Annotated in this window: 53 protein-coding genes and 1 pseudogene (1 of these 54 only partly in view); 26 read left to right on the plus strand and 28 right to left on the minus strand. The window is 62.8% G+C overall.

Annotated elements, in window-relative coordinates; genetic code table 11:
- Positions 1 to 209, plus strand: a pseudogene (locus AC0IW7_RS22530) (hypothetical protein); the annotation flags it as partial.
- Between the two features lie 287 nt (positions 210 to 496).
- A complete protein-coding gene (locus tag AC0IW7_RS22535; RefSeq protein ID WP_463552008.1) occupies positions 497 to 1105 on the plus strand; it encodes a DUF6338 family protein in 609 nt (202 codons plus the stop codon).
- A 386-nt stretch (positions 1106 to 1491) separates the two neighbouring features.
- Here AC0IW7_RS22535 and AC0IW7_RS22540 read toward each other — a convergent pair whose 3' ends face one another.
- The 5 genes from AC0IW7_RS22540 to AC0IW7_RS22560 form a co-directional block, all read right to left on the minus strand.
- On the minus strand, positions 1492 to 2337 hold the full coding sequence (locus AC0IW7_RS22540; RefSeq protein WP_471820974.1) for an alpha/beta hydrolase: 846 nt from the start codon (positions 2335 to 2337) through the stop codon (positions 1492 to 1494).
- Positions 2334 to 4691, minus strand: coding sequence for a TonB-dependent siderophore receptor (locus AC0IW7_RS22545; protein ID WP_471820976.1), 2358 nt, complete (start codon positions 4689 to 4691; stop codon positions 2334 to 2336). Before AC0IW7_RS22545 ends, AC0IW7_RS22540 begins: the two co-directional genes overlap by 4 nt.
- Before the next feature lie 102 nt (positions 4692 to 4793).
- The gene (locus tag AC0IW7_RS22550) at positions 4794 to 5777 is read right to left on the minus strand and encodes a FecR domain-containing protein (RefSeq protein ID WP_471820977.1); all 984 of its coding nucleotides are present in this window, start codon (positions 5775 to 5777) and stop codon (positions 4794 to 4796) included.
- Entirely contained in the window at positions 5774 to 6283 is a 510-nt protein-coding gene (locus AC0IW7_RS22555) for a sigma-70 family RNA polymerase sigma factor (RefSeq protein ID WP_471820979.1), read from the minus strand. The genes AC0IW7_RS22550 and AC0IW7_RS22555 overlap by 4 nt, the downstream gene beginning before the upstream one ends.
- 85 nt (positions 6284 to 6368) lie before the next feature.
- Complete coding sequence (locus tag AC0IW7_RS22560) at positions 6369 to 7229, minus strand: hypothetical protein (RefSeq protein WP_471820980.1); 861 nt, start codon at positions 7227 to 7229, stop codon at positions 6369 to 6371.
- Between the two features lie 419 nt (positions 7230 to 7648).
- Here AC0IW7_RS22560 and chrA point away from each other — a divergent pair, with 419 nt between their 5' ends.
- Positions 7649 to 8989 carry a chromate efflux transporter gene (gene chrA / locus AC0IW7_RS22565; protein WP_471820981.1) on the plus strand — a complete coding sequence of 447 codons (1341 nt, stop codon included), beginning with the start codon at positions 7649 to 7651 and terminating at the stop codon, positions 8987 to 8989.
- Positions 8990 to 9212: 223 nt separating this feature from the next.
- Positions 9213 to 10760: a TerC family protein gene (locus AC0IW7_RS22570; protein WP_471820983.1), complete on the plus strand. Its 1548-nt coding sequence runs from the start codon at positions 9213 to 9215 to the stop codon at positions 10758 to 10760.
- A gap of 51 nt (positions 10761 to 10811) precedes the next feature.
- On the opposite strand, the gene AC0IW7_RS22575 is transcribed toward AC0IW7_RS22570, so the two are convergent.
- Positions 10812 to 12950: a methyl-accepting chemotaxis protein gene (locus tag AC0IW7_RS22575; RefSeq protein WP_471820984.1), complete on the minus strand. Its 2139-nt coding sequence runs from the start codon at positions 12948 to 12950 to the stop codon at positions 10812 to 10814.
- A 192-nt stretch (positions 12951 to 13142) separates the two neighbouring features.
- Here AC0IW7_RS22575 and AC0IW7_RS22580 point away from each other — a divergent pair, with 192 nt between their 5' ends.
- Complete coding sequence (locus AC0IW7_RS22580) at positions 13143 to 13619, plus strand: GNAT family N-acetyltransferase (RefSeq protein ID WP_471820986.1); 477 nt, start codon at positions 13143 to 13145, stop codon at positions 13617 to 13619.
- Here AC0IW7_RS22580 and AC0IW7_RS22585 read toward each other — a convergent pair.
- Together AC0IW7_RS22585 and AC0IW7_RS22590 are read right to left on the minus strand one after the other, a co-directional pair.
- Positions 13608 to 14234 carry an HD domain-containing protein gene (locus AC0IW7_RS22585; RefSeq protein WP_471820988.1) on the minus strand — a complete coding sequence of 209 codons (627 nt, stop codon included), beginning with the start codon at positions 14232 to 14234 and terminating at the stop codon, positions 13608 to 13610. The two genes, AC0IW7_RS22580 and AC0IW7_RS22585, sit on opposite strands and share 12 nt — an antisense overlap.
- Positions 14231 to 14632 carry a winged helix-turn-helix transcriptional regulator gene (locus AC0IW7_RS22590; protein WP_122495023.1) on the minus strand — a complete coding sequence of 134 codons (402 nt, stop codon included), beginning with the start codon at positions 14630 to 14632 and terminating at the stop codon, positions 14231 to 14233. The genes AC0IW7_RS22585 and AC0IW7_RS22590 overlap by 4 nt, the downstream gene beginning before the upstream one ends.
- A 145-nt stretch (positions 14633 to 14777) precedes the next feature.
- On the opposite strand from AC0IW7_RS22590, the gene gstA reads away from it, so the two are divergent.
- A complete protein-coding gene (gstA, locus tag AC0IW7_RS22595; RefSeq protein ID WP_471820989.1) occupies positions 14778 to 15383 on the plus strand; it encodes a glutathione transferase GstA in 606 nt (201 codons plus the stop codon).
- Positions 15384 to 15414: 31 nt separating this feature from the next.
- On the opposite strand, the gene AC0IW7_RS22600 is transcribed toward gstA, so the two are convergent.
- Both AC0IW7_RS22600 and mnmC read right to left on the minus strand, forming a co-directional pair.
- Positions 15415 to 16956 carry a sensor domain-containing diguanylate cyclase gene (locus AC0IW7_RS22600; RefSeq protein WP_471820991.1) on the minus strand — a complete coding sequence of 514 codons (1542 nt, stop codon included), beginning with the start codon at positions 16954 to 16956 and terminating at the stop codon, positions 15415 to 15417.
- 96 nt (positions 16957 to 17052) lie between these two features.
- Entirely contained in the window at positions 17053 to 19041 is a 1989-nt protein-coding gene (gene mnmC, locus AC0IW7_RS22605) for a bifunctional tRNA (5-methylaminomethyl-2-thiouridine)(34)-methyltransferase MnmC2/FAD-dependent 5-carboxymethylaminomethyl-2-thiouridine(34) oxidoreductase MnmC1 (RefSeq protein ID WP_471820993.1), read from the minus strand.
- Between the two features lie 115 nt (positions 19042 to 19156).
- On the opposite strand from mnmC, the gene pap reads away from it, so the two are divergent.
- A complete protein-coding gene (pap, locus tag AC0IW7_RS22610) occupies positions 19157 to 20644 on the plus strand; it encodes a polyphosphate:AMP phosphotransferase (RefSeq protein WP_471820995.1) in 1488 nt (495 codons plus the stop codon).
- Positions 20645 to 20795: 151 nt separating this feature from the next.
- Positions 20796 to 21980, plus strand: coding sequence for a thiolase family protein (locus tag AC0IW7_RS22615; protein ID WP_122495033.1), 1185 nt, complete (start codon positions 20796 to 20798; stop codon positions 21978 to 21980).
- Between the two features lie 156 nt (positions 21981 to 22136).
- On the opposite strand, the gene AC0IW7_RS22620 is transcribed toward AC0IW7_RS22615, so the two are convergent.
- A complete protein-coding gene (locus AC0IW7_RS22620; protein ID WP_471820997.1) occupies positions 22137 to 22373 on the minus strand; it encodes a DUF6316 family protein in 237 nt (78 codons plus the stop codon).
- 273 nt (positions 22374 to 22646) lie between these two features.
- Between AC0IW7_RS22620 and AC0IW7_RS22625 the strand changes: the two genes are divergently transcribed.
- A complete protein-coding gene (locus tag AC0IW7_RS22625; protein ID WP_471820999.1) occupies positions 22647 to 23600 on the plus strand; it encodes a DMT family transporter in 954 nt (317 codons plus the stop codon).
- 51 nt (positions 23601 to 23651) lie between these two features.
- Here AC0IW7_RS22625 and AC0IW7_RS22630 read toward each other — a convergent pair whose 3' ends face one another.
- From AC0IW7_RS22630 to AC0IW7_RS22640, 3 genes are all read right to left on the minus strand, one after another.
- Positions 23652 to 24272: an NAD(P)H-dependent oxidoreductase gene (locus AC0IW7_RS22630; RefSeq protein WP_122495039.1), complete on the minus strand. Its 621-nt coding sequence runs from the start codon at positions 24270 to 24272 to the stop codon at positions 23652 to 23654.
- A complete protein-coding gene (locus tag AC0IW7_RS22635; RefSeq protein ID WP_122495041.1) occupies positions 24265 to 25659 on the minus strand; it encodes a class II fumarate hydratase in 1395 nt (464 codons plus the stop codon). Before AC0IW7_RS22635 ends, AC0IW7_RS22630 begins: the two co-directional genes overlap by 8 nt.
- A 108-nt stretch (positions 25660 to 25767) precedes the next feature.
- Positions 25768 to 26781 carry a DUF2804 domain-containing protein gene (locus tag AC0IW7_RS22640; RefSeq protein WP_471821002.1) on the minus strand — a complete coding sequence of 338 codons (1014 nt, stop codon included), beginning with the start codon at positions 26779 to 26781 and terminating at the stop codon, positions 25768 to 25770.
- Positions 26782 to 27100: 319 nt separating this feature from the next.
- Between AC0IW7_RS22640 and AC0IW7_RS22645 the strand changes: the two genes are divergently transcribed.
- The 5 genes from AC0IW7_RS22645 to AC0IW7_RS22665 all read left to right on the plus strand — a co-directional run bounded on the left by AC0IW7_RS22645 (position 27101) and on the right by AC0IW7_RS22665 (position 31640).
- Positions 27101 to 27631, plus strand: coding sequence for a DUF2059 domain-containing protein (locus AC0IW7_RS22645; protein WP_122495045.1), 531 nt, complete (start codon positions 27101 to 27103; stop codon positions 27629 to 27631).
- Positions 27632 to 27643: 12 nt separating this feature from the next.
- Entirely contained in the window at positions 27644 to 27937 is a 294-nt protein-coding gene (locus AC0IW7_RS22650) for a BolA family protein (RefSeq protein ID WP_463383132.1), read from the plus strand.
- A 303-nt stretch (positions 27938 to 28240) separates the two neighbouring features.
- Positions 28241 to 29179, plus strand: coding sequence for an oxygen-dependent tRNA uridine(34) hydroxylase TrhO (gene trhO, locus AC0IW7_RS22655; RefSeq protein WP_122495049.1), 939 nt, complete (start codon positions 28241 to 28243; stop codon positions 29177 to 29179).
- Between the two features lie 54 nt (positions 29180 to 29233).
- The gene (locus tag AC0IW7_RS22660; RefSeq protein WP_471821004.1) at positions 29234 to 29869 is read left to right on the plus strand and encodes a DsbA family protein; all 636 of its coding nucleotides are present in this window, start codon (positions 29234 to 29236) and stop codon (positions 29867 to 29869) included.
- The gene (locus tag AC0IW7_RS22665; protein WP_471821006.1) at positions 29862 to 31640 is read left to right on the plus strand and encodes an ABC transporter ATP-binding protein; all 1779 of its coding nucleotides are present in this window, start codon (positions 29862 to 29864) and stop codon (positions 31638 to 31640) included. The genes AC0IW7_RS22660 and AC0IW7_RS22665 overlap by 8 nt, the downstream gene beginning before the upstream one ends.
- A gap of 9 nt (positions 31641 to 31649) precedes the next feature.
- Here the strand turns inward: AC0IW7_RS22665 and AC0IW7_RS22670 are convergent, their stop codons facing one another.
- The 4 genes from AC0IW7_RS22670 to AC0IW7_RS22685 form a co-directional block, all read right to left on the minus strand.
- Positions 31650 to 32900 carry an FAD-dependent oxidoreductase gene (locus AC0IW7_RS22670; protein WP_471821008.1) on the minus strand — a complete coding sequence of 417 codons (1251 nt, stop codon included), beginning with the start codon at positions 32898 to 32900 and terminating at the stop codon, positions 31650 to 31652.
- Positions 32901 to 33079: 179 nt separating this feature from the next.
- Positions 33080 to 33676, minus strand: coding sequence for a hypothetical protein (locus AC0IW7_RS22675; RefSeq protein WP_471821010.1), 597 nt, complete (start codon positions 33674 to 33676; stop codon positions 33080 to 33082).
- Between the two features lie 142 nt (positions 33677 to 33818).
- Positions 33819 to 34031, minus strand: coding sequence for a hypothetical protein (locus AC0IW7_RS22680; protein ID WP_471821012.1), 213 nt, complete (start codon positions 34029 to 34031; stop codon positions 33819 to 33821).
- Between the two features lie 147 nt (positions 34032 to 34178).
- Positions 34179 to 35432 (minus strand): NAD(P)/FAD-dependent oxidoreductase, encoded by a 1254-nt coding sequence (locus AC0IW7_RS22685; protein WP_471821014.1) that lies wholly within the window; start codon positions 35430 to 35432, stop codon positions 34179 to 34181.
- Positions 35433 to 35572: 140 nt separating this feature from the next.
- Here AC0IW7_RS22685 and AC0IW7_RS22690 point away from each other — a divergent pair, with 140 nt between their 5' ends.
- Positions 35573 to 36460: a LysR substrate-binding domain-containing protein gene (locus tag AC0IW7_RS22690; protein ID WP_471821016.1), complete on the plus strand. Its 888-nt coding sequence runs from the start codon at positions 35573 to 35575 to the stop codon at positions 36458 to 36460.
- A gap of 30 nt (positions 36461 to 36490) precedes the next feature.
- Here AC0IW7_RS22690 and AC0IW7_RS22695 read toward each other — a convergent pair whose 3' ends face one another.
- Both AC0IW7_RS22695 and AC0IW7_RS22700 read right to left on the minus strand, forming a co-directional pair.
- Entirely contained in the window at positions 36491 to 37249 is a 759-nt protein-coding gene (locus AC0IW7_RS22695; RefSeq protein ID WP_471821017.1) for an anti-sigma factor family protein, read from the minus strand.
- Positions 37246 to 37758: a sigma-70 family RNA polymerase sigma factor gene (locus tag AC0IW7_RS22700; protein WP_471821018.1), complete on the minus strand. Its 513-nt coding sequence runs from the start codon at positions 37756 to 37758 to the stop codon at positions 37246 to 37248. The genes AC0IW7_RS22695 and AC0IW7_RS22700 overlap by 4 nt, the downstream gene beginning before the upstream one ends.
- 170 nt (positions 37759 to 37928) lie before the next feature.
- Here AC0IW7_RS22700 and AC0IW7_RS22705 point away from each other — a divergent pair, with 170 nt between their 5' ends.
- Together AC0IW7_RS22705 and AC0IW7_RS22710 are read left to right on the plus strand one after the other, a co-directional pair.
- On the plus strand, positions 37929 to 39017 hold the full coding sequence (locus tag AC0IW7_RS22705) for a catalase family peroxidase (RefSeq protein ID WP_471821019.1): 1089 nt from the start codon (positions 37929 to 37931) through the stop codon (positions 39015 to 39017).
- Positions 39014 to 39547 carry a cytochrome b gene (locus tag AC0IW7_RS22710; protein WP_463383122.1) on the plus strand — a complete coding sequence of 178 codons (534 nt, stop codon included), beginning with the start codon at positions 39014 to 39016 and terminating at the stop codon, positions 39545 to 39547. The genes AC0IW7_RS22705 and AC0IW7_RS22710 overlap by 4 nt, the downstream gene beginning before the upstream one ends.
- A 4-nt stretch (positions 39548 to 39551) precedes the next feature.
- Here the strand turns inward: AC0IW7_RS22710 and AC0IW7_RS22715 are convergent, their stop codons facing one another.
- Positions 39552 to 39980: a hypothetical protein gene (locus AC0IW7_RS22715; RefSeq protein WP_463383121.1), complete on the minus strand. Its 429-nt coding sequence runs from the start codon at positions 39978 to 39980 to the stop codon at positions 39552 to 39554.
- Between the two features lie 127 nt (positions 39981 to 40107).
- Between AC0IW7_RS22715 and AC0IW7_RS22720 the strand changes: the two genes are divergently transcribed.
- Positions 40108 to 40956, plus strand: a complete 849-nt coding sequence (locus AC0IW7_RS22720; protein ID WP_471821021.1) for a cache domain-containing protein — start codon at positions 40108 to 40110, stop codon at positions 40954 to 40956.
- Positions 40957 to 41100: 144 nt separating this feature from the next.
- Here the strand turns inward: AC0IW7_RS22720 and AC0IW7_RS22725 are convergent, their stop codons facing one another.
- Positions 41101 to 42009 carry a LysR family transcriptional regulator gene (locus AC0IW7_RS22725; RefSeq protein WP_471821023.1) on the minus strand — a complete coding sequence of 303 codons (909 nt, stop codon included), beginning with the start codon at positions 42007 to 42009 and terminating at the stop codon, positions 41101 to 41103.
- Positions 42010 to 42105: 96 nt separating this feature from the next.
- Here AC0IW7_RS22725 and AC0IW7_RS22730 point away from each other — a divergent pair, with 96 nt between their 5' ends.
- Positions 42106 to 43893 carry an alkyl/aryl-sulfatase gene (locus AC0IW7_RS22730; protein ID WP_471821024.1) on the plus strand — a complete coding sequence of 596 codons (1788 nt, stop codon included), beginning with the start codon at positions 42106 to 42108 and terminating at the stop codon, positions 43891 to 43893.
- A gap of 174 nt (positions 43894 to 44067) precedes the next feature.
- The gene (locus tag AC0IW7_RS22735; protein WP_122495079.1) at positions 44068 to 44316 is read left to right on the plus strand and encodes a DUF1145 domain-containing protein; all 249 of its coding nucleotides are present in this window, start codon (positions 44068 to 44070) and stop codon (positions 44314 to 44316) included.
- Here AC0IW7_RS22735 and AC0IW7_RS22740 read toward each other — a convergent pair whose 3' ends face one another.
- Entirely contained in the window at positions 44317 to 45375 is a 1059-nt protein-coding gene (locus AC0IW7_RS22740; RefSeq protein ID WP_471821025.1) for a putative urea ABC transporter substrate-binding protein, read from the minus strand.
- 240 nt (positions 45376 to 45615) lie between these two features.
- Here AC0IW7_RS22740 and AC0IW7_RS22745 point away from each other — a divergent pair, with 240 nt between their 5' ends.
- The 3 genes from AC0IW7_RS22745 to AC0IW7_RS22755 all read left to right on the plus strand — a co-directional run bounded on the left by AC0IW7_RS22745 (position 45616) and on the right by AC0IW7_RS22755 (position 48630).
- Positions 45616 to 46434 (plus strand): alpha/beta fold hydrolase, encoded by an 819-nt coding sequence (locus AC0IW7_RS22745; protein ID WP_463383114.1) that lies wholly within the window; start codon positions 45616 to 45618, stop codon positions 46432 to 46434.
- A 174-nt stretch (positions 46435 to 46608) separates the two neighbouring features.
- Positions 46609 to 46821, plus strand: coding sequence for a DUF6434 domain-containing protein (locus AC0IW7_RS22750; RefSeq protein ID WP_471821027.1), 213 nt, complete (start codon positions 46609 to 46611; stop codon positions 46819 to 46821).
- 105 nt (positions 46822 to 46926) lie between these two features.
- Positions 46927 to 48630, plus strand: a complete 1704-nt coding sequence (locus tag AC0IW7_RS22755) for an amidase (RefSeq protein WP_471821029.1) — start codon at positions 46927 to 46929, stop codon at positions 48628 to 48630.
- Between the two features lie 194 nt (positions 48631 to 48824).
- Here AC0IW7_RS22755 and AC0IW7_RS22760 read toward each other — a convergent pair whose 3' ends face one another.
- Positions 48825 to 49733 (minus strand): LysR substrate-binding domain-containing protein, encoded by a 909-nt coding sequence (locus AC0IW7_RS22760; RefSeq protein WP_463552039.1) that lies wholly within the window; start codon positions 49731 to 49733, stop codon positions 48825 to 48827.
- A 163-nt stretch (positions 49734 to 49896) separates the two neighbouring features.
- Here AC0IW7_RS22760 and ycaC point away from each other — a divergent pair, with 163 nt between their 5' ends.
- Entirely contained in the window at positions 49897 to 50529 is a 633-nt protein-coding gene (gene ycaC, locus AC0IW7_RS22765) for an isochorismate family cysteine hydrolase YcaC (protein WP_122495088.1), read from the plus strand.
- A 232-nt stretch (positions 50530 to 50761) separates the two neighbouring features.
- On the opposite strand, the gene AC0IW7_RS22770 is transcribed toward ycaC, so the two are convergent.
- Positions 50762 to 52126: a heavy metal sensor histidine kinase gene (locus AC0IW7_RS22770; RefSeq protein ID WP_471821032.1), complete on the minus strand. Its 1365-nt coding sequence runs from the start codon at positions 52124 to 52126 to the stop codon at positions 50762 to 50764.
- A complete protein-coding gene (locus AC0IW7_RS22775; RefSeq protein WP_471821034.1) occupies positions 52123 to 52794 on the minus strand; it encodes a heavy metal response regulator transcription factor in 672 nt (223 codons plus the stop codon). The genes AC0IW7_RS22770 and AC0IW7_RS22775 overlap by 4 nt, the downstream gene beginning before the upstream one ends.
- Before the next feature lie 138 nt (positions 52795 to 52932).
- Between AC0IW7_RS22775 and AC0IW7_RS22780 the strand changes: the two genes are divergently transcribed.
- Together AC0IW7_RS22780 and uraH are read left to right on the plus strand one after the other, a co-directional pair.
- On the plus strand, positions 52933 to 53436 hold the full coding sequence (locus AC0IW7_RS22780) for a GlcG/HbpS family heme-binding protein (RefSeq protein ID WP_471821036.1): 504 nt from the start codon (positions 52933 to 52935) through the stop codon (positions 53434 to 53436).
- 15 nt (positions 53437 to 53451) lie between these two features.
- Positions 53452 to 53862 (plus strand): hydroxyisourate hydrolase, encoded by a 411-nt coding sequence (gene uraH / locus AC0IW7_RS22785; RefSeq protein ID WP_463552042.1) that lies wholly within the window; start codon positions 53452 to 53454, stop codon positions 53860 to 53862.
- Between the two features lie 118 nt (positions 53863 to 53980).
- On the opposite strand, the gene AC0IW7_RS22790 is transcribed toward uraH, so the two are convergent.
- On the minus strand, positions 53981 to 54544 hold the full coding sequence (locus AC0IW7_RS22790) for an MFS transporter permease (protein ID WP_463539307.1): 564 nt from the start codon (positions 54542 to 54544) through the stop codon (positions 53981 to 53983).
- Between the two features lie 173 nt (positions 54545 to 54717).
- Positions 54718 to 54897, minus strand: the 3' portion of a protein-coding gene (locus tag AC0IW7_RS22795; protein WP_471821038.1) for a hypothetical protein. It continues 315 nt past the right edge of the window; the window shows 180 of its 495 coding nt (coding positions 316-495); its start codon lies off the right edge, out of view — the gene reads right to left on this strand; it ends in the stop codon at positions 54718 to 54720.

A 54897-nucleotide genomic window follows, 5' to 3' on the forward strand; every position in this document is an offset into this window, starting at 1 on the left:
ACTTCACCGAGCAAGAAAACCCCAGCAAGTCGCCGGTGAACGTCATCTACATCGACACCGAAATGCTCGGCAAACGCGTAGCCAGCCGTTGCCTGGTGCCGCCCGTAACAGGGAAACCCAACCTGTTTTTGGTGGAAGCGTTTGACATGTGCATCGCTAATCACCTGGCGCTGAATAAGGCGGCTGGTTCGGAGACGGCGGCTAAGTAAGCTGCTTTGAGGGCGGTCGGTTAGGCCGCTTTTCTTGGAGCGAGCAGGGGCAGCATCGACGCTGCCGCTGCTCGCCCGACCCATAGAAGGGGAACAAGGTGTTCCCCTTTTTTGTGGCTGGGATTTGGCAGCGCTGTTCGTTGCGCTACGCAATTCCTTCAATTGCTTCACCGAATCTCAGCAAGCCCTCGGTGATCTCATACCATTGAAGCGGCGCTGGCCGATTTTTCCCGGTCGGTGCCTTCGGTACTGTCACTCACGACCGCAATCACGGAGTGGCATTGGACATGGATAGCCTGGTCAGGGAGCTAATCCCGCTGTTGCAGTATTTGATTCCCGGCTTTCTTGCGACCTGGATTTTCTATTCCTTAACGTCGTTTAAACGGCCAGACAGTTTCGGCCAAATCGTCCAGGCGCTGATATTTACGTTCCTGATTCACGGCGTCGTCGAGGCGCTTGGGTGGGGGCTGACCGGGTTGGGCGACCGCTTTTTCGCGATAGGTAGTTGGGATATTGCCGCGCGGTCTGCTTGCTCGGTCGCCGTAGCGATGCTGCTCGGTTTGGGCTCGTGCTACCTGACGAACAACGACGAGCTTCATCAACTGCTGCGGCGGGGAAAAATCACCCGACAGACGTCTTACCCGTCCGAGTGGTTCGGCTCGTTTTCGCGCTATGCAGGTTTCGTTGTGCTGCACCTTTACAACGATAAGCGCATTTACGGGTGGCCTGAACAGTGGCCAGCGTCTCCGTCAGCGGGGCAGTTTTTGATTCAAGCGCCAAGCTGGCTGGACGCTGAAGGTGCTGAATGGCGTTTCGGTGCCGAGTCCATGTTGATCAATGCTTCCAAGGTCCAATGGGTCGAATTTGTATCGCAAAAAAATGGAGAAACCACATGACTGTTCTAGAGCCTCAACCGATGCCCGAGTGCTACCTGCCCACACTAGCGCCCGACGGCAAAACGGTAATACCTCCAAAGGTGGCGCGCCCAAAAGCGCCTAGCGCTCCACCGGCCTCGACCAAGCCGCCCATGTATTTCTTGGCTCATTGGGTGGCGGTTTATTGAGGCGGTGGGTTCCTTCTTGGTGGCAGCTATTTCACGGGGTGTTTTTTCGGCGCTCGATACTTCTGCGTTATTGAGAAAGACGGGGGTGGTTCAATCTTTCCCCTTTTCGCTGGCACCAGTTGTGAACCCGTCCAAGCCTGCGCGGTTTGGGAAACACCTATGACGGAGGTGTTTGCGTCATCTTCCGTCGCAACGCCGAAGGCGGCGAACCGCCCGTACCTAATACCGCCGCGTCGTCAGCAATTCCTCCAACACCCGCGTCACCACCCGAAACGGCACGGACATATGGTCTTCGCCGGTTTCGATGTGGAAGTCGCTACGCAGCCCGTATTGCGACAGCGCTTCGAGGCGGCGTTGCAGGGCGCGGGCGTCTTGCAGTTCCTGGGGCATTTCGCGGTCGCCGACGAGCAGGGTCAGGCTGCTGTGGGTGAGGTTGACCTTGCCGTCGTGGGCGCGTTGGGTGAAGGCCCGTTCGGGTTCGAGCAGGAAGCGGTCGCGCCACCACAGGCTGGGGCTTACGGCCACGGTGTGTTGGAACAGGTGCGGGCGGGTGAAGAGGGTGTAGATGCCGAACATGCCGCCGAATGACCAGCCGACCAGGCTGCGTTGGTCTTGGTCGACTTTGAAGCGTTCGCTCACTTTGGGCATCAGGCGTTTTTCGATGAAGTCGAGGAACAGGTCTTGGCCGCCTTGGGGTGGGTCGTTGCGGTCGGCCGGTTGCGGGGGCGAGAGGTCGAAGGCGCGGCGGTTGAAGTCGTACGGCGTGGTGCTGGGGTAGCCGATGGCGACGATGATGGCGCTTTTCATGCGGTCTTGGGCGCGCTTGGCGGCATGGAAGGCGGGGAAAAAGGCGTTGCCGTCGACTACGTAAATCACCGGATAGCCGCCGGTGTAGGGCACATCGCCCTCCGGCAGGCTGATCATGATGCGGTAGTCGCTGCCCTCGGCGCTTTTCAGGGTCCATTGCTCGGTGCCGTCGAGGGTCACCGGCTCGGCCACGGCGCTGCCAAGTAGCAACGCGGCGACGAGAAACGCCGCGCTGCGCAGTGCGTTCAGGCGGCTCACCAGCTGTAGCTCAGGCTGGTGACGACACTGCGCGCTTCGCCGCGGTAGCAGTAGCCGTCCTGGCAATTGATGTAGCGGCGGTCGGTGAGGTTGCGCGAGTTCAGGGCCAGGCGCACGCCGTCCAGGCCGCCGCCGAAGTCGTAGTGCACGCCGGCGTCGAACAGGGTGTAGTCCTCGTTTTTGCGGGTGTTCATGTTGTCGCCATAGGTGCTGCCGGTGTAGCGCGCGCCGGCGCCAAAGCCCAGGCCGAAGGGCAGGCTGTAGTCGAGCCACAGCGAGGCGAGGTGGCGGGGCACGTCTTTGGGTTCGTTGCCTTCATCGCCGGCGATGCTTTTGGTGATTTCCGGGTCGTTAAAGCTGTAGCTGGCGTTCAGGCTCAGGCGCTCGGTCAGGTCGGTGACGGCTTCCAGCTCCAGGCCGCGCGAAACCTGTTCGCCGGTTTGGGTGCTTTTGAGTGGGTCCACGGCATCGCGGCTCACTACGTTCTGTTGGGTGAGGTGGTACAGCGAGGCGGTGAGCATCGTCGTGGTGCCGGGCGGTTGGTATTTCAGGCCGACTTCGTATTGCTTGCCTTCGGTGGGCGCGAACGGCTCGCCATCGGCATTGGTTTCGGTGGACGGCTGGAACGACTCGGCATAGCTGGCGTAGGGCGCCAGGCCGTTGTCGAACAGGTAGAGCACGCCGAGCTGGCCGGTGGTGGCGGCGTCGCTGCCTTTGCGGTTTTCGTCGCCGGGCAGGTTGCCGTTGTTGCGTGTGTGTACCCAGTCGCGGCGCAGGCCGGCGGAAAGGCGCCAGTTGCCGATTTCCAGTTGGTCGTTGATGTAGGCGCCGGCGCGGTGGATGAGGCCGTCCTGGTCCACGATCGGCGAAGTCGGTGTGGACACGGGCTGGTGGTAGTCCGGCGAGTACAGGTCAATCGACGGGCCGGGGCCGGAGGCGTAGAGCAGCGAGGTGTCGATCCAGGCGTAGTCGACGCCGGTGATCAGCGTGTGTTGCACCTCGCCAGTGGCGAAGCGGCTGATCAGGCGCGTGTCGGTGGACAGCGATTCCATATCTTCGTAAACGCCCACGGCGTAGCGCTCAAGCGTGCGGCCGCCGACCAGGCCGGTGGGTTGCAGGTATTGGTTGCTGGTGTCGACCTGGCCGTAGCGCAGGTTTTGTTGAAGGCTGAAGGTGTCGTTGAAGGCGTGCTCGAACTCATAGCCGACCGTCCATTGCCGCTGTTCGAGCTTGTCGAAGTATTCGTCGCCCTGCCAGAAGTCGGTGAGGTGGTCGCCGTCCTGGTAGAGCATCGGCGAGGCGGCCGTTTCCCGTTCCTGGTACTGGGCAAGCAGGGTCAGGCTGGTGTCGGGGTCGATTTGCCAGGTGAGCGACGGCGCGATCAGGCGGGTGTCGTTGTTCATCTGCTCGATGGAATATTCGGCGTCACGGTACACGCCCACGGTGCGGAACAGCACGTCGCCGTCATCGTCGAGCTTGCCGCCGATGTCGAACTGGCCTTGGCGGTGGTTGTAGTTGCCGTCCTGAATTTCCACCTGGTTTTTTGCTTGCAGGCTAGGGCGCTTGCTCACGCGGTTGACCATGCCGCCGGGGCTGATTTGCCCGTACAGAACGGACGCCGGGCCCTTGAGCACTTCGATGCGTTCCAGGTTGTAGGCTTCGGTGGAGTACAGCGACAGCCAGCCGCTGCCGGGCTGGCGCAGGCCGTCGAGGAAGTCGGCCGATTGAGTGGTTTCAAAACCGCGCACGCTGATCATGTCGAAGCGCGGGTCCAGGCCGGAACTGCCCACGCGCACGCCGGCGCTGTAGGCCACGGCATCTTCCACGCGGTCGACTTTGCGGTCGGCGATCTGCTCGGCGGTAACCACGCTGATGGCCTGTGCGGTTTCGAGAATGGGTTTGTCGGTTTTCGTCGCGCTGCTGGCGTTGCTGGCGAAGTAGCCGGGCACCGGGGAGAAGGCGCTTTGCATGGCGCTCGCGTCGATGCTGGTGGGGTTGAGCTGCAAGGCTTCGCCGCTGGCCACTGGCTCAACGGTGAAGGTGCCGTTGTCGGTGATGCGCAGGGCCAGACCGCTGCCGCTCAGTGCCTGCTGCGCCGCTGCTTCGGCGCTGAACTGACCCTGCACGGCGGCGCTGCTGCGGCCGCGCACCAGAGCGGGGTCGGCGACGATGGTGCGGCCGCTTTGGCGGGCGATCTGGCGCAGGGCCTGGTCCAGCGGCATGGCGGCCAGGTCGTAGCGTTGCAGCGTTTGGTCGGCGTGGGCGGCGACCGGGGTCAGGGCGGTAACGCCGCTGGAAAATGCCAGGGCAACGGCCATGGCCAAACGCGCGGCGCGGGGTGAGGAAGAACGCATGGCAGAGACTTTCCTTGCAGGAGAGAGTGGGAACTTCCTCCTCTGTCGCGCGAGTTGGAAAAACCCCTCACGCGTTTTCATTTTTTTTTGGTTGGGTACGCGTCAGGCCAGGTCAATCAAGGTGACCGGGCCGTATTGCGCGACGGTGATGGGCAGCACTTGAGCAAGTGACTGCAAGGTGCGGTCGCTGTCGTCCAGGGCAAATACGCCGAACACGCGCAGGCTCGCCGCTTCCGGCGACACGCGCAGCAGCCCATAGCGGTAGGGCCGCAGCGCATCGATCACGGCGCCAAGGGATTCGTCGTCGATGTCCAGCCGGCCATCGAGCCAGGCGTCGTTACGGGCGCGGCTGGGCATGGCGGCGAGGGTCTGGTTGGCGCTGAACAGCACGCTCTGCCCGGCGCTGATGGAGGCGTGATGACCATACTGGTCGAACACCTGCACGCTGTTTTCCTGCACGCTGACCAGGGTTTGTTCCGGCAGCTGACGAACCACAAAGCGCGAGGCGAGGGTGCTGATGCTGCCCTGGGCGGTGATTACTTCGAAGGGGCGCATCGGGTCGGCCAGTGCCTGAATACTAAGCTCGCCCTGTTTCAACGTGACCTGGCGCGTGTGCGTGCTGAACAGCACGTTGGCGGCGCTGCGGGCGTTGAGCGCGAGCGTGCTGCCGTCTTCCAGGCGCAACTGTTGGCGCTCGGCCGTGCCGGTATGGAAGTCGCTGAACAAGCCTTCCAATGGCATGCGCCGCTGCAATGCCAGCACGCCCGGCAACCCTGCCAGCAGCAACAACGCCGTACCACCGCGCAGCAGGCGCCGACGCTCATGGGAAATGCCCGAACTGCGCAGCACACGCGCCGCCGCAGTTGCGCTGCCGGGCAATTGTCGCTGCACGTCAGCGAGCTGGTTGAATGGCGCCTGCACCGCGCCGCTGATGGTTTCCCAGGCGCGGCGGTTGGCGTTGTCGGCGCTGAGCCAGGCGCTAAAGGCGGCTTGATCGTTGGCGTTGGCGCGGCCGGAGTCGAGGAACACCAGCCAGTCGATGGCGGCTTTAATCGCGGGCGTCAGGCTTGGGTGTGACGGCGTCATGCCAATGTCGCCAGGTAGCACTGGGTGACGGCCTGCTTGATCCACCGTTCCACGGTGGCCAGCGAAACGCCCAATTGCTCGGCGATTTGCGGGTGGGTCATGCCGTCCAGGCGATTGAGCAGAAAGGCGTGGCGCACTTTGCTCGGCAATTCAGTAAGCATGGCGTCGATCACCGCCACGGCTTCGCGCAGCAGGGCGAAATCTTCCTCCGACGGCACCACGGTTTCCGGCAGGCTGGCCAGTGCTTCGAGGTAGGCGCGCTCCAGCTCACTGCGGCGCCAGAACGAACAGAGCACACGTTTGGCGACCACGCAGAGAAAGGCGCGCGGCTCGTCGATGACGGCGGCTTGTTGGGATTTGAGGGTACGCACGAAGGTGTCTTGCGCCAGGTCGGCGGCATCGGCGTGCGAGCCCAGACGACGCAGCAACCAGCTCTGTAGCCAGCGGTGGTTTTCCGCATACAGGGTATGGAAGGGGTCTTGGGAGGCGACGCGCAGGTCTGGCACAAATGCACACGGTTAGTAATTAGCAATGTTTCGCATTTTCGACAACTGCTGGCTAATTTGCAACTGCGGCGGACGGGGCGCGTGGTTAGGAAGCTTTTGTCTTGTCGACTAATTGCTCCACCCACGCGGCGTCTTGCGCATTAACAACGCCGTACTGATCGGGCGGCGCGAAGGCCCAGTGGTGTGCTGCTTCGGTAAGACGCTGAAGCTCGTCGGTGCTCAGCCAGTAGGCAGTGTTGTGCACGGGAATGGGCGCGCCATCGAAGCGTTGGCCCAGGGTCAGGTTGGTTCTCGGGGCGAACGCGATAGCGACTTCTGCGTGGGCGTGCAGGAGTTTTTCAGGCGCTGGCTGTTTGCCTTCGCGGGCGTAGCTGAAGTTGCCGGGGTAGTGTTTTTTCAGCACCAGCCAGTGGCCGGCGGTTGTGGTTGCGAGGAGCCATTGGGTGATGCCGCTGTCGTAGGCGTTTTCCAGGCGTTCGCCGTTCCAGATGCTGAGAGTGTTGCAGTCCGGGTCGTAGGCGTTGGACCACACATTGGTGGCGGTCACTAACGTGTGGCGCTCCAGTTCAACTTCGCCGCGCTCGGGCAAGGTTCGCCAGTAGCGTTTGGTCGCGTCGCGCTTGGCGTGGCGGATGTTGAGCAGCAACCAGGCGGCGGTGAAGAGCAGGGTGGCCGGCACTAGCCAGACGTAAGTCGTTTCGAGGAGATGGTCGATGTCTAGGTGTGCGTCGAACAGGGTTCGGTAGCACAACAGGCCGACGATGTAGGCGAGGAAGGGCAGAATCGGGCCGAAGCACAGCGGCGCTACGCAGACGGTGAGCCAACTAAAGCGTTCGCTGGCGGCGCATTCCTGGGCCCGGGCGTGTTCTTCCGAAAGCATGGGCGCGGTGTCGCGAGGGGGCAGGTTGGGGTTTGGGGTGTGGAAGTGGGCTAGGGGGTTGGGCATTTGGGCGAACGGGCGGTGGCCGAGGTGGGCGTAGCGTAGCAGCGTGGGTGGGGATGGGGCTTCGCCTTTGCGAGGATGACGGAGGTTTTATTGAGTTTTCCGTTATCCCCCCGTGAAGGCGGTGGGCCGACGATTGGGATCCACGCTTGCGGGGCTAACTGAGTCTCCTGAAAGACTCTGGATCCCCGCGTTCGCGGGGGTGACGGAGAACTTTTCAGCGTTTTTCGTCAGGTCCGACGGATGAAAGGGGCAAAAACATCCGTCATCCTCGCGAACGCGGGGATCCAGTATTGTGAGTCGATCGCCGATCTCCACGACTGGCGCAAATTCCCTCCCAGCAACCAAACCCCACGCTACATTTGTGCCTTATTAGTGCGTTATCTTCAGCCACCTCATACCGGCCCCAATCCCGACGCCCCATGACCAACCCCACGCCTCAGCCCACCCCCATCCCACTATTCCAAGCCCTGCTCTTCTGGCTAAAACTCGGCTTCATCAGTTTCGGCGGCCCGGCCGGGCAGATCGCGATCATGCATCAGGAATTGGTCGAGCGTCGGCGTTGGATTTCTGAGCGGCGTTTTCTGCATGCGTTGAATTACTGCATGGTGCTGCCCGGCCCCGAGGCGCAGCAGTTGGCGACGTATATCGGTTGGCTGATGCACCGCACCTGGGGCGGGGTGATTGCTGGCGGGCTGTTTGTGTTGCCGTCGTTGTTTATTTTGATTGCGCTGTCGTGGGTGTACATCGCCTTTGGTGAGGTGCCGGTGGTGGCCGGTTTGTTCTATGGCATCAAGCCAGCGGTCACGGCGATTGTGGTGCAGGCGGCCCATCGCATCGGCTCGCGGGCGCTGAAGAACAATTGGCTGTGGGGCATCGCGGCCGCCTCGTTTGTGGCGATTTTTGCCCTAAGCGTGCCGTTTCCGTTGATTGTGCTGTCGGCTGCGTTGCTGGGTTATGTGGGCGGCAAACTCGCGCCGGGCGTGTTCACTGTCGGCGGCGGGCACGGTGCGGCGAAGCAGTCGTTCGGGCCGGCGCTGATTGATGACGACACGCCCACGCCCGAGCACGCGCGCTTTCGCTGGTCGCGCCTGGTTGTGTTGCTGGTAGTGGGCGCTGGGCTGTGGGCGTTGCCGATGGGGTTGTTGACTGCGCTGTATGGCTGGCACGGCACGTTCACGCAGATGGGTTGGTTTTTCACCAAGGCGGCGCTGCTGACATTTGGCGGCGCGTACGCAGTGTTGCCCTATGTGTATCAGGGCGCGGTGGGCCATTACGGCTGGCTGACGCCGACGCAGATGATCGACGGCCTGGCGCTCGGCGAAACCACGCCGGGTCCGCTGATTATGGTGGTGGCGTTTGTCGGGTTTGTCGGCGCTTATGTGCAGCCGGTGTTTGGTGCCGAGCACGCGTTTTTGGCGGGCGCCGTCGCGGCTGCGCTGGTTACCTGGTTTACCTTTCTGCCCTCGTTTCTGTTCATTTTGGCGGGCGGGCCGCTGGTGGAATCGACCCACAACGAGCTGAAATTCACCGCGCCGTTAACCGCCATCACCGCAGCGGTGGTGGGCGTGATTCTTAACCTGGCGGTGTTTTTCGCCTATCACGTGTTGTGGCCCGAAGGCTTTGACGGCTCGCTGGATTGGCCGTCGGCGGTTATCGCGGTCGCAGCGGCGGTGGCGCTGTTTCGTTTCAAGTGGGGCGTGATTCGGGTGCTGTTTAGTTGCGCAGTGGTGGGCTTAGGGGTTTACCTGCTGCGCCATTAACGCCAAGGGGTCGATACAAATTCCGCAATACTTGGCCAGCGGTGCGAGGGTTTCTTATTGGGTAGGATGGCCGCCCGAAATCACTCTTGGCCTTTATGAACACGCTTCAGGAACCTCCCAGTTTTAGCCACGCCCCGTTAACGCCTCGTTCTGCCCCGCCGCGCCATCGCGCCGCTCACGCTTGCCGTGCTCTTCTTATTATTTCGACGCAGGTTCTCTAAACATGGAATGGATAGCTGACCCCACGGCCTGGCTAGGCCTGCTCACGCTTATTGTTTTGGAACTGGTGCTGGGCATCGACAACCTGGTGTTTATCGCCATCCTCGCCGACAAGCTGCCACCGGAGCAGCGCGATCGCGCCCGGCTGATCGGCCTGTCGCTGGCGTTGATCATGCGCCTGGGCTTGCTGGCCAGTATTTCCTGGATGGTGACGCTCACCGAGCCGCTGTTCGAGGTGTTCGACAAGAGCTTCTCGGGCCGTGATCTGATCATGCTGTTCGGCGGTATCTTCCTGCTGTTCAAGGCGACCATGGAGTTGCACGAGCGCCTCGAAGGCCACATTGCCGAGCGCTCGGCCGGCGCCGGTTACGCGCTGTTCTGGCCTATCGTTGCGCAGATTGTGGTGCTTGATGCGGTGTTCTCGTTGGACGCGGTAATTACCGCCGTCGGCATGGTGGAACACCTGAGCGTGATGATGATTGCGGTGGTGGTGTCCATCGGCGTGATGATCGTGGCGAGCAAACCGCTGACGGCCTTCGTCAACGCTCGCCCGACGGTGATCATGCTGTGCTTGGGCTTCTTGATGATGATCGGATTCAGCTTGGCGGCCGAAGGCTTGGGTTTCCACATTCCCAAGGGTTACTTGTACGCGGCCATCGGTTTCTCGATTGTGATTGAGCTTTTCAACCAGTTGGCGCGCCGTGGTCGCCAGCGCTCGGCGCAGGGCACGTTGCCGCGCCGCGCGCGCACGGCCCATGCGGTGATGCGATTGCTCGGCGGGCGTGAGCTGACGGTGGACGAAGTGGGCGAAGACATTGCCGATCTGGTGCAGGGCGACGATGCGCAGCCGGCATTCAACCGCCGCGAGCGGGTGATGATCAGCGGCGTGTTGCAACTGGCCGAGCGCCCGGTGCGCGCGGTGATGACGCCGCGCGCCGAGGTGCTGTACCTCGACGTAGGCGAGAGCCCGGAAGCCATTCGCCAGAAGTTGATGAACTCCTCGTACTCGCGCCTGCCGCTGGTGCGTGAAGGCCACGTCGACGAGCCACTGGGCTTTGTGCACAAGAAGGAGTTACTCAAGGAACTGCTCGCCGGCAACTGGCCGGACCTGCACACCATGGCGCGCCAAACCATCAACGTGCTGGAGCACTTCACCGTGCTCAACGCCCTGGAGCAGATGCGCAAAGAGTCGACGCACATCGCCTTCGTGGTCAGTGAGTTTGGCGATTTCATGGGCGTTCTGACCATGACCGACATCCTCGAATCCATCGCCGGCGAGTTGCCCGATGCCAGCGAGGTGGACGGCCCGGATATCGTCGACGATAACGGCGCTTACCTGGTCAGCGGTGCGCTTAACCTCAGCCTGGTGCAGGAACGCATCGGCTTTGCCGCCAGCGCCACCGACGATTACCAAACCGTCGCCGGCCTGGTGATGAGCCTGCTGGATCGCTTGCCGATGATTGGCGACGAGGTGGAGTGGGGCGACTGGCGGCTGTCGGTCACCGAGGTGTCGGAGCGGCGGGTGACGCGGGTGCGTTTGGCCCGCCAGTAACCGCAGTTGAACAAGCACGAGCCCCCGCCGAAACGCGGGGGCTCGTTTGTTTTAGCCGAGGCTAAAACGCGCCGTGTTGTCGTTCAGCGCGCGGCTGCCTTGGCTTAAACGGTCGGCCGCCTGATTGACCGCACGGGCGCCGTCGAGCAGGCGGATGGCGGCTTGGTCCACTTGCTGAATGCTGCCGCTGACGGCGTCGGCGGTGGTGGCTTGTTCTTCCACGGCAGTGGCGATTTGCGCCAGGGTGTCGCTCACGCCCTGAACCGCGCTGGCGATTTCACCCAGGCTGACACCCAGTCCGGTGACGGCGGTGGCGTCGCTCTGCGCTTGGCCGCACGCCGCTTCCATCAATTCCACCGCCTGGCGCACGGTGCTGCGCAGGCTTTCCACGGTGGTGGCGATTTGCAGCGTGGAGGCTTGGGTGCGTTGCGACAGGCTGCGCACCTCATCGGCCACCACGGCAAAGCCGCGGCCCTGATCACCGGCGCGGGCGGCTTCGATGGCGGCGTTCAGCGCCAACAAGTTGGTTTGCTCGGCGATGCCGCGAATGCTGTCGACCACCGAATGAATCTGCTGGCCCTGATCGCTCACGCGCCCCAACGCCTCGGCGGTGTCGCTCAGGCGTTGGTTGAGTTCCTGAATGCTGGCGGTGGTGCGTTCGCTGTCGCGGTTGCTGGCTTCAGCGATGGCGCGGGTTTGGCGCACGCTGGCCGAGGCTTGCTCGCAGCTTTTCGCCACGCCGAGCGAGGTGGCGGCCAATTGCGTGGCGGCGGTGGCGATCTGGCTGATCTGGTGCTGCTGCGCTTCCACTTCACCGAGGGTGTCGGTGGAGTGCGAATTGAGGGTAATCACGGCGTCGCTGAGTTGGTACGTCTCGTGGTTCACACCCAGCAAGCTGGTGCGCAGTTGCACCACGGCGACGTTCAGGGCGGTGCTGATGGCGGCCAGTTCATCACGCCCTTGCACCGCCACTTCCACGCACAAATTACCGTCGCGCAGCGACTGCGCGAGGGTGGTAATGCCACTGGCGCTGCGGCGAATCGAGCTTTGCAGGCACACGAACAGGTACACGGCCGCCAGCAGCAACAGGCCAAAAGCAACCGCCACCGGAACGGCTTGGGCAATGGCGCGGTTGTGGTAGAAATCCAGGCGCGCGTCCAGCGATTGCAGCGACTGCTGGCGCAATGCCGACAGGGTGCTGAGCAGGCTGTCCATGGTGCGCTGGAAAGTGGGGCCTTTCATGCTGATGGTGTCGCCGAACAAGCCGTCATCCAAGGCCTTGAGGTCGGCGTTGAGGGTTTGTTGGGTGGCGCCGTATTGGTCGGCCCACGCGCTGAGCGCGGCAGGCAACTTGGCTTGCAGGGTGGCGCCGGTTTTGTCCAATTGCGCGCGGGCATCGTTGATGCGCGCACGCAGGTCGCGCAGTTGCAGGCGGCTTTGCAGGCTGAACTGACCCGCCGCCACCGACGCTTCGCCCATGCTTGCCAGGCGGCCGACACGTTCGATCATTTCCGGCGCCTGTTGCGTGGCGATCTGCATCAGCAAATAACCTTCCACCGACGGGTCAAGCGTCAAGCCGCTGTCGATCGCGATCTGGTCGCGCAGGCCTTGCAAACTCGCCTTCATGGCGGTGAAGCGGTCGAGCGCATCGGGCCACCAGCCCACGGTGCGAAGGCTGGCTAATTCCAATTGCGCGGCGCCGGTTTGCAGGTCTTGCAGGCGCTTTTGCACGTCGTCGCTGGCGCCTTCTGCGCGCAGCGTTTCGGCGAAGCTGTCCATGGCCGAGCGCAGCGCCGGCATGGAATTGTCGAGCTGGGTGATGGCTTGTTGCGCATCGGCACCGGGCACGCGGGCGGTGTCCACGGCTTTCCAGCGCGCGGCCAGGTTGCGGCGAGCTGACAACTGCTGGTCCACGGCATCCAGTGCGAGTAATTGGCGCACGCCGCTGTGTTCCTTGGCGATCACCGCCAGCTTGGCTTGAAAGGTTTGGCTGACCATCCACAAGCTGCCCGCCAGCGGCAGGGCGAATAGCAGGAACAGCAGTTGGAATTTGCGCGCAAAGCCAAAGCGGCTCAGAAGATGGATCCCAGGGGATAACACGGACTGCATGAACGACGACTCCTCAAAGGATCTTGCCAGCGTTCCGTTGTACAGAACGCTGTCGGGCTGCCGGTGCTGGCAATGAGCCATTTGGCTAGCAAGTTCCGGACCGCGCGGCCGGGGCGTCGATGCACGGCGCGGCCAACGGTGCGGCGCAGGCTGGCGCGTTGTTTTGGTGCGCGCGGGCGAAAACGAAGCGCAGTCGTGCACCCGTTTGTGTCACTGAATGACACAGCGGCGGGCGCGCTTTACCCTCGGCACCTCATTCTCAGGGAGTTACTCATGCCGCAGTTTTTCTGGTTGCACGAGCACATGGAGCATTGCCCCACCATGGCCGCCTGGCTGTACGAGCAGTTCAGCTACGAGTACGTCGGTCAGTCGCTGGCCGAGTGGCAGCACGAATTTGCTGCCGGCCAACACAACGGCGCCTGGCCCAGCGTGGTGGCTGTCGATAACGGTCAACTGCTGGGCGGCGCGGCATTGGCGAACGATGATCTGCCCGGTCGAAGCGATCTCGGACCATGGCTGGCCTGCGTGTTCGTGTCCCCGCAGGCGCGCGGCCAGGGTATCGCCGAGGCGCTGGTGGAAAAGGTGTGTGAGCGGGCGCGAATCGAGGGTGTGGAACGCTTGTATTTGCACACTCAGGACCGCGCCGACTATTACGCCAAGCGCGGCTGGGTGACGGTCGAGCAGTTCGAGCGCTGGGGCAAACCGCAGTCGTTAATGAGCCGCGACCTGCGGGCCGCGTCAGGCCAGTAACCGCGCCAGTTCTGCTTGCAGGTTGGCCCGTGCCTTGGCTTCCCACAGCGCGCGAATTTCTTCGTGGCTGTAAAGGTCGGGCATAGCCAACAGGGTGTTGAGCACCTTGGCGCGGCCGGCGTTGAACAGCGCCTCTGGCACCCAGTCGTACTCGGCGCGGATGGCTTGGGTGTAGGCGTGGTAGGCGTCGGCGGGCAGGGCGAGTACCGACAAATCGAGATCCACCACCAGCCCCGCATCATCGGCGTCGGCGGGCTCAACGTGAGCGGTGGCGAGAATGTGCCGGCGCACGCTGGCGATGTGCTCGGGCAAGCCGGCCTCACGTAGCCAGGCTTCGGCCAAGTCGGCGCTGGCGGCTTCGTTGTCCTGGCGCTGGGTGTGGTAGATGGCGTCGTGCGTCCACAGGGCAAATTCCACCACGGGCAGATCGTGCGCCAGATGCTGAAAATGGTCGAGGTGCTGCAAGCAGGCGTTGATATGGGCGCCGTTGTGGTAGTGGCGCTGCGGTTCGGCGTAGTGCGCGGCGAGGGTGGCGAAACTGCCTTCGGGCGCACTGGCACCGAGGCGCTGCCACAGCGTTTGCCAGCGCTGGGCCGAGAGCGTGGCGTCTGTCATGCCGAGGCCTCGACGGTCTTTTCTTCAAAGGCGACTTGCGCGGCGTTGAGCGCTTCGATGTTGCGCTCTACCCAGTGATCCAGTGCGCGAATCGGTTCGCTCAGCGACAAACCCAACGCCGTCAGCGAGTACTCCACACGCGGCGGTACTTCGGGGTAGGCGGTGCGCGTCACCAGGCCAAATTTCTCCAGCCGGCGCAGCGTCTGAATCAGCATTTTCTCGGAAATACCGTCGACTTGCCGCCGCAGTTCAGCGGTGCGGCGTGTGCCGTGGGCCAGGGTGTGAATCAGCAACAGCGCCCATTTATCAGCCAGCACATCGAGGACGTAGCGCGCCGGGCAGGTGACGCTGAATACATTGCCGGCACGGCAGGCGGCGTGGTCGTGCTGATCGAGCATAGCGGCGCTTCCAGATTAGTCAGGGATATCAAATGCATACTTACCGCAAGGTGGGTACTTGTGCCAGAGAAAGCAATCGCTAAGCTCAGTGCACGCGTGCATTCCACGCGCCTGCCACGCTCCATTACTGAGTGAAGGATTGTTTATGAAACTGTATTTCTCCCCAGGCGCCTGCTCGTTGGCGCCCCATATCGCTTTGCTGGAAGCCGGCTTGGCGTTCGAGACCGAGAAGGTCGACCTTAAAGCCAAGGTCACCGCCAGCGGCGCCGACTTCACTGCCATCAACAAAAAAGGCTACGTGCCGGCCCTTACCTTGGATAACGGCCAGTTGCTGACCGAAGGCGCGGCGTTGCTGCAGTACATCGCCGACCAAAGCCCGCAAAGCGGCTTGGCACCGGCTGCCGGCACCTTCGCCCGCTATCAGTTGCAAGAGTGGCTGACCTTTATCGGTTCGGAAATTCACAAGCCGATGGGCTCGATGTTCAACCCGGCGCAATCGGCTGATTGGAAAGCCGCCGTCAGCGCCACGCTGACCAAGCGCCTGGACTACGTCACCGCTCAGTTGGCCGATAAAGACTACCTGCTCGGCAACCAATTCACCGTGGCCGATGCGTACCTGTTCACCGTGCTCAACTGGGCCAACGTGGTCGGTTTTTCCCTGGCGCCGTGGCCGGCGGTACAAGCGTTTTCGGCACGCGTTGCGGCGCGGCCAAAAGTGGTTGAGGCGTTGAAGGCTGAAGGGCTGGTGTAAGCGCGGCGGTAACGAGCCTGGCGTGCTGTGATTAGCTGCCGTGCCGGGCGGACGGCTCAGGCGCCTGGTAGGCGCACACCTGATTGCGTCCGCCACGCTTGGCCTCATACAGCGCGGTGTCGGCTTGCTTGATCAAATCGGGCACGTTGTCTTGCTCGGCTTGTTGGGCATACACCACCGTGACGCCGAGACTCACCGTCACGATTTGCAGTGGGCTGGCCAGGTGTTCGCGGGCCAGCTCCTGCACGGCCTTGCGAATCCCTTCCGCCATTTTCAAGGTGTTGGCCAGGTCAGAACCGGGTAGCAACAGCATCATTTCTTCGCCGCCATAGCGAGCGGGCAGATCTTCGGCACGGCGGGCCCAGGCCGCCAGCACTTTTGCCACGGCCTGAATGCACGCATCGCCGGCCACATGGCCGTAGCGGTCGTTGTAGAGCTTGAAGTGGTCGATATCCAACATGATCACGCCCAGCGGCGCCTGAGTGCGGCGCACGCGACCCAGTTCCTGAGGCAGAACTTCGTCCAGGCGGCGGCGGTTGGCCAGGCCCGTCAGGGCGTCTTCTATCGAGAACTTCTGCAGGGCTTCGTGGGCGTCGTGGCGTTCTTTTTCAGCCAGTTCGCTGCGCGAAATCTGCTGCAGCAGCACGCGGGCAAAGGCCAGCATGCTCAAGCCAATGAGCGCAAACACCACGCTGGCAACGATCAGTTGCCGCCACCAGGGCAAGCGAATGGCTTTGGCGGAAATGCCGGAAATGGCCACCAGCGGGAAGTCGCTGAAGCGTTGATAGCTGTACATGCGCTCCTTGCCGTCGACGGACGATTCGATAAGCGCCGAGCCTGAATCCTGCCGCGTCAGGTACTCGGTAAAAATGGGGCCATGACCAATGCTGGTACCGATCAGTTCAGCGACGTAAGGGCGGCGGACCAGGATCGTGCCGTCGCTATACGTGAGGGTGAAGGCGTCTTCCTTGCTGGTGCGAAACTGGGCGTAAAAGTCATTGAAGTAACTGAGCTTGAGCGTCGCCAGCGCAACGCCGGCAAAGCTGCCGTCCGGATTATTGATGCGCCGCGACACCGGAATGATCAGCTCGCCGGTAGAGCGGCTGGTGATGACCTTGCCGATGTGCACGCCGCGCTCGGTATGGGTGCGGTGGTAGACGAAATATTCGCGGTCGGCGTTGTTGGCGTTGGGCGCAATGCTGTCTTTATCGGTGACCAGCCATTCGCCGTTAGGGCCATAGATAAACAGCCCATGCAACTGCGGCAGGATGGTCATCTGCCCTTTGAGGTACAGCTGCATCCGCGTGGCATTCAGGCCGGACAGGCTTTCCCACTCGCTGCGTTCGACAATGCCCAACAGCAAAGTGTCGGCCTGGCGAATGGCGCCGCGCACTTCGGTTTCAGCAGCGCGCGTGAGATTGGTGGCCGCTTGGCGGGCCTGGAAAAATGCTTGGCGATACGACTGATACAGCTGCCAGCCTTCCAGGGCCAGCACCACGGTCAAACCAAAACACACCAGGCCGTAGGTGAGGCCGCGTAGCCGATCGATGTGTAATGTTTGCGTGCGCTGCATAGCACGGAGTGGCCTGTTCTAGGGCTGAGTGATGCAAGCGTAGCCCAGCGAGCGGGCATTGGAGACGCGCCCGCGACGGGTGAAGGTGAACACGCCCTAACCGCGCACCAATTTTCGCAGCGCAAACCGATTGGGATGACAGGCTTCGGCGACATCCCGCGGCACCGGCAGCGGTTCGTTGTTCAGCCAGGCAGCAAGCAGTTCGCCCGCCAGTGGCGCGGTGATCAACCCGCGAGAGCCATGCCCACTGTTCACGTATAAACCGGGCAGCCACGGGCAGGGGCTGTCGGGACTTTGCCGGGCGTCTTTGCGCAACACGGCGTAGGCGCTGGCAAAGGCGTCTGCGTCGGCGACCGGGCCAACGATTGGCAAATAATCCGGGCTGGTGCAGCGAAAAGCGGCGCGGCCTTGCAGTTCATCCACTGACAATTCGCGGGCATTCAGTCTCTCAGCCAGGTCGCTGGAAATGTCCTCCAGCAGCTGCAAATTGCTCACGTGCTCGGCTGCTTTCACGGTCAGGTCGTCGCTGTGAAAGTCGAAGCTGGCGCCCAGGGTGTGTTCGCCGTGGCGGGCTGGCGCGACGTAGCCTTCGGCGCACACCACGGTGCTCAGCGAACGGCTCTGCGGTGTTTGTGGCAGCCGAGTGATTTGGCCGCGAATGCGTTTAAGCGGTAGCGATGCGGTGGGAGCAAACGCGCGTACATCGGCGGCGCCGGCCAACACCGCGACGCTGGCGCTGGCAATGCCATGCTGGCCATCGCGCGCGTGCCACTGGCCGTTGTGCTGATGCAGTTCGAGCACGTTCTGGTGGGTAAGCACCTGAATGCCAGGGTGCTCGGCGAGCAACTGGCACAACGCTGGCGGATGCACCCAGCCGCCGTTCGGATAGAACAGCCCGCCACTGGCCAAAGCGATGCCAGCTTGTTGCTCGGCCTGTTGCCGGTTCAGCGAATGCAACAAGTCGGCGGGAAACGCAGCCGCAAGCTTGGCCTGGCGCGCGGCTTCTTTGTCATCGAATGCCAGTTGCAGCACGCCGCAAGCGTCCCAATCCTGCCCGCGCTGCAAGCGTTGGATTTGCCGACGGGTATGGCCGAAACCCGCCACGATCAAGCGCGACAGCGTGGTGCCATGGGCGGACAGTTTGAGGTACAACACGCCCTGCGGATTGCCCGAGCCTTCCTGCGCCAACTCGCCATGGCGCTCCAGCAGCGTCACCTGCCAGCCGCGCGCTGCCAGGCTGTTTGCGGTGGCGCAGCCGGCCAGCCCGGCGCCCACCACCAGGGCCGTGCGCGGGCCGCCGAGCGGCGCGGGGCGGGCGTACCAGGCGGGCGAGGGTGGCGTAGCAGGCGCCTCTTCCAGGCCAATGAACTGGCCTTTCAACACTTCCCATTTGTGCCCCAGACCGGGCACGCGCTTGAGTTTGAAACCGACCGCCTTCAGTGCCCGGCGCACGACGCCCGCCGTGGTGAAGGTGCCCAGCGTGGTGCGCGGCGTCGACAGCCGCGCCAGTTCGCCGAACAGTTCCGGCGACCACATGTCCGGGTTTTTTGCCGGCGCAAAACCGTCGAGAAACCAGGCGTCTATTTCAGCGTCGAGTTGCGGCAGCAGCTCCATCACATCGCCGATCAACAGCGTCAGCACCACGCGGCCGCCGTCGAACAACACGCGCTGGAAATCGGGGTGCAAGGCCACGTATTGATCCAGCAATGGCTCGGCAAATGGCTGCAACGCTGGCCACAGCGACAGCGCCCGTTGCAGGTCGGCGTGGCTGAGTGGGTATTTTTCGACACTGACAAAATGCAGCTGCGCCCCGGCCGGCGCCGTGCGCGCAAACAGCTCCCAGGCGCAGAGAAAATTCAGACCGGTGCCAAAACCGGTTTCGCCAATCACCAGCTTGCCGTTTGGCGGCAGGGCGGCGAAGCGCGCGGGCAGGTCGTTGTTGTCCAGGAATACATAGCGCGGCTCATCAAGCCCCGCGCTGTTTGAAAAATACACATCGCCGTAGGCACGCGAATGCGGCTGGCCGAGTTCATCCCAATCGAGTTGGGCGGTGTGGGTGGCGGCGGAAAGAGGGCTGTCGGACATGGTCGGTTCTGGCGCGGCAAGGCGCGCATTCTAGCCGATCCGGCAACAGGGCATGGCTAGCGCGGCGCAATCCGCTAGGCTGTGCCCATCACGTTAACGAATGGAGCGAGGTTTTATGTTTGAGTCCGCCGAAATTGGCCACGCCATTGATAAGGAAGACTACGAGGCGGCCATTCCTGCGCTGCGCGAGGCGCTGCTCGAAGCGCAATTCGAATTGCAGCAGCAGGCGCGTTTTCCGGTGATCGTGCTGATCAACGGCATCGAGGGCGCTGGCAAAGGCGAGACGGTCAAACTGCTCAACGAATGGATGGACCCCAGGCTTATTCAGGTGAACACCTTCGACCAGCAAACCGACGAGGAACTGGCCCATCCGCCGGCTTGGCGCTACTGGCGGCAACTGCCACCCAAAGGGCGCATGGGCATCTTCTTTGGCAATTGGTACAGCCAGATGATTCAGGGCCGGGTGCATGGTCATTTCAAAGACGCGGTGCTCGACCAGGCCATCATCGGCGCGGAAAACCTGGAGCGCATGCTGTGCGACGAGGGCGCGCTGATTTTTAAATTCTGGTTTCACCTGTCGAAGAAACAGATGAAAGCCCGCCTGAAGAATCTGAAAGACGACCCCGAACGCAGCTGGCGCCTGAGTCCCTTGGATTGGCAGCAATCGGAAACCTATGACCGCTTCGTGCGCTTCGGTGAACGCGTTTTGCACAAAACCAGTCGCGATTACGCCCCCTGGTATGTGGTGGAAGGCGCCGACGAGAACTACCGCAACCTGACAGTGGCGAAAATTCTGCTGGAAGGGCTGCAAGCCGCGCTCAAGGTAAAAGAAAGCACGCCGCGTCATCCTCACGCCGGTCCTGCCTCGGTGAGCATCGATAACCGTGGCCTGCTCGGCAGCCTCGACCTTAGCCAGCGTCTGGACAAAGAGCATTACCAAAAACAACTCGCCACCGAGCAGGCACGCCTGGCCGTTTTGATGCGCGACAAGCGCTTTCGCAAGCATTCGTTGGTCACTGTGTTTGAAGGCAACGACGCGGCCGGCAAGGGCGGCGCCATTCGCCGCGTGGCGGCGGCGCTCGATCCGCGCCAATACCGAATTGTGCCAATCGCCGCGCCCACCGAAGAAGAACGGGCGCAGCCTTACTTGTGGCGCTTCTGGCGGCACGTTCCTGCGCTCGGCAAATTCACTGTGTTCGACCGCTCGTGGTACGGCCGCGTACTGGTCGAGCGGGTGGAGGGCTTTTGCACCCCGGCCGACTGGCTGCGGGCCTACGGGGAAATCAATGATTTCGAAGAACAGCTGACCCGCGCGGGCGTGGTGGTGGTGAAGTTCTGGCTGTCGATTGACTCAGAAACCCAGCTCAAGCGCTTCCAGGAACGTGAGGAAATTGCCTTTAAGCGTTTCAAAATCACCGAAGAAGACTGGCGCAACCGGGAAAAGTGGCCGCAGTACGCCGACGCCGTGGAAGACATGGTCGACCGCACCAGCACGCAGTTGGCGCCCTGGACCCTGGTGGAGGCCAACGACAAGCGCTTCGCTCGGGTAAAGGTGCTACGCACCATCAACGACGCCCTTGAACGCGCCATGAACAAGGACTGAACAGCGGCAACCCGCGACAGGCGTCGAAAAGGGCAGGATCGCCGCGCATACACGGGATGAATAATCATCGCCGTGGCGCTTGCGGCGGTTTTATCCTAGCGGCCAGCTGCACTCCAGCCCTGATCTTTTCCGAACAAAAACGAGGTGCGTGATGCGTGAAGTAGTGATCGTCGACAGCGTGCGGACTGGCCTGGCCAAGTCCTTTCGCGGCAAGTTCAACCTGACCCGTCCGGACGACATGGCCGCGCATTGCGTCAATGCTCTGCTGGAACGCAACAAGATCGACCCGGCTTCGGTAGAAGACTGCATCGTCGGTGCAGGCTCCAACGAAGGCGCGCAGGGTTACAACATTGGCCGCAACGTGGCCGTGTTGTCGGGCCTGGGCACTCAGGTGGCCGGCATGACCCTCAACCGTTTCTGCTCCTCGGGCCTGCAGGCTATCGCCATCGCCGCCAACCAGATTGCCTCGGGCTGCAGCGACATCATCGTCGCCGGTGGTGTTGAGTCGATCACCATGACCCTGAAAAGCGTCAACACCGACAACCTGATCAACCCGCTGCTCAAAGTCAGCTCGCCGGGCATCTATTACCCGATGGGTCAGACCGCCGAGATCGTCGCCCGCCGCTACAACGTCACCCGCGAGCAGCAAGACGAATACGCCCTGCAAAGCCAGCAACGCACTGCGCGCGCCCAGGCTGAAGGCCTGTTCGACGACGAAATCGTGCCGATGGCCGTTAAGTACCAAGTGGAAGACAAAGCCACTGGCGAAAAATCCATCGTTGAAGGCGTGGTCGATCGCGACGATTGCAACCGTGCCGACACCACCCTGGCCAGCCTGCAAGGCCTGAAGCCAGTGTTCGCCGAAGACGGTTCGGTGACCGCCGGCAACGCCTCGCAGCTGTCGGACGGCGCCTCCATGACGCTGGTGATGAGCCTGGATAAAGCCAAGGAGCTGGGCCTGGAACCGCTGGCGTATTTCCGCGGTTTTACCGTTGCCGGTTGTGAGCCAGACGAAATGGGCATCGGCCCGGTGTACTCGGTGCCCAAACTGCTCAAAGCCCGTGGCCTGGAAGTGGACGACATCGACCTGTGGGAACTGAACGAAGCGTTCGCCTCGCAGTGCCTGTATGCCCGTGACTTCCTGAAAATCGACAACGAAAAATACAACGTCAACGGCGGCTCGATCTCCATCGGCCACCCGTTCGGCATGACTGGCTCGCGCCAGGTCGGCCACCTCGTGCGTGAGCTGCGTCGTCGTGGCAAACGCTACGGCATCGTGACCATGTGCGTAGGCGGTGGCATGGGCGCTACTGGCCTGTTCGAAGCCTACAAATAAGGTTTCGCCGCCCATAAAAAAACCGCGCTTCGGCGCGGTTTTTTTATGCGGTGTTTATCCGGATTACCCGGGATTAACTCCCGCCCCTCAGGTGGTGAATTCCTGTAGGAGAGGCTTCAGCCTCGATGCTCTCGACGACAACGGTGATCTGGAGGCCTAGTGATCAATAGTCCCATGCCGATCCATAAACGTGCGGCTCTCAATAATCTCGTCGCCTTGCAACTGCCGGCGCACGTACATCGCAATCTCCCGCTCAGCATCCACACGGGTGAAATACGGCCCTTCCAATGTGCCTTCGCGGGTGGCGAAAAAATACTGACCGTTCACGGCGCTGACCCGCTCACTGCGGTAATGGGTAGCGGCGGCGGCATCCTGCGTGCGTTGGCTGAACATGGTTGTGGCTCCATAGGGGGGTCGGATTCTGTGAGTGTAATCACACTTCGGGTGTGCGTCACGTTTAGCGACAAATGGCAGCTTTTTCCGAGTAGATCGCCGCCAATTGCGGGTTTTTACACTTAATTGGCGCCAGGCAAATGGCGTTGATTGCACTCGCACGACTGAACCGTACAGTTACGGCGCTCAACTGTTCCTGTGTTTGCGGGTGGGCGGCTGCCTAGAATGCGGGCTTTGCCAGCGTTTGCTGCGCTCTGCTCATTTGAGGCTGCCATGCACACTTCTTCCGGCCGTTGGCTTTACGGCCTGACGCTTGCCCTGATCACCGCCGTGCTCTGGGGTGTTCTTCCTATCAAATTGAAAGAAGTGCTGGAGGTCATGGACCCCATCACCGTGACTTGGTATCGCCTGATCGTTTCCGGCTCGCTGCTGCTGGTGTACCTGGCGTTGACGCGCCGCCTGCCCGATTTCAGGTTGCTCGGTGGCAATGGCCGGGTGTTGCTGGCGGTGGCCGTGCTGGGTCTGATCGGCAATTACGTGCTGTACCTGATCGGCCTGAAAGTGCTGAGCCCAGGCACTACGCAATTGGTGATTCAAGTGGCGCCCATTCTGTTTCTGCTGGGCAGTGTGTGGCTGTTTCATGAGCGCTTTAGCGTCGGCCAGGCAATTGGCCTGGCGGTGCTGATTCTCGGCTTCGGCCTGTTCTTCAACCAACGCTTGCATGAGTTGCTGACGTCGCTGGGCACCTACACCGTCGGCGTGCTCACCGTTTTGCTCGCTGCCTTCGTCTGGACGTTTTATGGCCTGGCGCAGAAGCAGTTGCTGACCCGCTGGAATTCCATGCAAGTGATGATGGTCATCTACCTCGCCTGCGCTGCGTTGCTCACGCCGTGGGCACATCCGGCGCAAGTGCTGGAGCTGAGTGCGCTGCAATTCTGGTTGTTGATCGCCTGCTGCCTGAACACGCTGGTGGCTTACGGCGCGTTTGCCGAAGCGTTGGCGCACTGGGAAGGTTCGCGAGTGAGCGCAACGCTGGCCATCACGCCGCTGGTGACGTTCGCCTCGGTGGCCGCCGCCGCGCAGCTATGGCCCGAGCATGTTCATCCTGAGCAGATCAATTGGCTGGCGTATGTCGGTGCGGTGCTGGTGGTGTTTGGCTCGGCGGTGACGGCGATTGGGCCGTCGTTGATGGCCAACCTGCGGGCGCGGCGGGCGAGCGGGGAATAACTGCTTTCTGTGGGAGCGGCCGGCCGCTCCCACAGGGTGTTTTGCAGCGCTTTAAATCTTCGAGCCCAACAACTCCGCCTTGCGCAGCCACGCTTGGCGCTGCGTTTCGGTCGACGGCCGAATGGGCGAGAACTGGGCGAGTCGGCGGGTTTTGATGCCGCAGAAGCCGAGAATGGTGCGGGTCATCTGCCGGTGCGCCGGAGCGCCGTAGATCCAGCGGAAGTACCACGGCGGCGTGTCCATGGTCACTAGCAGATCAGCCGTGCGGCCGGTCAACAGTTTGTCCCATAGCTGCGAGCGGTTGCGGTACTTGAAGGCGAAGCCGGGCAGGAAGGTGCGGTCGAAAAAGCCTTTGAGCAGCGCCGGAATCCCACCCCACCACACCGGATAAACGAACACCAAATGCTCGGCCCAGTGAATCTGGCGCTGGGCTTCAAGCAGGTCGGCTTCCAGGGTCTGGCTTTGGTCATAGCCGTCGCGCAGGATCGGGTCGAATTGCAGCTCGCCGAGCTTCAGCTGGCGCACCACGTGGCCCTGGCCACGGGCGCCGACGGTGTATGCCTCGGCCAAGGCGTTGCAAAAACTGTTGCCCTTGGGCGTGCCCAAAATCAGCAGTATTCGCTTGCCGTCGCCCTCCAATGGCGTGGCGCCGCTCCTGACCTCGTCACTCATGGCTACCAGCCTCAAGCATGCTTTCCGGTCGCACCCATTCGTCGAACTGCTCGTTAGTGACGAAGCCCAGCGCCACCGCCGCTTCGCGCAACGTCGTGCCTTCGCTGTAGGCCTTTTTGGCGATTTGTGCGGATTTGTCGTAACCGATATGGGGATTCAGCGCGGTCACCAGCATCAGCCCGCGCTCAAGGTGCGCGGCCATTTGCGTGGCGTCCGGCTCCATGCCTTCGATGCAGTGCTTCTGGAAATTGCGGCAACCGTCTGCCAGCAGGCGAATGGATTGCAGCAGGTTATGGATGATCACCGGCTTGAATACGTTGAGCTGCAGATGGCCCTGGCTGGCGGCGAAGGTGATGGTGGTGTCGTTGCCCATCACTTGGCAGGCCAGCATCGACAGCGCCTCGCACTGGGTCGGGTTGACCTTGCCGGGCATGATCGAGCTGCCGGGTTCGTTGGCCGGCAGGCGCACTTCGGCCAGACCGGCGCGCGGGCCGGAGCCGAGCAGGCGCAGGTCGTTGGCGATTTTCATCAAGGCCACGGCCAGGGTTTTCAACGCGCCGGCCAAAGTCACCAGCGGCTCATGGCCGGCGAGGGCGGCAAACTTGTTCGGCGCAGAGGCCAGCGGCAAGCCGGAAAGGGCGGTCAGCTCGGCGGCGATGGCTTCGGCGAAACCGTGCGGGGAGTTGAGCCCCGTGCCCACCGCCGTGCCGCCTTGGGCCAGCTCACAAACGGCGGGCAGCGCGGCGCGGATGGCGCGTTCGGCGTAACCCAGCTGGGCGACAAAGGCGGAAAGCTCCTGGCCGAAGGTGACGGGCGTGGCGTCCATCATGTGCGTGCGCCCGGTTTTCACCAGGTGCATGTGCCGCGCTGCCTGTTCGGCCAGACCGCCGGACAGCTCGGCAATCGCCGGCAGCAGGTCGTGGGTGATCGCTTGCGCGGTGGCAATGTGCATGGCGGTGGGAAAGGCGTCGTTGGAGCTTTGCGAGCGGTTCACATGGTCGTTCGGGTGCACTGGCACCTTGCCGCCGCGCCCCTTGCCAGCCAGCTCGTTGGCGCGCCCGGCAATCACTTCGTTGACGTTCATGTTGCTTTGCGTGCCGCTGCCGGTTTGCCACACCACCAATGGAAATTGATCGTCGTGCTGGCCGGCGAGTACTTCGTCGGCGGCTTGTTCGATCAGGCGAGCGATGTCGGGCGGCAGGTCGCCGATGCGGTCGTTGACCCGGGCGGCGGCTTTTTTGATCAGCGCCAGGGCGTGAAGCACGGCCAGCGGCATGCGTTCCTGGCCGATGGCAAAGTTGATCAGCGAACGTTGCGTCTGGGCGCCCCAATACGCCGCTTCAGGAACGTCGATGGCGCCGATGCTGTCGGTTTCAATGCGATTCATGGTTCTTCTCCGCGGACTGTTCCGGCAGTTTAGGCGTTGCTCTGGCGGGCAGGTTCCCTGTAACGCACATAAAACGTTACGGCGCTTCGCTGAGCGCCACTGTGTGAGTTACCAGCGCGCGTTGGTGGTGCCGAGCCAGCCGAGGGCGCCGTCCACTGGCACGCGCTCGCCTTTTGGCCCGCGCAGCACGCCGTCGAATTGACCGAACCATTGGCGGGTCTCGGCATAAAAGGGGCCCACCTTCGGCCGCGCAACATGTTGCTGACGCGGGGTGAACACCAAGGCCACGCGGTCATCTGCGCTATTTAACTGCCAGGGCGCGGAGGGGTTGTGCAGGTTGCCGGTGATCGTCATGGGGCTGCTGACATGCTGCAGCTCACCGCCAAACCACAAGGCGTTTTCCGACAGCCCCGTGTTGTCCGTCCAGCCGGAGCCAAAGTTGCCGGCAATGCCGCCCGGCGCGGCGAAGGCGGCGCGGGTCCAGTGGGTATTGAGCGGCCACACGCCGCGGCCGAAGTCCAGCGCGGCAAAGCTGTTGCCGGGTACGCAGTGGTATTGCGTGCTGCCCAACTGCACGTCACCGCTGGCCGGCAGCCCTACATGCCGGGACGTGGCGTGGAAGCCGCCCTGAGCAAACGGCACCACCAGGTTGACTGAGTCGAGGTGGCCGGGGCGCTGTACGTCCAACGCCACTTGCAAGGTTTGCCCACCGATGTCCGGCACCGTGGCCACCAAACGGGCGCGGCCAGGGTGCTCGTCTACGCGAATTTGCAGGCGTGAGTGCTGGAAGACGTGACCCTGCAAGGGTGTGTCAGGCATCTCGCAGCCGCGCGCCAGTGGCCGCAGCTGGGTGTGGGCGACGGCGTGGCCGGTTTGCAGGTCGAGAAAATAGACGGCGCCGTAACCGATGTAATCGAGGTCCGCCACGGTGAGCGCCATCATCCAGTCCGGCGTGGTGATGCACCAGTGGTTCCAGCGCTTTCGGCGGCCATAGTGCCCGGGCAGGGCGCAGTTCAGGTGGGGGCGGCTCGACCAGCCGATGGCGTTCGGCAGGAGCCTGCCCTTGGCATCGCATAAAGGCTGCCAAGGGTCGGAGACGAGGGCGGTACTGAGGTTGCTCATCGAACACGTCCGTGTGTTGCTGAATAAGGTGTGGCGAAACCGGGCCGGTGAAACGGGGCGCATTTTCTGGCGCGTGTCGCGGCGGGTAGCCAATTTGTTGGCGCGAAGAATGCACCGTCGAAGGGGCGTGCTGCAAGTGCTGGCAATTCGCTTGCGGACCAAAGGAGTCTCCTCAACGGCTGTCAGGATTTTCCCGCCGGCTTGCCCAGTGCAACCGCTGCGCTTGAGCCGGGTCCAAGCAACGCGCAGAATGCCCAGCCTCCGGGATTTGCCTTTACTTCTCTCTTTCTATCCGCTTTCAAAACCAAGGAAATACCTAATGACCCCGATTCGTACCCTTTGCACTGCCGCCTTTATGGTCTGCCTGAGCGCCAACGTATTCGCAGACGCTAAAAGCCACGCCGCCAACGCTGAAACCTTCCTGAAACTGGCCCACGCCGACAAACTCACCGCCCCGATCTACGCCCAAGTTGATCAACTCTTCGATCAACGCTTCGTTCAGGCCCAAGCGCCAGAAACCAAAAAAGCCCTTCTCGAAACCTACAAAGCAAAAGCCAAGGCTTCCCTCGACAAAGCCGTCGCCTGGGACAAGCTCAAGCCCGACATGGTCAAGCTCTACACCACCAACTTCAGCGAGCAGGAACTCAAAGACCTGATCGCCTTCTACCAGTCGCCACTGGGCAAGAAAGTGCAGGAAACCATGCCGCGCGTAACCGCACAGTCCGCGCAAATGGCCCAGGCCAAGCTGGAAGGTGCTGTTCCGGAAGTGAACAAGCTGCTGGCCGACATGACCAAAGAAATTGCCCCGGCCGACGCCAAAGCCGCGCCAGCCCCAGCCAAAAAGCCGTAATCGGAGCCTTGTATGACTATGCGTGAACGCATTCAAACCACCCTGGCGGCGCTCGACCCTTCGTTCGTCGACGTGCAGGACGAAAGCCACATGCACAGCCGTGGCCTGGAAACCCACTTCAAGGCCGTGGTGGTGACGCCAGCGTTTGCTGGCCTGAATGCGGTCAAGCGCCACCAGAAGGTGTACGCCACATTGGGCGACCTGATGGGCCAATTCCACGCACTGGCGCTGCATACCTATACACCCGAAGAATGGGCCGCCACCGGCGCCGCCCCAGCTTCGCCGACCTGCGCAGGCGGGCACTAACCCGCCGCGCGGGCTCCCGGAAACGAAAACCGCCGCTTGAGTGATCAAGCGGCGGTTTTTTTATGGGTCTTTTTTGTTCTGGCTGGTGCCGTCGATCGAGAGTTTCGGGGCTAAGGCCAGGCAAGGCGCCCCGCAGCGTTTAAGCGCAGCGTACTGCAGTACGTGAGCATTAAAAGCGAGGACGCAACGCAGCATGGCCGACGCCCAGAAACTCGCATAAAATGCGCGCCGCGCCAGCCGGCGCCATTTTTGACACAAAATCCGGTCCGCCCTTTGCGAGGGTGACCACCTGGAGAACTCCCCATGACCCACCCCATCGTCGTGGCGGCGCTGTACAAGTTCGTCACCCTGACTGACTACGAAGCGCTGCGTGAACCGCTGTTGCAAGCCATGCTCGATAACGGCATCAAAGGCACCTTGCTGATCGCCCTCGAAGGCATCAACGGCACCGTTTCCGGTAGCCGCGAAGGCATCGACGGTTTGCTGGCCTGGCTCAAGCGCGACGAGCGTTTTGTCGATATCGACCACAAAGAATCGTTCTGCGACGAGCAGCCGTTCTACCGCACCAAGGTCAAGCTGAAGAAAGAAATCGTCACCCTCGGCGTGCCTGGCGTCGACCCAAACCAGCAAGTGGGCACTTATGTAGAGCCGCAAGACTGGAACGCGCTGATCGACGATCCCGAAGTGCTGCTGATCGACACCCGCAACGACTACGAAGTGGCCATTGGCACATTCGAAGGCGCGCAAGACCCGAAAACCAAAAGCTTCCGCGATTTCCCGGCCTATATCGAAGCCAACTTCGACCCGGCCAAGCACAAGAAAGTCGCCATGTTCTGCACCGGTGGCATTCGCTGCGAAAAGGCCTCGAGCTACATGCTCAGCCAAGGTTTCGACGAAGTGTTTCACCTCAAGGGCGGCATTCTTAAGTACCTGGAAGAAGTGCCGCAGGAAGAAACGCGGTGGAAGGGCGACTGTTTCGTCTTCGACAACCGCGTCACCGTGCGCCACGACCTCAGTGAAGGCGAGTACGACCAGTGCCACGCTTGCCGCATCCCCATTTCCATCGCCGACCGTGAATCGCCGCATTACGTGCCGGGCGTCAGCTGCCCCCATTGCTGGGACAGCCTCAGCGAGAAAACCCGGGCCGGCGCACGTGAGCGGCAAAAGCAGATCGAACTGGCAAAAGCCCGCAACCAACCCCATCCTTTGGGCTACAACCCACGGGAAAAAGGCCGCGACTAAACGCGCGGCCCGCGCCTTCTCAATCAAGATCGTCCCGGCAATTGGAGCCCACGCATGCACGCACGTCTGATCTATGTGATGGACCCGATGTGTTCCTGGTGCTGGGGCTTCGCTCCGGTATTCGACGTCCTGGCCCAGCAAGCGCTGGCCGCTGGTGTCAGCAGTCATCTGGTGGCCGGCGGGTTGCGGGCCGGCACCGCCGCCGCGCTGGAACCGACCACCAAGCGCTACATCCTCGAACACTGGCAATCGGTGCACGCCAGCACCGGCCAGGCCTTCACCTTTGACGGGGCGCTGCCCGACGGCTTCGTTTACGACACCGAGCCGGCCTGCCGCGCCTTGGTGGCTGCGCGCAATCTGGATGCAGAAAGCGCCTGGTCGCTGGTGAAACTGATTCAACACGCCTTCTACGTCGAAGGCCGCGATGTCACCCAGGCCGCTGTGCTGGTGGAACTGGCCGAACGGGCCGGGCTGCCGCGCATCGAATTCGCTGCCGCCTTCGACAGCGCTGCCGAGTTGGCCGCCACCGTCGCCGATTTCGAGTGGACGCAAAACCTCGGCATTGCCGGTTTCCCTACCGTGCTGGCCGAGCGCAACGGGCAGTTGGCGTTGCTCACCAATGGTTATCAACCGCTGGAACAACTGGCGCCGCTGCTGGCGCGCTGGTTGGAGCACGGCGCCCATGCTTGATCGCCTGAGCTGGGAAGAAATCCGCCGTCTGGCCCTGCGCCATAGAAAGTCGTTAATCCTCGCCAACCTGGTTGCCGTATTCGCCACCCTGTGCAGCGTGCCGATTCCATTGCTATTGCCGCTGCTGGTGGACGAAGTGCTGCTCAAGCAGGGCGACGCCGCGCTCAAGGTCATGAACCACGCGCTGCCCGAGGCCTGGCAAAGCGCGGTTGGCTACATCGGCCTGATGGTGGCGCTCACCTTGCTCCTGCGCGGTTCGGCGTTGATCTTCAACGTGCTGCAGGCCCGACTCTTCGCGCGGCTGTCGAAAGACATCGTGTACCGCATTCGCGTGCGCCTGATCGAACGCCTCAAGCGTATTTCCCTCGGCGAATACGAAAGCCTGGGCAGCGGCACGGTGACCACGCACCTGGTCACCGACCTCGACACCCTGGACAAATTCGTCGGCGAAACCCTGAGCCGCTTTCTGGTCGCCATGCTCACCCTGACCGGCACCGCCGGCATTCTGATGTGGATGCATTGGAAGCTGGCGCTGCTGATTCTGCTATTCAACCCGCTGGTGATCTACGCCACGGTGCAGCTTGGCAAACGGGTCAAGCACCTGAAAAAGCTGGAGAACGACAGCACCTCGCGCTTCACCCAGGCGCTGACCGAAACCCTGGAAGCGATCCAGGAAGTGCGCGCCGGCAACCGTCAGGGTTTCTTCCTCGGCCGCCTTGGCCAGCGTGCGCAGGAAGTGCGCGATTACGCCGTGGCCTCGCAATGGAAAAGCGATGCCTCCAGCCGCGCCAGCGGCTTGCTGTTCCAGTTCGGCATCGACATTTTTCGCGCGGCGGCGATGCTCACCGTGCTGTTTTCTGATTTGTCGATTGGCCAGATGCTCGCGGTGTTCAGTTACCTGTGGTTCATGATCGGCCCCGTCGAGCAACTGCTGAACCTGCAATACGCCTACTACGCCGCCGGTGGCGCGCTGACACGCATCAACGAGCTGCTGGCCCGCGCCGACGAGCCGCAGTACGCCGGCGGCGCTAACCCTTTTGCCGGCAAACCCACCGTGGGCGTCGAGGTGCGTGGACTGAGCTTCGCCTACAACGACGAACCGGTGCTCGACGGCCTTAACCTGCGCATTTCGCCCGGCGAAAAAGTGGCCATTGTCGGCGCCAGCGGCGGCGGCAAAAGCACCTTGGTGCAGTTGCTGCTGGGCCTGTACACCGCGCAAAGCGGCAGCATTCGCTACGGCGATAAAAGCCTGGAAGAGATCGGCCTGGAAACCGTGCGTGAACACGTGGCCGTGGTGCTGCAACACCCGGCGCTGTTCAACGACACCGTACGCGCCAACCTGACCATGGGTCGCGAACGCAGCGATGAAGCCTGCTGGCGTGCGCTGGAAATCGCGCAACTGGCGCACACCATTCACGCCTCGCCCAAAGGCCTGGACAGCATCGTCGGCCGCTCCGGCGTGCGCTTGTCTGGCGGGCAACGCCAGCGCCTGGCCATCGCGCGCATGGTGCTGGCCGAGCCGAGCGTGGTGATTCTCGACGAAGCCACCTCCGCCCTCGACGCCGCCACCGAGTACGCCCTGCACCAGGCCCTCGGCCAGTTCCTGCAAGGGCGCACCACGCTGATCATCGCCCACCGGCTATCCGCCGTTAAGCAAGCGGATCGGGTGTTGGTGTTTGACGGCGGGCGCATTGCTGAAGACGGCGACCATCAGCAACTGATCGCCGAGGGCGGCCTGTACGCCAAGCTCTACGGCCACCTCCAGCACTGAGCGCCGGGTTTACAACGGCGCCGGTTGCGCCTGCGGCTGCCAGGTGCGTTCGCGCAAGCCGATGGGCTTGAACGGATCCACCAGCGTGCCGGCCACCATGGCCGCCAGAATCTGCGGCGCTGGCGGAATTTTCGACAGGCCGAACAGCACCTGATCCCGCAGCATCGGCAACACCCGTGAGTCGGACTGATAAAACGGCGTGAACGCCGCCGACAGCGCCTGGAACGTGCGTACGTGACGGCGGCGCGAAGCGGCGTAGCGGGGCAGGGCGCTGGCCAGGTCGTCGCTGGTGTTCAACGCATGCACCAGCGCGCGGGCATCAAGCAGCGCCATGTTGGCGCCCTGGCCCAATTGCGGACTGGTCGAATGCGCAGCATCGCCGATGATCGCCAGGCTGCGGCCCACCGGCATCGCCAGCGTGTGATGGCCGTAGCGGGCGAGGGTCATGTCGTCGAAACCATTGATCTGCTTCAGGTACGACTCGCAGTCGGGCCACAGGTTGGCGATTCCGTCCTTCCAGCTCTCAATGCCTGCGCGCTTTAACGTTTCCACCTGATCCGGTTTGGTACTCCAGAAAAACGCACTCATCGGCGCGCTCGAAGGCTGCGCTTTGCCAATTGGCAGCACGCCGATCATGGTGGTCGCGCGCTGATAGCGCTGCACCAGCGCCGTGCTGGTCTGCGCGGCGGCGTCAGCCTGCAACGAGGCCCAGAACGCGCCGTAGAGCAGCGGTTTCGGCTCGCTCGGTTGCAGGCAGAACGCCTTGAGCCGAGAGCGCGAACCGCTGGCATCAACGACTAAATCGAACGGCCCGGCCTTGCGCTCGTTGGCGCCGACCAGCCAGGCGAGGTCGCCGCGGGTTTCCAGGCTTTCCACATCCAGCCCGGTCTCTACCGCAATGCCTTCGGCCGTCACCGCTTGGAACAACACATGGAAAAGGGCGGCGCGGTGCACGGCAATGCCATGACGGCCACCTTTGATGGCGGCGTAACCAACGTCGAGCACGGTGCGCCCGGTCAGCGCGTCGGCGCCGTACAAACGGTCGATGCGGCTGCCCAGTTGCGAGATGGCGTCGAATAAGCCCAAGTCGTCGAGAACGGTCAACCCGGTGGGCTGCAGGATAAGCCCCGAGCCCACGGGCGAGGCGTGCTCGAAGCGTTCGAACACCGTGACTTGATGGCCGCTGCGATGCAGGTACAAAGCGGCGGCAAGACCAGCAGGGCCGGCGCCGACAATGGCAATTCGCAGGGGTTTGATCACGGTAAGTCTCCAGCCCGACAACGGTGGGCCTGTCCTTGGAAGGGGAGCTGCACGGCAGCGCTGCCGTTATACCGGTAAACCGCCTAAGGGGTAAGCCTGCGGTGTGGGCACTGAATCACAGGCAAAAAAATTGGCCAGAAGGGCGAACCCCGCTGGCCATGTTCTAACGCGTTGTGGCATTAGCTGCCGCCACCGGCGCCGCCGCCACCACCTGCGCCGCCGGAACCGCCAGCGCCACCACCGGTTCCGCCGGAGCTGCCGCCCATGCCGCCGCCCGTGCCGCTGGTGCCGGTGCCGCCTGTGCCGGTGCCGCCGGAGCCAGTGCCACCGCTGCCCGAGCTGCTGCCGCCGCTGCCACCGCTACCGCCTGGTACGGTCGAGCCAGTGCCGGTGCCGGTGCCTGTGCCGGTCGCGCCGGTTCCCGTACCGATGCCCGTGCCACCTGTGCCGGTGGCGCCTGCGCCTGAACCGGTGGTGCCGGTGCCGGTACCAATGCCGGTGCCCGTGCCGGAGGTGCCATTACCGGTCGCACCTGCCGCGCCACCCGGGGCGCCAGTGCCAGTGCCGGTGGTGCCTTGGCCGGTTGCGCCCGTGCCGGTGCCGGTGCCCGGTGCGTTGGCGCCGGTTGCCGAGTTGCCGGTGCCGTCACCGGTGGTGCCGGCTTCCGGTGCGCCCACGCCGTTGCCCGGGGTGACGGTCGCTGCCATCACCAGCGAGGCGGAGGAGGCGGCGATAATTCCGCTGAGTAACAGGGCAGTAAAAGGTAATTTGCTCATCGTTGATGCTCCATTTCTGTGAGTTACCTAGAAGTGGAGTGGTGGCGTTTCGCCGATGTTCGATAAACAGGACCAGTGGTCAATCAGCCCCGCAGAAACGACCGGGGCGCCCAATTGGCGCCCCGGTGATGTAACGGATCAATCAATGCCACCAGCGTGGCTGACCCCAACGTTGCTCTTCGCTATCGAGTTGTTTGTCGACGGCTTGGGTGGTGTCATCAGCTTTGGTGGTTTTGCTTTGCTCGGTGGTTTGCTTGGCAGCGGCCGCTTGATAATCGTGGTTAACGTCGGCGCCAGCGAAGGCGGTGCCGGTTAACAACGCGGTGAGCAAAGACGCGGTAACGATGGTTTTCATGGTGTGTTCCTCAAGGGGTTGTGAGTGACTTCGGGGCCAAGTTTCCGTGCTCGCCGCCGCCTTGAGAAACGCATGGTGTTGGTAGTTGATATCGCTGAAATTGATGGAGCCTACATGCCGTGCGCCAGAGTGCTGCGGCGCAAATACTTACGCAAACCGACGCGGCGAAAACGCCGCCAAGGGCACCGACGCCGCCACGCCGCTGGCCTGTTCAGCCACCAATTTGCCGGTGATCGAGGCCAGGGTTAAGCCGACGTGGCCATGGCCGAAGTTATAAAACACCTGCGGCAACAACCGCGCCGCGCCCACCACGGGTTTGCTGTCGGGCATCGACGAGCGAAAGCCCATCCACTGGGAACTGGGCTCGTGTTGCAGCGTGAGAAAGTGCCGCGCGCCATTGGCCAGGTAGCGATAGCGACGCGGGTCGGGCAGCGCCGCCGTACCGGCAAATTCCACCGTGCCGGCCACGCGCAATCCCTGCGCCATGGGCGTCAGGTAAAAGCCACCGGCGCCCCAGCACACCGGCCGGTTCAGCAGCGCTCCGGCTTGCTCGAACAGCACGTGGTAACCGCGCTCAGTGTCTTGCGGCAACGTGTCGCCCAGCGTGCCGGCCAGCCGCTTCGACCAAGCGCCGGTGCACAGGGCCAGGCGGTCGACCGTCAGCGTGTCGCCACTGGCCAACCGCGCCACCACCTGCTCGGCGTCAGCGGCGCTGCGTTCAATCGCGAGCAACTCGCCGCGAATAAAACGGCCGCCGTGCTGAAGAAAACGCTCGAACAAACGCACGCTCAGTGCATATGGATCGAGCGTGCGGCTCACCCCCGGCAGCTCCACGCCCAATGCCGCACGGGCATTCAGCGCCGGCTCCAAGGCATGCAATTCGGCGTTTTCCACCAGGCGAATCGGCACGTCGAACGCCTGGTGGTACGCGACCATTTCTTGGGCAACATGTCGCTCGTGAGCCTCGAATACATACAGCGAGCCGTCGTGGCGAACCAGATCGTGCGCCTGCGCGTCATCAAACAACGTGGCCCACGCCTGCATGCACGGCGTGAGCAGCGTGCGCAGTTCATGACTGATTGCCTGCACACGCTGCTCGCTGGAGTGGCGCAAAAACTGCCACAGCCACGGTGCGATTTTGGCCAAATAGGCCGGGCGCACCCGCAACGGCGAATCCGCTTTGAACAACAGCGCTGGCGCCTGCCGCCAAATGCCGGGCGTGGCCACCGGCTCCACCGCATAGGTGGCGAACGTACAGGCATTGCCAAACGAGGTGGCGGTGCCGGGCGGTTGCCGATCCAACAGCGACACCTGCCAACCAAAGCGCTGCAGCCACAAGGCCGTGGCGATACCGACTACCCCGGCGCCCACCACTAACGCGGTTCCGCGCGACTCTGTCATGTCCGTTCTCCTTATGCGCCTGCTGCATGCTTGCGCGAGCCAGTGTTGGCGTGAAGGGAGCGAAAATAGGCAAAACCAGCGGTACACTCCAGCGCTAATAACTCATGCAGCTATTCGCTAAACGCATAGACGGGCCTGCCATGGAATCCATCCGCCGATTGCCCTCCCTGCCAGCGCTAAATGCCCTGGTGCAGGTCGCCGACACCCGCAGCTTCACCGACGCCGCCGCGCGCCTGCACCTCACGCAGAGCGCCGTCAGCCGGCAGGTTCAGCAGCTCGAAGAGCACTACGGCGTGGCGTTATTCGAGCGCAGCAGCCGACAAGTCGCCCTGACCGCCAGCGGCGAGCAGGTGCTGGCCGTGGCGCAACGCCTGCTCGCCGAGCTGGCCGCGCTGGAGCGTTCACTGCTGCCGGCCAACGCCGAGCGGCCGTTTCGCATCCGCATTTTTGTGTCCTTGGCCGTGCGCTGGTTGTTGCCCCGGCTGACCAGCTTTTACGCCGCGCACCCGCGCCTGGCGTTATCCATTGAAACCGTGGGCGGTGAAGCGGTGGACACCGATGGCGACTGCGACGCTTACGTGCTGTACCTGCGCGACGGGCTGGACGGGCGCGAGGTATTGCCCCTGTTTGAGGAATACCTGATTCCCGTCTGCGCCCCCACGCTCGCCAGCGGCCTAGCGCCGCCGCGTTCAGTGGCCGAGTTGGCAGCCCATCCGCTGATTCATGGTTCGCCGAGCCGGTTCGAGTGGACCACCTGGTTGCACGCGCACGGCGAAGAGGCGGGGCCGGGGTTTCAGCATCTTCAGTTCAATCTCGATGACCTGGCGCTGGACGCGGCGAGTCGTGGTTTGGGCGTGGCGGTGAGCGATCAGGTGTTGGCACAGGACGCGTTGGCGCGGGGCAATTTGCTGGTGCCGTTTGGGCAGCCGCTTAAGACGGGCGGGGTGTACGCGCTGTGGTTGAGTGCGCAGGGGGCGGCGCATCCGGCGCGTGAGGTGGTTCTGGAGTGGTTCGAGGGGCAGCGTTGACGCTTAAAAGCCCCTCACCCCGAAACGCCATCAAATCGCCCGCCCCAACCCCCGCCGAACCGGCTCAACCGCCGGATCATCCGCCGGCGCCACCAGCGCATAGTTGTACTCATCACTGGACCAATAATCCGCCTGCAATTCCCCATCCCGCCGCGCGCCACGGTCGAGCAAGTAGTGCTGCGGGCCCGGCGGGCGAATATAAAAGCTCACCTTGCGGCCATTGGCATCCTCATACACCAACATAGCCGCCGCGCCTTGTTCGGTGCTGATCATTCGCCCACCTACCGGCGTAAACCCGGCGCCGGCCAGATCCGGAATGCGGTCGGCCCGGGCGAAGTGGCGGTCGAGCCAGCTTTGCGCATCGGTGCTGGTCGCCAGTGTCCAGTCGTTGGCCATGCCGTCTTTGAGGGCGAACATGCGGTAGGCCTGCACGGCGTCGGCCATGGGCAGCATGTGGCTGGCCAGGTTGACGGTGCGCGCGTGCCAGCCGCCGACGCTGCCCAGGCTGACGGCAACAAACAGCGCCGCCGCCGTCGCCCACTGCCGGCCGCGCTGACGACGCTGGTTGTGGCGAATGGCGGCGGGGTCCAGTTGCGGGTTGGGCGTCAGGTGCAGGGCGCCGCTCAGCGCGGCGCGCAGGTGCTGGGCGTCGTGCTGCCAGGCGCGAACCTGCTCGGCCAACTCCGGGTTGGCGCTGAGATAACGCGCCACGCGATCGCGGTCGGCCTCGTTGAGCTGGCGGTCGACGTAAGCGTGCAGGTCGTGTTCGGTTGGGGGCAGGTCGTTCATTTCAACACCCGTAAGGCTGGTGAGGTGATTTCGCCGTCGCTGAGTTGGCGCAACGCCTGGCGCGCGCGGGACAGGCGCGACATCACGGTGCCGATTGGCACGTTAAGAATTTCGGCAATTTCCTGATAACGCAGGCCTTCCACCGTCACCCACAACAAAATCGCCCGCTGCTCATGGGGCAGGCGCTCGAAGGCGGCGAGGGTGGTTTGCGCCACCACGGTACGCTCGGCGGAGGGCGCGTAATGATCGTCCTGGCTGCCCGTAAACAGTTCCAGCACGCGCTTGTAACGGCTGGCGCTGCGGTGCGCATCGAGAAACTGGCGGTACACAATCGCAAACAGCCAGGCGCGCAGGTCGCCGTCGGGCTGCTTGCCGGCCCAGGCGCCCAGGGCTTTTTCCAGGCTGGCTTGCACCAGGTCGTCGGCGCTGGTGGGGTTGCGGGTCAGCGACTGGGCGAAGCGCCGCAGGCGGGGCAGCAACTCGCGCAGTTGGTCATCGATACCGTGCATGGCGGTGCAGGTTCCAGAACGTAGCGTTAGTAAAATAGCGTGTGGAACGAGAGACGACGCAGGGACGACTTTATTCCCGCCGCCCCACAAAAATAAATTAATTCGTGGCCAGGGAATAAACCCGAAGGCGGGGCGTCTGACTGCACCTTCGCCTGATTCTGGAGTTCCCCATGGCACCAAACGACCCTCAACCGCGGCCGCCCCTCAGCCCGCTCAGCCCGCTCAGCCTGGCCCTGCGCGTTGGCGCCATCGGCGCGGTGACGCTGCTGCTGGCCGGCGCGCTGGCCTATACCGGCGGCTATTTCAGCCCCGAGCGCCTGACCCCCGACCGCGTGGTCGACGTGTTGGAAAAGAACAACGGCGAGCATCCCGGCTTTCGCCGTAATCACCCCAAAGGCGTGTGCGTAACGGGCTACTTCGAGAGCAGCGGCGCGGCGGCCTCGCTGTCCTCTGCCGAGGTGTTCAGCGCCACCCGCACGCCGGTGCAGGGGCGGTTTTCCTTGCCGACGGGTAACCCTTATTCACCCGACAGCGCAGCGGCGTTACGCAGCATGGCGCTGCGTTTCCAGCAGGCCAACGGTCAGCAATGGCGCACCGGCATGAACAGCATGCCGGTGTTTCCGGTGGGTACGCCGGAGGCATTTTTTGGCTTGCTGCAAGCCACCGCGCCAGATCCGGCTACCGGCAAACCCGACCCACAAAAGGCCGGCGCTTTCTTCGCCTCGCACCCGGAAACCGGTGCGTTTCTGGCCTGGGCGAAAACCGCGAAGCCGGCCGCCAGTTTCGTCACGGAAACCTACAACAGCGTGAACGCCTTCTACCTCACCAACGCCGCCGGCCAACGCCAGACCGTGCGCTGGAGCATGGTCGCCACCACCCCGGCGGACAGCGTGGCGCCGCAGGCTGAGAACTACTTGCTCGCCGACTTGCAGCAGCGCCTGGCGGCGGGTGCGCAGCGTTGGGACTTAGTGCTGACGCTCGCCAACCCCGGCGACCCGAGCAACGACGCCAGCAAAGCCTGGAGCGGCGAACACCGCACCGTCACTGCCGGCACGCTGGTTATCGAACGCGAGCAAGCGCAAGACAACGGCGAATGCCGCGACATCAACTACGACCCGCTGATTTTGCCCAGCGGCATCGAAGGCTCCGACGACCCGTTGCTCGCCGCCCGTTCCGCCGCGTACGCGGCTTCGTATAAACGCCGCACGGGTGAAGTCAGTTCCTTGCCCGCCAGTGCTTCGCAGGAGTCCCGCCCATGAGCGCTCAACATTTTTCTTTGCCCGCGCGCGTTCTGCATTGGTTGATGGCCGTAATGATCCTGGCCATGTTGTTTGTGGGCGTGGGCATGGTGGCCTCGGTGTCGGAGCGGCATCAGTGGCTGATCAATTTGCACAAGCCGTTGGGCATCGCCATTTTGCTGCTGGTGATCGTGCGGCTGGTGGTGCGCTTCAGCTCGACCACACCGCCGTTGCCCGCCGATTTGCCCGCTGTTCAGGCGCTGGCCGCCAAGTTGTCTCACGTGCTGCTGTATGCGCTGATGCTGGCCTTGCCGTTGGTAGGCTGGGCGATGATTTCGGCAGCGGGCGATCCGGTCATGCTGGGCAGCGCGCTGCAATTGCCGGCCTTGCTGCCCGCCGACGCGCCGACCTTCGCCGTGCTGCGCAAGGCCCATCGCTACCTCGCGTATTTGCTGTTCGCCACCGTGCTGCTGCATTTGGCCGGCGCCTTGTTTCACGCTTGGGTGCGGCGCGACCACGTGCTTCACAGCATGGCGCGCGGCCCGAAGTAGGCGGCTATTCAATGCCCCATTGGCCGCCGGCTTTTTCGCAATCGGTGCGCGCCTGCGACGCGTCTTTCAGGTCGTAGTAGTAGGTCAGCACCTTGGCCCCTTTGGGGATATTCACCGAGTCGGCATTTTTGTCCTTGCTGCTCGAACGCTGGTTCGCCAGCGCTTCCTGGGTCAGCGTGGCGGTGCAGGTGCCGCTGGGTTTTGCCGGGCAGCTAGCGACTTTGTGCTTGTTGGTGGCCAGGGTCTCTTTGCTTTCGTTGCTGCACGACCAGTCGAGACTGCCGGCCGGTGCGCCTTGGTATTCGTAGCAGGTTTTGCCTTCCACCATCGGCACCGCCGCGCTCTGTGCGCGGGTGTCGACCATGCAGGCTTCGGCCCACACGCCGGTGGAGGCAACGCTGGAAAAGAGCAGGGCAAGCAGTCGGGCTTTCATGGCGGGCGGCCTTTGTTGTTGTGGTGTTGAGTTGTGAAACAGCCGTCGCGCTTTGGTTCAGCGGGTTGGATGAATGGTCGGGCGCGCGTCTACACTGCAAGCCATTCAAACCCTGCGGAGTTCTTCCATGACGTTGCTCACCCGTGTGCTGTTGGTGTTGTCGCTGTTGGTGCCTGGCTATCAGGCGTTCGCGCAGACCGATGCGGCGTATCAACAAGAAGCCCAACACGCCAAGGCGCTGCTGCTCAAAGCGGTGGACTACTACGAGAAAAACGGCGACGCCGCGCTGGCCGCCTTCAGCCGTCAGGGTGAATTCGTGACCGGGCAGTTGTACGTGTACGTGGTCAACACCCAGGGCGTGATGCTCGCCAGTGGTGGCCCGTCGGTGATGCTGGTGGGGCGCGACGTATCCGCCACCCTGGACGCCGACACCAAAACCGCCTTCGCCCGCGCCATCAGCGAGCCGGAAGGCGAAATTCACGAAGCCGAATACCGCTGGGTCAACCGGCAGGACGGCAAAGTGGAGCGCAAACACACCTACTTCCAACGCATCAACGACCGCATTCTCGCCGTCGGTTACTACCTGCCACGGGCCAAGCCCGAAGAAGCGAAAAAACTGCTGACCGAAGCGGCGGCCGCCATCGACAAAGACGCGAAAACCACCTTCACCGCCATCAACGACCTGGACCCGCGCTACCTGCAAGACGACCTGTACGTCTTTGTGGTCGACCTCACCAGCAAACGCTTCGTCGCCCATGGCTACAACCGCCGCCTAATCGGCACCGACTTCGCCAACCTGAAAGCCCCCGACGGCGCCGCCATCGGCCAACGCATGCTCGACGCCATCGCAAGCGACGGGCATGGCGAACTGGAATACCTCTGGCGCAACCCCGTGACCGAACGCAACGAACACAAACATGCGTACCTGCAAAAGGTCGGCAACTACCTGGTGGCCGTGGGGTATTACTCGCGCTGAAATGCCGTCCGCCGCCTGCTCGATCTGCATTTTGTAGGAGCCACCTTGGTGGCGAACCCTGCGAACGGAATTCGAGAAATATGTTTGCAGGGTTCGCTAGCAAGCTAGCTCCTACAGGTTTTGGCAGGGCAGGTCGGGGTGCGTTCAGGCGGCGGCTTGTGCCACTTCATCCTCTTTGCGTATTTCCTCGAGCATCGCCTGCGCCGCCGGCGACAGGCTGTGCCCGGCGCGCATCACTACGCCATAGGCCGATTGCTGGGCGGGGCGATCGCTGGCCAGCGGCAAAATGTCGAGGCGCCCGGCAGCGACGTCTTCGGCCACCACATCCCACGGCGACAGGCTGATCACGTCGCTGCACGCCACCAGCGCTTTGAGCACCATAAAGTTGTCGCATTCGATGCCCAGCGGTTGCTCGCGGCCGCTCACTTGGCGCAAAGCGCGTTCAACCTCTTCGGGCAATAACGTGCCCGCCAGCGGGTACGCGGCGAGCGCTTCGGGTGTCAGGTTGCGTTGTTGCAGCAGTGGGTGGCCGGGGCGGCAGAAGAACACGCCGGTGCGCGGTTTAAGCGGTTCGATGGTCAGCTGCGGGTCGCCTTGCAGTTCGCGGCAGTCGGCCACAAATAGCTCCACGCTTTCATCGAGCAGGCGCTGGCGCAGGCTGCGCCAATCGCCGATAGCCAGCTGTACGCGGATTTTCGGGTACTGGCTCACCAGCTTGCCCAGTGCTCGGGGTATCAGGTGGGCGGCAGGGTAGGGGCCGGCGCCCAGGCGCAGCTCGCCGGCTTCTAGGTTGCCGAGTTGGCTAACGGCGTTGTGCAGCGAGCGGTTGGCTTCCAACAACCGGCGCGCGTGTTCCATTACCAACTTGCCGTGGGCCGTGAGCACCGCCTGGCGCGGGCCACGGTCGAGCAGTTGGCAGCCCAGGCTGGCTTCCAAGGCTTGCACGCTGCGCGACAAGGCGGGCTGGCTGAGGTTGACCGCCTCGGCCGCGCGGGCGAAGTGGCCGTGTTCGGCAACGGCAACGAAGTGGCGAAGCTGGCGCAGGTCATTCATGCGGTTCTCGCATCGGAAAGTGAATAATTTTGCATTGGAATTATCAGTCTGCCTTTGCCAAGGTGCGCTCGTCCATAACAACAAAAGACGTCTCCCATGCGCGCACTCACTCGCTTCAGCGGCCTGCTGCTGGCCGCCACCCTGCCGTTGTCTGCCCTGGCAGCGCTGCCTGCCGAAACCATTCAGCCGTCGATCAACACCGAGCTGGCCGAGCACACCAAGGTCTTCAACAAGCAAATCTACAAAGTCACCGACGCGGTGTATTCGGCCGTGGGCTGGAGCATTGCCAACAGCGTGATGGTGATCGCCCCGGAAGGCTTGATCATTTTCGACGCCGGCGAGTCGCCGGAAGAGTCGGCCAAGGTATTCGCCGAGTTCCGCAAAATCACTGACAAGCCGGTGAAGGCCATCGTCTACAGCCACTTTCACCCCGACCACATCAACGGCGTGAAGGGCTTCGTCTCGGAAGAGCAGGTGAAAAGCGGCGAGGTGCAGATTTACGCCCACGAAACCCTGCTGGAAAACGTGGTCACTCAAGGCGCGCTGGTCGGCCCGATTCTGGCCATGCGCTCGGCCTACACCTTTGGTGCGGCGTTGAACGAGGCCGACCGTAAAGACATGAACGGCGGCATCGGCCCGATTGCCGTGGGCGGGCAGAGCACGTTCATCGCGCCCACCATCACCTTCAAAGACACACTCGACACCACCATCGCCGGCCTGCGCGTGCAACTGCGCTGGGCGCCGAGCGAGGCGCCGGACGAGATTGTCATGTACCTGCCCGACAGTCGCGTGCTGCTCAGCGCCGAGGTCGATCAAGGCCCGACGCTGCCTAACATCCACACCCTGCGCGGCGCCAAGTTTCGCGATCCGGTGGCGTGGGTGAACAGCCTCGACCTGCTGCGCGACTACCACGCCGAGTACATGGTGCCGTCCCACGGCCGCCCGGTAAGTGGCGCCGAGAACGTGGAAGAAGTGCTGCGCATGACCCGCGACGGCATCGCCTACATTCACGATCAAACGGTGCGCTGGATGAACAAAGGCCTGACCCCGGATGAACTGGTGGAAAAGGTCAAACTGCCGCCGCACCTGGCCGGCTATACGCCGTATCTGCGTGAGTACTACGGCACCGTCAGCCACAGCGTTCGGCAAATTTACGAGGGTTATCTGGGCTGGTTCAAAGGCGACCCGGTGGACCTCAACCCGATTCCTCCGGTGGAGAAAGCCACGCGCATGGTCGAGCTGATGGGTGGCCACGACAAAGTGCTGCTCGCCGCTGGCGATGCGTATCTGAAAGGTGACTACCAGTGGGCGGCCGAGCTGGCGACTTACGTGATTCGTATCGACCATGACGACACAATGGCGCGGGACATCAAAGCCCGCAGCTTCCGCAAACTGGGCTACGCGCAAATGAACATCAACTGGCGCAACTGGTACCTCACCAGCGCCATGGAACTGGAGGGCACTCTGGGCGAGGCGCAACTCACGGAAATGGCCAAGCGCCTGCGCGGCACCTTTCTCTCCCCCGACATGCTGAAAAACCTGCCGGTGAAGGTGTTCCTGCAAAACTGGGTCACCCGTGTCGACCCGGACAAAGCCGACGACGTAAACCTCACACTCGGCTTCAGCTTCCCCGACATTAACGAGCAATGGGCGCTGGAAATTCGCCGTGGCGTGGTGCAACTGCACCGCGGTATTCCAGACGGCACGACACTGAAACTGACCCTCGATAAAAGCTACCTGGACACCGTAATCAGCGGCCAAAACAGCCTGCTCAAGGGCGCGGTGTTGGGCGACGTGAAGGTGGACGGCGACCTGCTCGACATCAAGACGTTCCTCGGCTGCTTCGACTTCGCCGACAGCCCCATCAGCCTCACCCTGCGCTAGCCCCGGCCAAACAAAAGTGCGGGAGAAAAAGCCGGCCTGAATCCGTAGGTTGGGCTGAGCTAAAGCGAAGCCCAACATGCCGTTTAAGCCTGTGGTGAGCCGTTCTGTTTGATGTGGCGGGGGACGTCACGTTGGGCTTCGCGTTCCGCTCAACCCAACCTACGGATGTTTTCCATGCATGTGATGTCGTTCTTGAAAGGCGCTCTGGCCATGTTCTGGCTGATGGCTTTGCTCAATGTCATTTACCCGTTCGGCGAACCGTTGCATCGACCGTTGTTACTGCTGACTGGTGTATTGCTGCTGGCCCATGCCGGCGAAGCGCTTCTGTTCAATAACCGCCTCAAGCAGCAGGCGTTTCCCTGGCTGGAGCGTATGCAGGTGCTGCTGTTTGGCTTTCTGCATTTGCGCGGTTTGGCGCGCTAGTTACAGCTTTCCGTCCGCCGCCACCTGCATAAACGCCGGCTCGAAGCGCAGCTTGATATTGGCTGGGCTGCCGTTGACCACGCCGTTGGCGAACGACACGCCAATGCTCTGCGCGCTGGTGGCTTTGCCGAGCATGTGATGGCTAAAGGCGAAGTCTGCCAGGCGCTGCATGGCGGCCGGCAGGGCCGGGCTTTCGGCGAATGCCACGGCGCTGCGCGGCGTGTAGAACGAGCGGGTTTTGCTCAGTTGGTCCTGATAAGCGGGCAGGTCGGCGCCGGCGCTTTTGGCAATGGCCGCCAGCGTGGCGGCGCCTTTTTCGTCGCTGGCGCTCATGCGTTTCATCAGTTCGAACCAGGCGCCAGTCAGCGCGCGACCGAGCGCCGGGTTGGCGCGCAAGGTGTCGGTATTCACGGCGAACAGGTGCACCACTTCGCCGGGCAGACGGTGCGAGCTGAACACCAGCGTGCGGTCGCTGCCGGCCTGTAACGGCGCCAACGCCGGATTGGAAATGGCGAGCGCATCCCCGGTGCCGCTGGCGAACGCGGCGCCTTCATCGGTCAGCGGCGTGAGGGTGACGTCCTCTTCGCTCAACTGCACCGACTCCAGCGCGCGCACCAACACGTAATGCGCCACCGAATTTTCCTCCACCTGCACGGTTTTGCCTTTGAGGTCTTGCGCGCGTTGAGTGCGCCCGCGCAGCAGCACGCCGTCATTGCCGGCCGAGAAATCGCTCAGAATCAGCGCGGTGGTGTCAATGCCGGCCGCAGCAGGCACGGTCAGCGCCTCCAGGGCATTCATGGTGCAGCCATCGAACTGGCCGGCGGCGTATTGCTTGGCGGCATCGCTGCTGGTGTCGACGCGCACCACATCAATGCTGATGCCGTACTTCTTCGCCCAGCGCGCCAGCACGTTTTGCTGCGCCGCATAGCCCCACGGCAACGCGCCCGAGTAGTCGCTCCAGCACACGCGAAAGTGGTCCTTGGCCACAGCGCTGTTGCTGGCGCCCAGCGCCGCCAGCAGCAGAAAAAAGGCCGTGGCCAGGGAAGGGGATGCACGCATGAAAAGCTCCAGCAACAGAAAAAAGGGTGGACCACTCGGCCGCGCCGCGAGCTTATCGCAGGGCTAACGTAGACGTTGGTCGCAACGCAAAAATTGCGAACACGTGCTTACCTCTACAGGCCAAACGCAACCCAGCACAGCCGTGCAATTCGTCGTCACATTGCAGGCGGATAGTAGCTGGCGGTACAGGCGCTACCGGCGCCTTGTTCAGATGAAAAACGGACCCTTCAGGAGAGAAGCATGAGCACATTCACCACCACAGACGGCACCGAGATTTATTACAAAGATTGGGGCAGCGGTAAGCCCGTGCTGTTCAGCCACGGCTGGCCGCTGGACGCCGACATGTGGGAATACCAAATGGAGTACCTGAGCTCCCGTGGCTACCGCACCATCGCTTTCGACCGTCGCGGCTTCGGGCGTTCGAGCCAGCCGTGGACCGGCTACGACTACAACACCTTCGCCGACGATATTGCCCAGTTGATCGAACACCTGGACCTTAAAGAGATCACCCTGGTGGGCTTCTCCATGGGTGGCGGCGACGTCAGCCGATACATCGGCAAATACGGCACCGCCCGTGTCGCCAAGCTGGTGCTGCTGGGTGCGGTAACGCCGATCTTCGGCAAAAGTGCCTCGTTCCCTGAAGGCGTCGACGCCTCGGTATTCGACGGCATCAAAGCCGGCCTGCTCAAAGACCGCGCGCAGTTCATCGCCGACTTCGCCGCGCCGTTCTACGGCACCAACCAGGGCCAAGTGGTTTCCGAGGGCGTGCTGACGCAAACCCTGAACATCGCCTTGCTGGCCTCGCTCAAAGGCACCGTGGATTGCGTAACGGCGTTCGCCGACACCGACTTCCGCCCGGACATGGCCAAAGTCGACGTGCCGACCCTAGTGATTCATGGCGACGGCGACCAGATCGTGCCGTTCGAAACCACCGGCAAACTGGCCGCGCAGCAAATCAAAGGCGCTGAGCTGAAAGTGTACAAAGGCGCACCGCACGGTTTTGCCGCGACCCACACGCAGCAATTGAACGAAGATCTGCTGAGTTTCATCGCCGGCTAATTCCCGCACGAGCGGCTCCCGTAGGCGAACGCCCCGTGCGGGACTTTCGCCTACGGACGCTGCCCGTGCGCTACGCGGGTCGGTTCTGAGAATGCGTTGGAAACACGCCGGAGCCTGTGGCGTGAATCTGCTTTGCTGTACAAGGAGCACCCCTTCATTTTGCAGAGCAGCACCATGGCTTTCGACTGGCACTCCGAACTCCTCACCACCGGAACCCCGTTGCGCAAAAACTTTCGCGTCACGCAAAACGTCCGCCGTTTTTTCATCGAACACTGCGGCGAGCAGTTCACCCTTAATCGTGAATTCCGAGCCTGGATACGCAGCGGCGCGCCGCTGACCCTGGGCGAAGTCGTCACCGAATGGAACCAGCGGTTCGGCAAGCGATAGCCGACGCGCCACACAGTTGTCATCGCCTGGCCTTGAGGCAGAATAGGCAGCCTAAGCACGTAGCCCTTGCGCCGCGCGCTCATTTGCCAACGCTATGAGGCCAGCATGATCGAAGTCACCGAAGCGTCCATCGCCGACCTGCGCGCCGCGCTCGAAAGCGGCCGCACCACTGCCGTCGAGTTGGTGCAGGCGTATCTCGCACGCATCGACGCCTACGACGGCGCCAACACCGCCACCGCCCTCAATGCCGTCGTCGTGCGCAACCCCGCCGCGCTCGAAGAAGCCCACGCCTCGGATGCCCGCCGCGCCGCCGGCAAAACGCTCGGTCCGCTCGACGGCATTCCCTATACCGCTAAAGACAGCTACTTGGTCAAAGGCCTGACCGCCGCTTCCGGCAGCCCCGCGTTTGCCAATCTGGTTGCCCAGCGTGACGCCTTCACCATTGAACGCCTACGCGCAGCCGGCGCCATTTGCCTGGGCAAAACCAACATGCCGCCGATGGCCAACGGCGGTATGCAACGCGGCGTGTATGGCCGCGCCGAGAGCCCGTACAACGCGGCTTACCTGACCGCGCCGTTTGCCTCCGGTTCCTCCAATGGCGCTGGTACGGCAACTGCGGCCAGCTTCGCCGCGTTTGGCCTGGCGGAAGAAACCTGGTCCAGCGGCCGTGGCCCAGCCTCCAACAACGGCCTGTGCGCGTACACGCCGTCGCGCGGGGTGATTTCCGTGCGCGGCAACTGGCCGCTGACGCCGACCATGGACGTGGTGGTGCCTTACGCCCGCACCATGGCCGACCTGCTCGAAGTGCTCGACCAGATCGTCGCCGAAGACCCCGACACCCGTGGCGACCTCTGGCGTTTGCAGCCGTGGGTGCCGATTCCCAGCGTCGCCGAAGTGCGCCCGGCGTCTTACCCGGCGCTCGCTGCTAGCCCCCAGGCCCTGGCAGGCAAACGCCTGGGCGTGCCGCGCATGTTTATCAACGCCGACCCCGAGGCTGGCACCAGCGAGGCGCCGGGCATCGGCGGGCCGACCGGGCAGCGCATTCACACGCGGGCTTCGGTGATCGACCTGTGGCAACAGGCACGCCAGGCGCTGGAAGCCGCCGGCGCCGAAGTGCTTGAAGTGGACTTCCCGCTGGTCTCCAACTGCGAAGGCGACCGCCCCGGTGCGCCCACCGTATTCAACCGTGGGTTGGTGTCGCCGGAGTTCCTGCACCACGAACTGTGGGACTTGTCAGCCTGGGCTTTTGACGAGTTTCTACAAGCCAACGGCGACCCGGCACTTAACCGCCTGGTAGATGTAGACGGCGCAAAAATGTTCCCCCACGACCCCGGCACCTTGCCCAACCGCGAAGGCGACTTGGCCGCCGGCATGGACGAATACGTGCGCATGGCGGAGCGGGGCATCACCCCGTGGGATCAGATTCCAACCTTGCCGGACGGCCTGCGCGGCCTGGAAAAAACCCGGCGTATAGACCTGGAAGACTGGATGGACACCTTGGGCCTCGACGCCGTGCTGTTCCCCACCGTGGCCGACGTTGGCCCGGCGGACGCCGACGTTAACCCGGCCTCGGCCGACATCGCCTGGAGCAATGGCGTGTGGGTGGCTAACGGCAACCTCGCCATCCGCCACCTTGGCGTGCCGACCGTGACGGTGCCCATGGGCGTGATGGCGGATATCGGTATGCCCGTCGGCCTGACCTTCGCCGGGCGGGCGTACGACGATTCGGCGCTGCTGCAACTGGCCTCGGCATATGAAGCGACGGGGAGTAAGCGCGTAATCCCGCCGCGCACGCCGGTATTGAAATAGCAAAAAAACCTGTGGGAGCGGCTTTAGCCGCGATGGGGTGGGCCTGCAAAGCACATTTGCAAATAACGCGTCACGGCTGGCCCTCACCCCCAGCCCCTCTCCCGCAAGCGGGAGAGGGGAGCCTCGACGCCGTTTAGTCACCGATTGCGGTTAGCCTCTCTTCCAGGCGGGAGGGCCGGGGAGAGTGAAGACCGTCACGCCATATCACTCAAACTGAATTCCTCCCCAAGAAAATCAATCAATGTACGCACCGACGGCAGCAACCCGCGCCGCGAGGGAAAGATGGCGTGCACGATCCCGCATTTCGGCGTCCACCCCGGCAGCATCTCTACCAGCGTGCCGGCGGCCAGATCATCCCTCACCGCCACCCTCGGCAAATGCACAATGCCCACGCCCGCCAGCGCCGCGTCGCGTAGGGCGCGCAGGTCGTCGGTGACCATGCGCGGGCGGTGGTTGATCTGCAGGCTTGCGCCTTCGGCACTGAACAACTCCCACTGATACTCGCGCTGCTGCCCGCCCCAAAACAGACTCGGCAGGCGACTCAATTCTTCCGGCGCAAAACCCACGTCCAGGCACTGCGCGTACTGCGGGTGGCCGACCAGGCATTGCGTGCTGTTGCCCAGCACCTTCATCACCATGTCGGTGTTTTCGAGCGGCGGAAAACGCACACGCAGGGCGATGTCGAAGCCTTCGTGCAGCACGTCCACGCGGCGGTTGGTGGCTTCAATCGCCAGCTCCACCAGCGGGTACTTGAGCATGTAGCGCGTCAGCATCGGCCCCACCCATGAGTTGAGCAACGTAGTGGGGCAGGCCAGGCGAACCAGCCCGCGCGGCTCACTGCGGTTGCGCTCGATCACCTCGGCGGCGCTTTCCGCCTCCACGCGCATGGCCACGCAGCGCTGGTAATAGGCCTGGCCGATTTCCGTTAACGCGTTGTGCCGGCTGGTGCGGTGCAGCAGGCGGACGCCCAGGCGTTCTTCCAACTGCGTAATACGCCGACTGAGTTTCGACTTGGGCATGTCAAGCGCGCGCCCGGCAGCGGCGAAGCCACCGTGTTCCACCACTTGGGTGAAGTAGTAGAGGGTGTTGAGGTCTTCCAACATCGTTCTCCAAATAGAACGCTAGAGGCAATTTTTGCAGTCTAGTGCAGAAAGGGTGTCGATTTTAAGCTTTACCCATACCGCAGCGAACACAAACGCAGCGGCAAACGAAACACACCCTTACCGCCGACTATCCGGCACCCAATCAGAAAGCGAGGAACGCACCATGACTACTTCTTACAAATACAACCGTCTCGACAAAGACAACGCCGTGGTTCTGCTGGTCGACCACCAAGCCGGTTTGCTCTCCCTGGTTCGCGACATCGAACCGGACAAGTTCAAAAACAACGTGCTGGCCGTTGCCGACCTGGCCAAGTTCTTCAAGTTGCCCACCATCCTTACCACCAGCTTCGAAACCGGCCCCAACGGCCCGCTGATGCCAGAGCTGAAAGAGATGTTCCCCGAGGCGCCATACATCGCTCGCCCTGGTCAGATCAACGCCTGGGACAACGAAGATTTCGTTAAAGCCATCAAGGCCACCGGCAAGAAACAACTGATCATCGCCGGCGTAGTAACCGAAGTGTGCGTAGCGTTCCCGGCCCTGTCGGCCATCGAAGAAGGCTTCGACGTGTTCGTGGTGACCGACGCCTCCGGCACCTTCAACGAAATGACCCGCGACGCCGCCTGGGACCGCATGTCCGCCGCTGGTGCACAATTGATGAACTGGTTCGGCGTGGCTTGCGAGCTGCACCGCGACTGGCGCAACGACATCGAAGGCTTGGGCACCTTATGCGCCAACCACATTCCGGACTACCGCAACTTGTTCACCAGCTATAACGCGCTGACGGCCAAGAAATAAGGAGAGGGTTTAGGAACAAACCGGGGCTGAGGCTCCGGTTTTTTTGTATTGGATTTATGAAGGCGGGGAGATTTTCGTGCGCTTCGGCCCTCACCCCCCAGCCCCTCTCCCGCAAGCGGGCGAGGCGAGACAAACGCGTACGCGAGAACACCGCGGACCTGCCCCCTCGCCCGCTAGGTCGGCCGGACAGGCGAGAGGGCTGGGGAGAGGGGCCGTTGAACTTTTAGCAGGCCTACTCCTCAGCCAAAAACACCAACGAAAACACCGTCCCTTCCGCATCACTGCGCACCCGAACCTCGCCCCCATGCGCCTGCATAATCGAACGCACAATTGCCAACCCCAACCCGCCAGAATCCCCAGGCTGGGCGCGCGATGGGTCGCAGCGGTAAAAGCGTTCAAACAGATGGGGCACATGCTCGGCCGCAATCGCCGGCCCCAGGTTATGCACGCTGACTTCAACCCAAGCACCATCCACCCGTGAACTCAGCGTGATCGGCTGACCCACTTCGCCATAGCGCAAGGCATTGGCCAGCAAGTTCGCCAGCGCACGGCGCAGTAAATCCGGGTCGGCCAGCACGGTGCCCTGGGCTTCATTGCGCAACACCACCTCGCGCTCTTCGGCCATGCCTTCGAAGTACTCGCACAACTGCTCGCCCAATGCGTGCATGTCCACCGGCTGACGATTGATCACCGCCTGCTCGGTGCGCGCCAGAAACAACATGCTGTCGATCATGCGCGCCAGCCGTTCGTATTCTTCCTGGTTCGACACCAGTAAATCTTCGTACTCCGCCACCGTGCGTTCACGTTGCAGGGTTTGCTGGGTGTGGCCCATCAGGTTACTCAGCGGCGTACGCATTTCGTGGGCCAGGTCTTCGCAGAACCGCGACAGCTGGCCGAAGCCCCCTTCAAGGCGCGCAAGCATGTGATTGAGCGCCTGGCTCAGCGCCTGCAATTCCGCCGTGGTCTGAAATTCATCCAGACGCAGGTGCAAATGCTTGCTGTCGATCGCCGCCGTGCGTCGCGCCAATTCCCGCACAGGCCGCAGCCCGCGTTGACTCACCAGCCAGCCCAGGCAGAACGCCAGGAGCATGCCGGCGCCCAGGGCCAGCCACAGTTTCAGCCGATACGCCGCCAGCATCTGTTCACGCTCGGTGAGCAGCTTGCCGGCAATCAGCGTGAGCTGTTGGTCACCACGGGGCATGCTTTGCCAGGCTAGACGCAGCGGATTGCCCGCCGGGTCGTCGCCGAGCTGGGCCGAGGCGGCGGCGGGCAGAACAGGGCGGGGCAAACCGGGAGGGTTGATTTCGATGAGCACGCGGCCGGCGTCGTCCACCACCCACAGCACATTGTCGCGATTGCCCAGCATGTTCTCGTACAACTGCGGCCGTTCGCGCAGCGCCTCGATGCTCTGGTTGTCGCTCAGAATCGCCTGCATCCGCTGCACCCGCCCCAGCAGCGCCTGGTCATCGCGCCAGGCAATTTCCCGTTCCAGCGAGTGGTACAGGTAAAAACCGATGGCGCCCAACAGCAGCGCGCTGACCAAGGCAAACATCAGCGCCAGCCGCACACTCAGCGCACGCGGCGCCCAGCGCGTCACGGTTGCACCGCCAGCGTGTAGCCCATGCCGCGCACGGTTTGGATGAGCTTGCAGGTAAACGGGTCGTCCACCTTGGCGCGCAGGCGGCGGATGGCGACGTCCACCACATTGGTGTCGCTGTCGAAATTCATCTGCCACACCTGCGAAGCAATCTGCGCCCGCGACAACACTTCGCCCTCGCGGCTAAGCAACAAATGCAGGAGGGCGAATTCCTTGTTTGTCAGCGTCAGCCGCTGGCCCTGGCGCGTGACCTGGCGGCGCAGCAGGTCGAGGTGCAAGTCCGCCACCAAGAACTGCTCCACCTCGCGCGGCGGACCTCGGCGCAGCAAGGTACGCACCCGCGCCAGCAATTCTGCATAGGAAAATGGCTTCACCAGATAATCGTCAGCGCCCAACTCCAGGCCTTTTACCCGGTCTTCCACCGCATCGCGCGCGGTCAGAAACAGCACCGGCGTTTGCTGCTTGCGGCGGATGATCTGCAGCAACTGCCAGCCGTCGATGCCGGGCAACTGCACATCCAGAATGATCAGATCGAACGTTTCTTCTTGCGCCAGGTGCTGGCCGTCCAGGCCGTTGTGCGCGACCTCCACCAAATAGCCCGACTCACTCAGCCCCTTACGCAAGTAATCGGCCGTTTTCACTTCGTCTTCCACCAGCAAGATACGCATGGGTTCCTCCACCACAGGCGCATAAGGCTAGGCGTTTGCGCGCCGTTGTCCCATTACAAATTCGTAATGCAGGCGTAATCGGCCCGTGGGGCAGGGCGCCGCACCATGGCGGCCACTTGTCACCGACCGGAAAACGCCATGCTTAGCCGAATCGCCCCACTCACACTGCTCACCCTCGCCTTTAGCGCCACCGTCATGGCCGCCCCGTCTGCCGCGCCGGTTGCCCAACGCGCCGACGTCACCCTGGCCCTGGCCAACCAACTGCTCGACACCACGCTCGCCACCTGCCACGCCCTCGGCCAAACCGCCGTCGCTGCCGTGGTGGATCGCGGCGGCAACCTGGTGGCGGTGCAGCGTGACGACAACGTCGGCCCGCACAACACCCTGGCCGCGCAACGCAAAGCCTTCACCGCACTGTCGACCAAAACCGCCACCAGCACCCTCGCCGAACGCGCCCGCAGCAACCCCGACGCCGCCAACCTCACCACCGTCGGCGAACTGCTGCTGCTCGGCGGCGGACTGCCCTTGCGCGTCGGCGACCAAGTAATCGGCGCCATCGGCGTCGCCGGCGCGGGCGGCAGCGCCAACGACGAAGGCTGCGCCCAGAAAGCCATCAGCCAACACCTACCTACCCAGCCATAACCCAGGAGCTCACCCATGAAACGCCTCACCACCTTGCTCGCCAGCCTGGCCCTCAGCGCCGTCGCCAGCCTTGCCAACGCCGCCGACAACCCTTTGAGCGTGCACGTACTCAACCTGCAAGACGGCCTGCCATCCTCCGACGTGCGCGTCACCCTGGAACAACAAACCGGCGCCACCTGGACGCTGCTCAACAGCGGCACCACCAACGAACAAGGCCGCATTCCCGCCCTGTACCCCGAAGGCAAAAAACTGGAAAAGGGCACCTACCGCGTCACCTTCAAAACCGGCGACTGGTTCCGCAGCCACAACGCCGCCACCTTCTTCCCCGAAGTGCCAGTGATCTTCGCCGTCGACGGTGCGGTGGCGCATTACCACATTCCGTTGTTGTTGAGCCCGTATGGCTTTTCGACTTATCGCGGGAATTGATGGAAGCAAAAAGCCCCGCGATGGCGGGGCTTTTTTTGTTGCTCGGCTGTAGCGACGGATCGGTTTGTAGGTTGCGGTTGAGCGCAGCGAAGCCCGACCGAGTGCCGAGAGCGAGCCGTCAAACAAACTGGCTATACGCCCAAATCAACACGCCCCAGAGCGACAGCCCCAACGCCAGGCATACAAAATTAGCCGCCGAGTAGCTGCTATTTTCACGCCCTTGCGGGTCGCCACTGGCGACGTTGGCTTTGCGTTGCAAGCCTACCAACGGCACCACGCTGAGCAGGCCGAACATATCCACCGCAATGGACCCTACCAACGGCAACTCCACATAACTGGTCGCTCGGCTAAGCACGACGCCAACCACCGTGATCACCACGTACCAAGTGGCGGCATCGTCATAGCGGGGCGTTTGCAATTGCTGTGCATCGAGTTGCGCAGTCATTCGCCGCGACAACGCGTGAACGAAGAACACCGAGAAAAAGGCGCGCGCAAAGGGCCAGATTCCTTCCGGCATGCTGCTGCGTTGGCTGGCCCATTGCTTATAAAACCAATACAGCTGATACGCCCCAAACGTGCCGAAAAACATCACCAGCATTTTTGGAATGGATGTGACGAAGAAGCGCCCTTGCTCGGTCGTTTCGAGAAGGGCGGCAGCGGGGGTTTGGTAGATGTTTTCCATGACCGATCCTTGGTTAGACGTGTTTGGGTCTTGCGATGGCTAAAGTAATCGGCGACAGATCTGTCAGCAACAGTCGCGCGCGCAACCAGCGAAAGACCAAGCCAAAACCGCGAATTAGATTGCGGTTGCCCCCCGCAAAATCCAACAAATCCCATCCTACAGAGCTTCCGGACTCACGCCGTGGTGAGCGCCTTGGTCTTTGCCGCCGCCACCGTCGCCCGCAACGCCACCAACGTTTCCTTACCCGCCGGAAAATCAAACACGCCGCTTTCCGACAGCGTCATCACCCGTTCGCCGTTGTTCAACGTGAGCTCCATAAACGCCAGATGCTCGGACCACGAGCGATAGCGGCG

Source organism: Pseudomonas sp. AC229 (assembly GCF_979254655.1).

Excerpts from the sequence above, each read along its gene's own strand:
- AC0IW7_RS22790 (WP_463539307.1), bottom strand. The coding sequence starts at position 54,544 with ATGGAAAACATCTACCAAACCCCCGCTGCCGCCCTTCTCGAAACGACC.
- AC0IW7_RS22750 (WP_471821027.1), top strand. The coding sequence starts at position 46,609 with ATGGCTTTCGACTGGCACTCCGAACTCCTCACCACCGGAACCCCGTTG.
- AC0IW7_RS22735 (WP_122495079.1), top strand. The coding sequence starts at position 44,068 with ATGCATGTGATGTCGTTCTTGAAAGGCGCTCTGGCCATGTTCTGGCTG.
- AC0IW7_RS22675 (WP_471821010.1), bottom strand. The coding sequence starts at position 33,676 with ATGAGCAAATTACCTTTTACTGCCCTGTTACTCAGCGGAATTATCGCC.
- AC0IW7_RS22680 (WP_471821012.1), bottom strand. The coding sequence starts at position 34,031 with ATGAAAACCATCGTTACCGCGTCTTTGCTCACCGCGTTGTTAACCGGC.
- AC0IW7_RS22715 (WP_463383121.1), bottom strand. The coding sequence starts at position 39,980 with ATGAAAGCCCGACTGCTTGCCCTGCTCTTTTCCAGCGTTGCCTCCACC.
- AC0IW7_RS22635 (WP_122495041.1), bottom strand. The coding sequence starts at position 25,659 with ATGAATCGCATTGAAACCGACAGCATCGGCGCCATCGACGTTCCTGAA.
- AC0IW7_RS22760 (WP_463552039.1), bottom strand. The coding sequence starts at position 49,733 with ATGTTGGAAGACCTCAACACCCTCTACTACTTCACCCAAGTGGTGGAA.
- AC0IW7_RS22745 (WP_463383114.1), top strand. The coding sequence starts at position 45,616 with ATGAGCACATTCACCACCACAGACGGCACCGAGATTTATTACAAAGAT.
- chrA (WP_471820981.1), top strand. The coding sequence starts at position 7,649 with ATGACCAACCCCACGCCTCAGCCCACCCCCATCCCACTATTCCAAGCC.
- AC0IW7_RS22740 (WP_471821025.1), bottom strand. The coding sequence starts at position 45,375 with ATGCGTGCATCCCCTTCCCTGGCCACGGCCTTTTTTCTGCTGCTGGCG.
- AC0IW7_RS22660 (WP_471821004.1), top strand. The coding sequence starts at position 29,234 with ATGCACGCACGTCTGATCTATGTGATGGACCCGATGTGTTCCTGGTGC.
- AC0IW7_RS22780 (WP_471821036.1), top strand. The coding sequence starts at position 52,933 with ATGCTTAGCCGAATCGCCCCACTCACACTGCTCACCCTCGCCTTTAGC.
- AC0IW7_RS22640 (WP_471821002.1), bottom strand. The coding sequence starts at position 26,781 with ATGAGCAACCTCAGTACCGCCCTCGTCTCCGACCCTTGGCAGCCTTTA.
- AC0IW7_RS22755 (WP_471821029.1), top strand. The coding sequence starts at position 46,927 with ATGATCGAAGTCACCGAAGCGTCCATCGCCGACCTGCGCGCCGCGCTC.
- AC0IW7_RS22570 (WP_471820983.1), top strand. The coding sequence starts at position 9,213 with ATGGAATGGATAGCTGACCCCACGGCCTGGCTAGGCCTGCTCACGCTT.
- ycaC (WP_122495088.1), top strand. The coding sequence starts at position 49,897 with ATGACTACTTCTTACAAATACAACCGTCTCGACAAAGACAACGCCGTG.
- AC0IW7_RS22705 (WP_471821019.1), top strand. The coding sequence starts at position 37,929 with ATGGCACCAAACGACCCTCAACCGCGGCCGCCCCTCAGCCCGCTCAGC.
- AC0IW7_RS22685 (WP_471821014.1), bottom strand. The coding sequence starts at position 35,432 with ATGACAGAGTCGCGCGGAACCGCGTTAGTGGTGGGCGCCGGGGTAGTC.
- AC0IW7_RS22560 (WP_471820980.1), bottom strand. The coding sequence starts at position 7,229 with ATGCCCAACCCCCTAGCCCACTTCCACACCCCAAACCCCAACCTGCCC.
- AC0IW7_RS22535 (WP_463552008.1), top strand. The coding sequence starts at position 497 with ATGGATAGCCTGGTCAGGGAGCTAATCCCGCTGTTGCAGTATTTGATT.
- AC0IW7_RS22775 (WP_471821034.1), bottom strand. The coding sequence starts at position 52,794 with ATGCGTATCTTGCTGGTGGAAGACGAAGTGAAAACGGCCGATTACTTG.
- AC0IW7_RS22645 (WP_122495045.1), top strand. The coding sequence starts at position 27,101 with ATGACCCCGATTCGTACCCTTTGCACTGCCGCCTTTATGGTCTGCCTG.
- gstA (WP_471820989.1), top strand. The coding sequence starts at position 14,778 with ATGAAACTGTATTTCTCCCCAGGCGCCTGCTCGTTGGCGCCCCATATC.
- AC0IW7_RS22585 (WP_471820988.1), bottom strand. The coding sequence starts at position 14,234 with ATGACAGACGCCACGCTCTCGGCCCAGCGCTGGCAAACGCTGTGGCAG.
- AC0IW7_RS22690 (WP_471821016.1), top strand. The coding sequence starts at position 35,573 with ATGGAATCCATCCGCCGATTGCCCTCCCTGCCAGCGCTAAATGCCCTG.
- AC0IW7_RS22615 (WP_122495033.1), top strand. The coding sequence starts at position 20,796 with ATGCGTGAAGTAGTGATCGTCGACAGCGTGCGGACTGGCCTGGCCAAG.
- uraH (WP_463552042.1), top strand. The coding sequence starts at position 53,452 with ATGAAACGCCTCACCACCTTGCTCGCCAGCCTGGCCCTCAGCGCCGTC.
- AC0IW7_RS22725 (WP_471821023.1), bottom strand. The coding sequence starts at position 42,009 with ATGAATGACCTGCGCCAGCTTCGCCACTTCGTTGCCGTTGCCGAACAC.
- AC0IW7_RS22550 (WP_471820977.1), bottom strand. The coding sequence starts at position 5,777 with ATGACGCCGTCACACCCAAGCCTGACGCCCGCGATTAAAGCCGCCATC.
- AC0IW7_RS22630 (WP_122495039.1), bottom strand. The coding sequence starts at position 24,272 with ATGAGTGACGAGGTCAGGAGCGGCGCCACGCCATTGGAGGGCGACGGC.
- AC0IW7_RS22590 (WP_122495023.1), bottom strand. The coding sequence starts at position 14,632 with ATGCTCGATCAGCACGACCACGCCGCCTGCCGTGCCGGCAATGTATTC.
- AC0IW7_RS22600 (WP_471820991.1), bottom strand. The coding sequence starts at position 16,956 with ATGCAGCGCACGCAAACATTACACATCGATCGGCTACGCGGCCTCACC.
- AC0IW7_RS22545 (WP_471820976.1), bottom strand. The coding sequence starts at position 4,691 with ATGCGTTCTTCCTCACCCCGCGCCGCGCGTTTGGCCATGGCCGTTGCC.
- AC0IW7_RS22695 (WP_471821017.1), bottom strand. The coding sequence starts at position 37,249 with ATGAACGACCTGCCCCCAACCGAACACGACCTGCACGCTTACGTCGAC.
- AC0IW7_RS22580 (WP_471820986.1), top strand. The coding sequence starts at position 13,143 with ATGCCGCAGTTTTTCTGGTTGCACGAGCACATGGAGCATTGCCCCACC.
- AC0IW7_RS22625 (WP_471820999.1), top strand. The coding sequence starts at position 22,647 with ATGCACACTTCTTCCGGCCGTTGGCTTTACGGCCTGACGCTTGCCCTG.
- AC0IW7_RS22710 (WP_463383122.1), top strand. The coding sequence starts at position 39,014 with ATGAGCGCTCAACATTTTTCTTTGCCCGCGCGCGTTCTGCATTGGTTG.
- AC0IW7_RS22720 (WP_471821021.1), top strand. The coding sequence starts at position 40,108 with ATGACGTTGCTCACCCGTGTGCTGTTGGTGTTGTCGCTGTTGGTGCCT.
- AC0IW7_RS22650 (WP_463383132.1), top strand. The coding sequence starts at position 27,644 with ATGACTATGCGTGAACGCATTCAAACCACCCTGGCGGCGCTCGACCCT.
- AC0IW7_RS22730 (WP_471821024.1), top strand. The coding sequence starts at position 42,106 with ATGCGCGCACTCACTCGCTTCAGCGGCCTGCTGCTGGCCGCCACCCTG.
- AC0IW7_RS22665 (WP_471821006.1), top strand. The coding sequence starts at position 29,862 with ATGCTTGATCGCCTGAGCTGGGAAGAAATCCGCCGTCTGGCCCTGCGC.
- pap (WP_471820995.1), top strand. The coding sequence starts at position 19,157 with ATGTTTGAGTCCGCCGAAATTGGCCACGCCATTGATAAGGAAGACTAC.
- AC0IW7_RS22575 (WP_471820984.1), bottom strand. The coding sequence starts at position 12,950 with ATGGCTCATTGCCAGCACCGGCAGCCCGACAGCGTTCTGTACAACGGA.
- AC0IW7_RS22700 (WP_471821018.1), bottom strand. The coding sequence starts at position 37,758 with ATGCACGGTATCGATGACCAACTGCGCGAGTTGCTGCCCCGCCTGCGG.
- trhO (WP_122495049.1), top strand. The coding sequence starts at position 28,241 with ATGACCCACCCCATCGTCGTGGCGGCGCTGTACAAGTTCGTCACCCTG.
- AC0IW7_RS22620 (WP_471820997.1), bottom strand. The coding sequence starts at position 22,373 with ATGTTCAGCCAACGCACGCAGGATGCCGCCGCCGCTACCCATTACCGC.
- mnmC (WP_471820993.1), bottom strand. The coding sequence starts at position 19,041 with ATGTCCGACAGCCCTCTTTCCGCCGCCACCCACACCGCCCAACTCGAT.